This is a genomic window from Sulfurospirillum sp. E15m (assembly GCF_059415145.1).
On sequence record NZ_JCAHZS010000012.1, the window covers coordinates 1 to 56,928 of the forward strand.

Here is a 56,928-nt window from a genome sequence, read left to right on the forward strand (position 1 = left end):
CCACCACATTAATGGTGGCATCAATCTCCACCAAACTTTTTTGGGTACGCTCAGCCAATTTTCTTACTTCATCGGCCACAACGGCAAATCCACGTCCATGTTCACCTGCACGTGCTGCTTCAATAGCAGCATTAAGGGCTAATAGATTGGTTTGATCTGCAATATCACGAATAATACTTAACACCTCTTTGACTTCATTGGCGTTTTGGCTCACGGTATTAAGACGTTCTGCTAAGTTTTGCTCTTTGGCTGCGGTGGCTTGCATGGTATTTTCTAACTGTTCGACTTTGGTTTTAACCCCTGCAATATCTCCTTGTGTTTTACGCAAGGCTTCTTGAGATGATTTTGCTTTACCAACCGATGCTTCAATATTTTTAACCAATGCGATACCTTCTTCTTTGGTATGTTCTACAATCTTAGATTCGGTATCGACATTTTTAACCACTTCAGAAGCGGTACGAGAGAGTTCTTCTGAAATAGAAGCATTTTCGGTACTAATGGTTTTTGATTTATTGACAATCTCATGAAGCTTTTCAATAAACTTATTGATATTACGAGAGACATGGGAGAATTCATCATTGGTTGATACATTCAAACGTTGTCTTAAATCTCCTTCACTACTGGATAACTCCTCTACCACATTATTCAAGGTATCCAGTGGTCGTAACAGTGCTTTAATCAGCACCACCATGATTCCGATGGAGAGGACGAGCATAAAAAATCCTAGCACAATTAAATCTTTGATTTGCGAGGTTAAAAAACGATACGCTTCGTCTTTATCAAAGGTAATGCCAGGAATCCATCCACTCTCTTTAGAGACTTTAAATGCAAAGATTTTATGCTCATTATTGAACTCATAACCCAATAGCCCTTCTTTCATATCGCCAAATTTAGATGCCAAGATGGACTCTTTATTTAAGCGCTCTTTATCAGGATGTGCAATAATAATTTTTTTCGTATCTAAAAGCATTCCATAACCACCGTTAAAATTGACATCACCCACGGTTTTCACTAACGTATCTAGTGTAATATCAATACCAATAACCCCTTTAAATTGATGATTGTACATAATGGGTGCCATTACAGTGACCATCAAGACTTTAGCCGTTGCTCCTATGTAGGCATCGGTAATGCCTACTTTACCCATCTCTTTTGCTTGTTTATACCAGGGTCTTAGTCGTGGGTCATAGCCTGCTTTTTGTGCTTTGCCGCTTCCATAAATCATTCTCCCATCTTCAAATCCTATGTAAGATTCAAGCGCATCACAGGTGTGCATAAAATTGTTGAGTTGCTTTTGCAGCTCTTTTTCATCCATAGAAGCACTATTGTCTAAAGAATGAGCTGCCCCATCCACACTTTTTTTGGTAGAAGCTATCCACAAATCAATATAATCTGTCAATGAACGCGACGCCATTGTGAGACTTTTTTCAACTTGGGCAATGCTATTTTTTTTCGTATCTATGTAGCTAAAAAAGCTAAAGATACTCAGACTTAAAAACATTAACGCAGAAATACTCAAGATAATTTTGGCTTTGAACGACATATCCATTCTCCTTTTGGTGTCACAAAACATTAATGAATTAGTTTACTCATTAAAAAAGATTTGAAAATGACTTTTACATCACTTTTGTGAAAAAAGTTTGAGGTATGCATACTAAAGAAACAACAAGCAAGATTTTGTTACAATCACTTCTAAAACTCCACTTTTAGAGGATTATCTATGTTACTTTTGACACCAGGGCCAACACCGGTTCCTGAAGCGGTTCGTATGGCAATGAGCACGCCTACGATTCATCACAGAACGCCAGAATTTGAGGCTATTTTTGAGCAAGCCAGAGGTTATTTAAAAAAACTTTTTGATATGGACGAGGTTCTTATGTTGGCTTCTAGTGGCACAGGTGCCATGGAAGCATGTGTTCTTCATTTATGCCAAAGCAAAGCAGTTGTTGTTAATTCTGGTAAATTTGGCGAGCGTTTCGGCAAAATTTGTGCAGCGTACAATAAACCATTTGTTGAAATTAAGAATGAATGGGACACTCCTGTGAGTGTTGAAGCCATTGTTGAATGTGTCAAAAATGATCCTAGTATTGATGCGATTTGTATGCAAGTGTGTGAAAGTGCAGGCGGCTTGCGTCATCCTATCGAAGCGATTGCTAAGGCAGTGAAAGAGATTCGCCCTAATGTTATGATTATTGCCGATGGCATTACGGCGGTGGGTGTCGAAAAAGTGGATACAACGCATATTGATGCGCTGATTTCTGGTAGCCAAAAAGCATTGATGTTACCCCCGGGACTTGCTTTTGTTGGACTCAATGCCAAAGCACTTGAAGTCATCGAAAATAGGGGTGGTGTAGGGTACTATTTTAATCTCAAAATTGAATTGAAAAATCAACGTAAAAATACAACGGCTTGGACAGCGGCTACAACATTGGTAATAGGCCTTGTTGCCATGTTTAAGGTGATTGACGAGCAAGGTGGACTTGAAAAGCTGTATGCAAATACGCAAAAACGCGCTCATGCAACCAACGAAGCACTGAAAGCTTTAGGGTTACATATCTATCCAAAAGTTCCTGCTCCTTCTATGAGTGCGGTATTGCACGATGACGCTGCGAAGATTCGCAAGATTTTGAAAAGCAAATATGGCGTCAATATGGCAGGTGGACAAGACCATATCAAAGAGACGCTTTTTAGAATTAACCACATGGGTCTTGTGAATGTTTATGAAACTGCGTGGACGCTTAATGCCATTGAAATGGCGCTCAGTGAACTTGGAAAACGCTCTTATGATGGGGCTGCGAATAGAGTTTTTACTCAAGAATTTTACAAATAGGTTGATGAATGATTTATGAGCACGAAATACCCACAGGGAGTAAGCTCTACTTTGGAGAGAGTGCGAAACTAAAGAGAGAACTTGAGAAAGTTGCTAGCGAACTTTTACACGAAGCTGGCTTTGAAGAGATAGTGACACCATTTTTTTCATATCATCAACATCAAAGTATTGATGAAAAAGAGTTATTACGTTTTTCAGATGAAGAAAATCATATTGTCTCTTTGCGTGCGGACAGTACAATGGACGTGGTAAGACTGATTACTAAGCGTGTTGAACGAAGTACCAATCATGCAAAATGGTTTTACATTCAGCCTGTTTTTCGCTATCCTAGCCATGAAGTGCATCAAATTGGTGCTGAGTTGATTGGCGAAGAAAATTTGAGTTTAAGTATTGCAACCTGTCTTGGAATTTTTGAAAAATTTGGATTGCCTTCACTTTTACATGTAAGTAATATCAATATTCCAAAAATCTTATCTGAGATGCTTAAGCTTGATTTGGCTGTTTTTGAAAAAGGCGAACTTCAAAAACTTTTAGCCCTAAATATTCCATGGCTTACGAAATTGACCTGTTTACAAACTCTTGAAGAACTGGAAGCAGTGATTGATGAAGTACCCCTCGAACTCAAAGGCGAATTAGAAAAACTTAAAAAGCTTTCAGAGCATTTGCCTGCATGCAATGTTGTTTATTCACCATTGTATTACGTCAAAATGCGCTATTATAATGCATTGTTTTTTAGGTTTATTCATAAAAATTTCACATTAGGTTCTGGTGGAAGTTATGACTGCGAGGGCATTGGCTCGAGCGGTTTTGGACTTTATACCGATGATTTGATTGAAATACTAATTAAAAGAGATGGAAAGTAATATGAAAGCGGATATGATTGTCGGCATCCAATGGGGTGACGAAGGTAAAGGTAAAATCGTTGATTTGATGGCACAACATTATGACATCGTGTGCCGTTATCAAGGAGGACACAACGCAGGTCATACGATCTGGGTTGATGGTGTACGCTATGCACTGCATCTTATTCCCTCAGGTATTCTCAATCCAAAAGCAATCAATGTGATTGGTAATGGTGTTGTCGTGTGTCCTGAAGCTTTGATTAAAGAGATGGCGCAATTCGATAAACTCGAAGGTCGTTTGTTTGTCAGCGACAAGGCTCACATGATTTTAAACCATCATATTTTAATCGACCAAGCAAAAGAAAAGCTTCGCGGTGCAAAAGCAATCGGCACAACAGGTCGCGGGATTGGACCAAGCTATGGTAGTAAAATTGAGCGTAGCGGCCATCGTTTAGGTGAACTCCGTGACACGCAAAAGCTTGCTTTATCTCTTATTGAATTTTATGATGAAAATAGAGCAGTGTTTAACGCATTAGGAATCGTAACGCCCAATTATGAAACACTCAAAGCGGAACTTGACGGCTATGCTAATGTTCTTCTACCTTTTTTAGCCGATACGACGCAAATGGTATGGAAATATTTAGACGAAGAGAAAAAAGTGCTGCTAGAAGGTGCGCAAGGTACCATGCTTGATGTGGACCATGGTACCTATCCTTTTGTAACAAGTTCAAGTACGATTAGTGCGGGTGCTTGTGTTGGTTTAGGTTTGAACCCAAAAGATATTGGCAAAGTAACGGGTATTGTAAAAGCTTATTGTACACGTGTCGGTAATGGACCTTTTCCTACGGAAGATTTTGACAGCGATGGCGATCAATTACGTGAAAAAGGGCATGAATATGGTACATCAACAGGACGTGCGCGTCGTTGTGGTTGGTTTGATGCCGTAGCATGCCGCTATGCAAGTCGTATTAATGGTTGTGATGAATTGGCCATTATGAAACTCGATGTTTTAGATGGATTTGAAACCATTAAAGTATGTGTTGCGTATGAAGTGAATGGCACAAGAGTAGAGAGCTTACCCGAAGATTTAGAAAATATTATCCCAATTTACGAAGAACTTCCAGGCTGGGAAAGCGTTGTGGGATGTCGTAAATTTGAAGATTTACCCGATACAGCCAAAGCATATATCAAACGCCTTGAAGCCTTAACGGGTACAAAAATTGGTCTCATTTCAACCAGTCCTGATAGGAACGATACCATCATTTTATAATTTACATGTAAAGGTGAAAATGGATGAAGAGTCAGTTCTCGAAGATAGCCAAAATACGAAAACAAAAGCGTGATGCTATCGAAAAAGAACTGATTAAAAGTCAAAATAAAGAGAGGCTACTTTCTCATAAAATAGCCTCAATTTATGAAGATATTGCAGCCATACAAATTCCTCAATCGGGTGTTATTTCCCTTTTAACGATGGTGGGAGAACAAAAGATGATTCTCAACCGTGAAAAAAAACGTTACGAGCAAGAGCTGGTTACAACCAAACAGCAGACAAAAAAACTTCAAGCAGAGTATCAAAAAGCTCACATTGAATATGAGAAGTTTAAGTACCTAGAAGAGCAAGAACTCCAAGCCATGATGGAAAAACTTAAAAAAGAAGAGCAACTTTATTTGGATGAAGTATCGACACTCCTCTTTGCAGGAGAGCTTAGTAAAAAAGGACATGCATGAAATATCTTTGGGTTTTAGTCATCGGTAGCCTTTTGTATGCAGAAACCACGGACTGTACACAAATTTTTGAAGAGCGCAAAAGTGAACTACTGCACGAAGTCGAAAAAGTAGATGAAGCACGTCAATCCTTCGAAGCACTCCAAGCTGCGACTAATGCGTTGTTTGACAAACAAAGAGCGTCTTTGAAAGAAAAAGAGAACACCATTGCCCAAACAAAAGCGGAAATTGAAGCAAAAGAAAAGCGCATAGCAGCAATGCTTGAAGAAAATAAAAAGCTCTTAGAACTTGTTGAAGCCAAAAAGAACGAAAAGATTGATGATACATACAATAAGATGAAAGATGGTGCAGCCGCAGGAATTATTGAAAAGCTTCCTGTGAATGAAGGTGCCGCTATTTTATTTGGATTGCCTGCTAAAAAAATCTCTCAAATTTTTGCAAAAATGAACCCTCAAATTGCCTCTGACCTTACACAGCGTTTGAAAAAAGGGCCTCCTTTTATTGATAACAATCAAACAAAAGAGTGACAAAAACCTTTCAAAACTTACTCTAAACAGATATTTACCTTACGTTTGATACAATGCGTGAAAATTCAGAAGTAAGGTTTATGGATGAAAATCAGATTGCCTCATGCCCCATATATTGCCAACAAAATAGCTATCGATATTTTTAATTGTGGATTTGTGACAATGCTTCAAGGCTTAGAACCCGTAACAAAAGTCGCAGAGGATTTGATTATAGAAGATATAAAAAAAGAGATTGCACTTGAAGAGAGAGTCACAGAAATTTTGGAACAAAACGAAGACGAGATGGAGTTTCAAAGAGTCGATAGACGCAATATGTTCTGGCTTATCAAGAAAAAGTTAGCGAAAGAGTTTGATGTTATTTTATCGTATGAAGATAGATACAATGCTGTTGCACACGAAATCCTTGAAACCTCTTGGAAAAAAGGACTTATTGAATACAATGTCTCTGAAAACCGTATCAAAAACGTTGTTTTTTGCGCCATTGAAAATTATGTAGAGCATTTTCAAGCCATTGAAGATGAAGTTGCCGAGCGCATTTCGCACTACAAGCGCAAATTGATTCCTGGTTCTGAAGAATATGATTTGATTTTTGAAAAACTCTATGAAGAAGAGTTACGCAAAAGAGGAATGTTGTCATGATGTTAAAGCCCGTATGGATTTATCTCGAAAATGGTGTTTTTTTAGAGGCTAAAAGTTTTGGCTTTGAAGGTACAAAAACAGGCGAAATTGTTTTTAATACTTCTATGAGCGGTTATCAAGAAATTATGAGTGATCCAAGCTATGCGGGTCAATTTGTTGTGTTCACTATGCCTGAAATTGGCATTGTAGGAACAAATGATAACGATATGGAGAGCAGAACGATTCACGCAAGCGGCATGTTTGTCCGAAATCTCAACGTAATGCCTTCTAATTTTAGAGCAACAAAAACGTTACCAGAGTTTTTAAAACAACATCACAGTATGGGTATTTGTGATATTGATACACGATACTTAACAAAGATGATTCGTGATTCTGGCCCTAAAATGATGATTGCTTCAACAGAAGTGAGTGACAAAGAGAAACTTCAAGCGATGCTTAAAGCAAGCCCTCGCATTGAAGAGGTCAATTACATTGAAAAAGTCAGTACGCCTGAAACGTATGTGCATGCTCATGGCGTTTGGGACGCTGAAGCGCAAGCATATAACGCTACACCAAAACGTATTGGTAAAAAAGTTCTTGCTGTTGATCTAGGGATTAAACGCAATATTTTGAATGAATTGTGCGAAGTGGGATTGGATGTTGAAGTCATTCCTCACAATTTTAGTGCTGATGAAGTGATTGCTCGCTATAAAAAAGGTGATATTCATGGAATCTTTTTATCCAATGGTCCTGGTGATCCATTGATTTTGAAAGATGAAGCGGTACAAGTAAGTAAGTTAATTGAAGCGAAAGTCCCAATGTTTGCTATCTGTTTAGGACACCAATTGCTCTCTATAGCCCATGGTTATCCTACTTATAAGCTTAAATTTGGACAACATGGTGGTAACCATCCTGTTAAAAATATGAAAAATAATGTGGTTGAAATCACAACGCAAAACCACAACTATAATGTTCCCGATTCAATTTGTAAAATTGCTAAAATAACACACGTCAATCTTTTTGACAACACTATTGAAGGCCTTGAATATGATAATGAACCTATTTTCTCCGTTCAGCATCATCCTGAAGCCAGTTCAGGCCCCCAAGAGAGTCGCTATATTTTTCAAGAGTTTGCTAACAGATTATAAAAGACTTTCTGTAAAAAGATAAAGCAGCGCCAAAGGTGCGCCAAGTTTTCTAGAAAAAACTTGGCGTTAGCGTAGCTCTCAAGGCTTTGCTTTGAGAGCGTGTTAAGAGTTCAATACATGGAGCGGTGCCATTAACGCTATTGATATTACAGCCATTATCAGTGTTGCATTTTTAGGAAGCCTTGGTCACTGCATCGGTATGTGCGGAGGATTTGTTATGGCCTATAGCAGTGCCAAAATTGATTCTTCAGCGTCATCCTTTCGCCAATTTCTATCTCACCTTATGTATAATATTGGTCGTGTGAGTTCTTATATCACTCTAGGCATGCTCTTTGGTGCTATTGGTTCCATTTTCACATTTTCCCAACATATTAACGGTTATTTTTACTTTGTTATTGGTATTGTCATGGTTTTAATGGGATTATCCATGATGGGTAAAATAAAATTTCTCACCTCTTTAGAGGCAACCATTGCGTTTAATCCAACGATTAAAACACTTTTTTCCAAATTAATTCACTCAAAATCACTCAGTAGTTTTTATGGGCTGGGCGTCTTAAATGGATTTTTACCGTGTGGACTAGTCTATTTTTTCTTAGCAACGGCAGCAACATCGGGTTCTTTTTGGCTAGGAGGACTTAAAATGGCGCTGTTTGGACTTGCCACAATGCCTGCAATGTTAGGGCTTGGTTTTGTTGTAGGATTTCTCAAAGGAAGCAGCTTTCGTGAGGTAATGATTAAAGTGGCTTCGTTGATTATTATGGGATATGGCATCTATATGTCTTATATTGGATACAGTGCAGTCATAGCATGAAATTAGAACAGTATCAAACAGCGATTGAAAGCAGTAATATCATTTCAAAAACTGACATTAATGGCATTATTACGTTTGTGAATGATGAATTCTGTAAAATCTCTGGGTATAGCAAAGAAGAGTTGATTGGGCAAAATCATAATATCGTTAGACATCCTGATGTCCCAGCTTCAACTTTTAAGCAGCTTTGGCAAACTATTCTTCAAAAAAAAACGTATAAATCAACAGTAAAAAATTTAGCCAAAGATGGCAGTACATTTTATGTGAATACGACTGTTTGTCCTATTCTGAATGAAAATGATGAAATTGAAGAGTTTATTGCCATTCGTTATGATGTGACAGAGAGTGTGCGTTTGAGTGAAGCTTTAATCGCAAAAGATGAAGAGTTAGAAGATCTCAACGCAACCCTAGAAGAGCGTGTAAAAGAACAGACAAAAGCATTGACGAAGCTCAATCAAACGTTAGAAGAACGCGTCAAGGAAGAAGTGGAAAAAAATCGTGAAAAAGATCGTTTTTTATTCCAACAGTCCAGACTGGCTTCTATGGGCGAGATGATTGCGAATATCGCTCATCAATGGAGGCAACCGCTTTCTGAACTCAATATCACGCTTTATAAGATGAATAAGCTCTATCGTCGTCAAAATGATGGCAAAGATATTGAGTTTGAAGACAGTTATGAGCACGCTAAAAAAATTATCTCTAAAATGTCAGAAACCATTGAGGATTTTCGTAATTTTTTCAATCCAAGCCGTGAAAGTGAATTTTTTTATTTAAGTTCCGTTGCAAAAGAAGCAATGGATATTATGCGAGGTACTGTCGATAAAAATGAAGTAGAGATTAAACTTGAAATCAAACAAGACGCTGAAATTCAAGGTTATTTCAATGAATTTTCACAAGTACTTATCAATTTAATTAATAATGCAATTGATGCTTTTTCCCAAAATAAAATAAAAAATAGATTAATTTATATTGAAATTGACACATCTTTGCAAGGAGATGCTATAATTAAGGTCTGCGATAATGCAGGGGGAATTGATACTGCTATTCTTGATAAAATTTTTGAACCCTATTTTACAACCAAACATGCAAGTGCGGGCACAGGATTAGGGTTGTATATGAGCAAAATGATTATTAAAAATAGCATGAAAGGATCTATCGTCGCGTTTAATAGTGATGATGGTGTCTGTTTCACGATAACAATACCCGTACAAAAGAGCAAAAAGGAAAGGGAATGAGTGGATTGTCAAAATTGACGGTTTTATTTGTTGAAGATGAAGAAGACCTCAGAAACGCTTTAGAGAGTGCCATTGGTGATGAATTTGGAAAATTCATTGTTGCTAGAGACGGTGATGATGGTCTAAAAAAATTTAAAAAATATAAGCCAGACATTGTGGTAACAGACATTATGATGCCTGTTGTGGATGGTTTAGCGATGGCAAAAGAGATCAAACATATTTCAAAACAGACACCGGTTGTCATTTTAAGTGCTTTTAGCGAAAAAGAACGCTTACTCGAAGCCATTGATGTGGGTATTGATAAATACCTCATTAAACCTATTGATCCTGATGAGCTACTCAAAACACTTAAACTTGTTTCAAAAGAGATGCTTGATCAAAGTGATATTGTCGATATGGGATTCGGATATCAATTTGATAAAAACAGAAGAGTCTTAGTTAAAGAAGGCAAAACAATTTTCTTAACGAAAAAAGAGTTACTTTTTATCTCAATCTTAGTTAAAAATTTGGGTGTTTTTGTCTTACATGAAGAGATAAAAAAGTATGTTTGGACAAACAAAAAAGTAACAGATTCAGCCATTCGAACGTTTATTAAACGCGTTCGTGAAAAAACAGATAAAGAGTTTATCAAGAACATACCAGGGCTTGGCTACAAAATCAATACGCAAGAACGATAATAGCATCGTTCTTGTTTTCTTCTATTTTTAATTTTTCCTTAACTTTTTTTATTTAACACAAATTTAATCTTCTTAAGCTTCCTTGTAGATTTCCTGCACTATAATTCTTGCATTATGTGATATTTTTGTGACATAAAAACAAAGTAGGAGGAATTGATGCAGGCAAAAGATGCATTGAACTATGACTATTCAGTAGCCAAATGTTTTACCTACGCAGCGATTCTATTTGGAATCGTTGGTATGTTAATAGGCGTGGTTATCGCTTATCAGATGGCTTTCCCTGAGTTGAATTACTTGGCAGGTGAATATGGGACATTTAGTCGTTTACGTCCGTTACACACGTCTGGGGTAATTTTTGGATTCTTACTAAGCGGAATCTTTGCGTCGTGGTACTATATAGGGCAAAGAGTACTCAAGGTTTCGATGGCAGAGTCACCATTTCTTATGATTGTTGGAAAAATTCATTTCTGGCTTTATATGATTTTAATGGTTTCTGCTGTGCTAAATCTTTTTTTGGGTATTACTACCTCTAAAGAGTACGCAGAATTAGAGTGGCCTTTGGATATTCTTGTTGTTGTTGTATGGGTACTTTGGGGATTTAGTATTTTTGGTTTGATTGGTATCAGACGTGAAAAAACACTTTATATCTCAATGTGGTACTTTATTGCAACATTCCTTGGTGTTGCTATGTTGTTTCTTTTCAATAACATGGAAGTCCCAACGTATTTTGTCTCTGGTTATGGAAAATGGTATCACTCTGTTTCTATGTATGCCGGTAGCAATGATGCAATGGTTCAATGGTGGTATGGTCACAACGCGGTAGCATTTGTTTTCACAGTGCCTATTATTGCGATGATTTACTACTTCTTGCCAAAAGAATCTGGTCAGCCAGTGTTTTCTTACAAGCTTTCACTTCTCTCTTTCTGGGGATTAATGTTCGTTTACCTTTGGGCAGGTGGACACCACCTTCTTTACTCAACGGTTCCAGACTGGGTTCAAACAATGGGTTCTATTTTCTCCGTTATCTTGATTCTTCCATCTTGGGGTAGTGCGATTAACATGCTCTTAACGATGAAAGGACAATGGGGACAACTTAAAGAAAATCCATTGATCAAATTCATGGTATTTGCTTCAACATTCTACATGTTAAGTACTCTTGAAGGTCCAATCCAAGCTATCAAATCTGTTAATGCTTTAGCACACTTTACAGATTGGATTCCTGGTCACGTTCACGATGGTACACTTGGTTGGGTTGGCTTTATGACAATGGCAGCATTGTATCATATGGCTCCTCGTATGTATAAAAAAGCACTTTACAGCAAAAAATTGATGGAATCACAATTCTGGATTCAAACAACGGGTATTATTATGTATTTTACAAGTATGTGGATTGCAGGTATTACTCAAGGTATGATGTGGAGAGCAACAGACCAATTTGGTAACCTTGCGTATTCATTTATCGATACAGTAACAGTACTTATTCCATACTATGCACTTCGTGCAACAGGTGGTTTACTCTACTTAATCGGTTTCTTTATGTTCACTTACAATATGTACAAAACAATTACTGCTGGTAAAGCAATTGAGTCTGAACCTCAAAATGCTTCGCCTATGGCAGCGTAAAAGGAGGGTAGGATTATGTTTCATTGGTTAGAGAGAAACCCATTCTTTTTTGCGGTAGGTGTATTTTTAGTAATTGCATATGCGGGTGTTGTCACTATTCTTCCAGATTTTATGGAAAGTGCGCGCCCAGTAGTCGGTACAAAACCTTATACAGTATTAGAGCTTGCGGGCCGTCAAGTTTATATTAAAGACAGCTGCAACGCTTGTCATTCACAGTTAATTCGTCCTTTTAAATCTGAAACAGACCGTTATGGTATGTACTCTTTAAGCGGTGAATATGCGTATGATAGACCATTCCTCTGGGGTTCAAAAAGAACAGGACCAGACTTGATGAGGGTTGGTAATTATAGAACAACGGATTGGCATGAATACCATATGATGAATCCAAAGAGCGTTGTTCCTGGTTCTATCATGCCGGCTTATAAACACATGTTTAAGAACAATGCAGACATTGATACGGCATATGCTGAAGCGTATACCGTTAAAACAGTGTTTAATGTTCCTTATGATCAAGCGGATATGCCAAAACTTGGTACGTATGATGAAGCAAAAAAAGATGTCATGGCGCAAGCTGGTGCTATCGTTGCTGATATGAAAAGTCAAGACGTAAAAGAGGCATTTAATCGCGGTGAGATCAAAGAGATTGTTGCATTAATTGCCTATCTCAATAGCTTAAAGTAAGGTGTCTACGGTGGATATGGAAACAATTAGGACGCTTCAAGGTTATGGGTATATGTCTTTTACGGTTATTTTGGCGGTAATTATGTACAGTTATTTGTACCATCTTTACAGAGCTGAAAAAAAAGGTACCAGAAATTATGAGCAGTATTCGAATATTGCCTTGCATGACAATATTGACGATGCCCCTATTGAGTCACGTTCACCGTCAAACAAAGAGAAAGAATAAAGAGGAGTAATAGATGAATTGGCTGAATGACAATGTAAACGCATTAGCATTGCTTGGTGCAGCAGCTATTTTAATTCTCTCTGTAGGTGTTTCGTTAAAATACATCAAACAGATGAAAACCGATAAAAGTAGCGGAGAATTAGCGAAAGAGAATTGGGATGGTATTGGTGAATATAAAAATCCATTGCCAATTGGTTGGGCACTCTCATTTGTGGGAACAATTGTTTGGGGCTTATGGTATTTCCTCGCAGGGTATCCTTTAAGCTCATACTCACAAATTGGCGAGTACAATGAAGAAGTTAAAAGCTATAACGCGCATTTTGAAAGTAAATTCGCTAATCCTGATGCGGCAACGTTGATGGGAATGGGTGAAGGCGTTTTCCTTGTACAATGTGCTCCATGTCATGGTGTTACGGGTGACGGTATGAATGGAAAAGCGATGAACTTAACCAAATGGGGTAATGAAGACGCTATTGTTGCAACGATTTTAAACGGTGCAAAAGGCTCAGACTATCCTCTTGGTGAAATGCCAGCAGGATTACTAGATGCAGAGAGCGCAAAAGCCGTCGCGGCGTATGTGATGCAAGAAGTCTCTTCTGTTAAAAAAACTAAAAATCCAACATTGGTTGAGAGTGGTAAAGCACTTTGGGCAACATGTGCTGCATGCCATGGTGATGATGGTAAAGGTATGGCTGGAAGTGCTCCTGATTTAAGCGTTTATGGCAATGCAAAATTTGTTGTTAATGTTTTAGGAACAGGTAAAAAAGGTACCATTGGTAACATGCCTAAGTTCAACGATGGACGTTTAACCAATGTACAAAAAATTGCTGTTGGCACTTATGTCAGCTCTTTATCTAAATAAGGAACGAGACAATGGAAAATACAAGTAGACACGTATTTGGACTAAATGGCATTACTGGTATGCTAATCGCAACAGTGTTATTGCTTTCAATTCTTGGAGCTTTAACATTCTTTGGACTCAAAGCTCAGCAAGCGGTTGCAAATAAACCCTATAAAATAACTGATCCGCAAGCGCTTCAAATGAGAAATGCTGCCAATGCGAATCAGAAAGTTATAGTAAAGTAAGGGGTCTAACATGGCAGAATATATGGATAAAATTATCGCTTTAGGCTTAGTGGTGCTAGCAGTAGTCTCTGTATGGGCGGTTTTAACACCGCATCATTTGTTTATTGGTTAATGAAAGCATTGCTACATGTAAATGCAAAGGGGCTTTTGCTCCTTTGCGTTTTGTTTTTGAGCCCGATTGTCGTTTTTGCCAAGGATTTTGTTATCTATGATAACGTTCTTGAAGAAAGAGCTGCCCAAAAAATTGAAGAAATGGGTGCAGAGCTTTTTGCTAAGAGTGGTATCAAAGTTGTCTTAATCGCCAAAAAAACAGGCGGAGAAGATATAGTGACCTTTGAAAAAAACTTTGCCAAAGATATGACACCGCCTTATGTCCTTCTTACACTCTTTTCCGATGAAAAAAAAGTGGATATTTATAGCTCGAATGGAATGGAAAAAGAGTTTGATAAAGAAGCAATTCTTTCGCCTTTCCCATGGCGCGGTACGATTATACCGCTTCTAACGAACCAGAAAAAAGAGGCAAGTTCTAGTGCTGCATTGCTCAATGGTTATGGCGATATCGTGGACCAAATTTCAGCCTATCGCAACATTAAATTAGACAGCTCCATTGGAAGTTCCAATAAAATAACTATTGAAATTGTGAAAATTGCCATTTATGGTTTTGTAGCAGTTTTGGTGTTAATTATGTTATTTAAAAGGATGAGAAATCGTGGCTAATATGAAAAGTGAACGAAATTACTACCCACACGCCGTTATCGGTATGATTTTAGGTGTTGTTGTTGCTGGCGGTTGGACGGTGAAAATAGCTTTAGATAATCCTGTTGAAATGGATACATTTTATATGGAGAAATATCAAAAAGTTGAAAATAATATTGATAAAATCATGGAACTCCAAGGAAAATTTGATGCCAAATTTGACCTTGCATATTCTACTGAAAAGTTTATTATTGGACAAAATAGTATTACATTAAAATTAACCGATAAAAGTGGTAACCCGGTTACGGATGCAAAAATTCAACTGATGCTTTCTCGCCCTGAAACCAATAAGGAAAACCAAACATTTGAGCCTGCAAAAGCTGAAAACGGCTTATACACGTTTGGACCATTTACGATTTCAAAACCAGGTCGATGGCAAATCCTCAGTAAAATTGAGGTCGGTGAATTTAAAGGCTATCATAAAAATGAGGCCTACGCTGCTCAATAAGTCCCCTTCATTTCTTTATAGTGTATGCGGTAAGATTGTGTGGTCTTGCCGCTTTTTTCTTTCAATCTGACATAAAAAAGCTTCTCAAATCTTTGCTTTGTTATAATAGACTTCTTTCATAACAAAAGGATAGGTGATTTATGTTAGAAGTTTTTGCTACTTCACGAGCAATTCGCTCATTTTACGATACTTTTATTGAGACAAATCAACTTCTACCCAAAGCCATTACCATTGCAGAATTTGAGCAAAAAGCAGTGCTCGTTCCCAATCACCAATTGGTGGATGATGATATGCGGGTGTTACTTATGCAAGAAGCAACGCATTTTACAAAGTATGAACTCTTACATATTGAGCGAGAATTTTTTACTTTTTTGAAAAACTCAACGTATCTGTTTCGTTTTTTTGAAGAACTCTCACACGAAAAAGTACCGCTAAGTTCGCTTCAAGGTGCCGATACCTATGCACATTTTGCGGAGCATTTAGAAGTTTTACACACCTTATTGAAACACTACAAAGCACTTTTGTCCAAACATGCCCTTTTTGATCGTATTACCTTGCCTGAATGTTATGAACTCAATAGTGCTTACATTCAATCTCTTGGCAGTGTTTGTTTGCATGTCGAGGGTTTTTTGAGTCGTTTTGAAGTGGAATTATTAACGAATATTGCCACCTTAATACCATTACATGTAAAACTCTCTATCACAGCGTATAATCATAAAATGATGAAACTCTTTGAAGAGTTGGGCATCTCACTTCAGGAAAATCATGCGTATGAAATCAATCTCTCGTCCAAAGAAATTTTACATGTAAACGCATTGAAAAGCCCCAAACAAAACGTTCAAACATATGGATTTGGCTCGCGTTTAGCACAAGTTGGGTTTGTTCAAAATACCATCGCGCAATTTGTCGAAGAGGGACTGAGCCCTGAAGAGATTGTCGTGGTATTGCCTGATGAGCATTTTAGTGAGAGCTTGCATAATTTTGATACGTACCATAATCTCAATTTTGCGATGGGTATTAGTTTGAAGAATACGGCGTATTACCAAAAGCTATCAGCTGTTGAAAAGGCGTTTCGTTATGATGATATTGAGGACGTGCTTCGCCTTAATCGCCATCACCTTGAAGAAGAATTACGAGTGACATGTAAAGAAAAATGGCATCAAAAGCTAGAGACCAAAGAGGTGCTAGGTCTTTTAGAAAGCCTTTTGGACTATGATGCGATTAAAGAGAAAAACCCGCTTTTGCAAGAGGTGCTTTTCCATTTTACTCATTTTTTAAATCGAGCACCGGCTCTTCGCTTTGAACAAGTAGTCCGACTGTTTTTAAACCGACTTTCAGCGCAAAGCAGTGATGATGTTCGCGGAGGAAAAATTACGGTTTTAGGGTTGCTAGAGACGAGAGGTGTTCGGTATAAAGGCGCGATTATCGTCGATTTTAACGATGAGTTCATTCCGAAACGAAGTCAAAAAGACCTGTTTCTCTCATCGGCATTGCGTGCACACGTAGGACTTCCGACCAAAAAAGACCGTGAGAATTTACAACGGTATTATTACCAGCAACTCTTATACAAAGCCGATAAAGTAGCGATTTCTTATGTTCACAATGAACTCTCTTTGCCATCACGCTTTTTAGACGAATTGGGTTTTCACGAGCGAGTCTTGGTCGAAGATACGATACTCGCACCACATTTTTTTAAACCGCATGCTCCTAAAATAGCGTATGATGAAGCGTTTATTGATGCACCTTATGATCTTTTAGCTTCACCCATTTCTGCTACCAAGTTAAAAATATTGCTAAGCTGTAAACGGCAATTTTATTTTCGCTACGTGCTCAATCTTAAAGAGGCAAAAATGCCTACCAATAAGATTGATGAGCAAAGTTTGGGTGTCAGGCTACATGCCGTTTTAGAAGAGGTAATGTGCGATGCTGTGCTTTTAGATTCAAAAGTCTTAAAAGAGCAGATTCGAGCGAGTTTGAAAGCACAGAATGCCCATGAGGTTTGGCATTATTTTGCGGATATGTGGACAGTGAAACTTGAGCCCTTTATTGAGAATGAAATAAAACGCTTTGAAGCGGGGTATCATCTTTTTAAAAAAGAGTTCTCCCATACTATCCCCTATAACGGTTTTATCTTAGAAGGTAAAATAGACCGCATTGATATTCGCAATAACAAACTGAGTATCATCGATTATAAAAGCGGTAAAGTGCCTACGACAACATCACGTTCATTAGAGCAAACCATTGATTTTCAATTGGTGTTTTACAGCATTATCGCGCAATCTTTAGGTGAGGTCGAAGGGGTTTATTATTATGACCTCAAAGCGGGTACCTTAATAGAAGAGCCATTTTTAGCAGAGAAAAAAACACTTTTGGATGAAAAACTTCGTAGCCTTAAAGAGCCAATCAATGGCTATGAAAAGTGTGAAGAGCTCAAACATTGCAGGTTATGTCCTTATGCCCTATTGTGCCAAAGAGAAGAGGTGTAACATGGCTATTAAACCTTATTTAGCGCTAGAAGCCAGTGCGGGTAGTGGCAAAACGTTTGCTTTGACGGTACGTTATTTAGCACTTTTATTCATGGGTGCAAACCCGCAAAAGATTGTCGCACTCACCTTTACCAATAAAGCGGCCTCTGAGATGAAAAGTCGCATCTTTGAAACACTGAAACATTTAGAGTCTAAAGATGAATTAGAAGCTTTGTCACAATTAACACAGATGTCAAAAAATGAGCTTTTACATGTAAAAGAAACTATTTTGCATACGCTGTTGCAAGCGGATATTAACATCGCTACATTGGACTCGTTTTTTGCGATGATTCTACGCCATTTTTCACTCAACCTTGGCATTCAGCCTGATTTTAGCATCTCCAACAAAGCAATGGATGAAGCTTTGGTAGAGCGTTTTATACAAGGCTGTAAAACGAAAAATCTTTACCACGCGTTAATTGCCTTTAGTGTGGGGGAAGACAAGCGTTTGGGAGATATTTTTGCGCTATTGCATACGTTGTATCAAAAAAAATCAGAACTTGACTTGACCACATTGCCCCAGCATGCATTTCCTCTGTTTCAACCTGTCTTAGACATCTTAACGCGTCTTCAATGCCTTTTTGAAGAGCGAGGTGCTTCTTCAAGTGTGTTGGCAACGTTTCATGCCACAACGCTCAGTGAAGTCTTGGAAAAGAAATATTTGGAGCGCGAAGACTTTGATTATTGGAGCTATAAAAAGTATGCGGATGAAACAACAACGGCGCTATTACGTGAACTAAAGCAAGTGCTCAATCGCTACATTAATGAGAAAGAAGCGTATGTGTTAGGACAGCTTGGCGCATTGTATCAGCTGTATGAGCAAAGCATTGATGGGCTTATCCAAGAGTTTGGCGAATTGGCGTTTGATGATGTGACCAATCTTTTGTACACTCTTTTACGCCATGAGATTGACAAAGATTTTCTCTACTTTCGATTGGATGGCACGATAGAGCATCTTTTGATTGATGAATTCCAAGACACAAGCATTGTGCAGTACCAAATTTTATTGCCTATTATTGAAGAAATTAGAGCAGGGCAAGGCGTTAAAGCCTTTAAAACGCTTTTCTTTGTCGGAGATATTAAGCAGTCGATTTACCGATTTAGGGGTGGTGCGAAAGAGTTGTTTGGTTATGCGAAAGAGAGTTTGCATTTAGAAGTCGATGCTTTGTATACCAATTACCGCAGCACTTCGCGCATTGTTTCGTTTGTCAATGAACTTTTTCAGGGGAAAATTAAAGGGTATGAACCTCAAAAAGTGGCGCAAAAAGAAGAAGCAGGTTACATTAAAGTGTGCATGGATGAGCGTGTTGAAGGACAGCTCTTAGAGGCATTAGGCTGTTTTTTAGCAAAAGGGATTGCGCCTAAAGATATCGCTATTTTGGTGCATACCAATAAAGATGCCAAAGTCTTCAAAGAGCTCATCAATGAGCATTTTGAACATTTACATGTCAGGCTTGAAGCAACGCTTCGTTTGGTTGATACCCCACGCATCAAGATGTTACTAGCGCTTTTAAAATACTGCTATTTTCACGATGAACTTTACCGCGCGCAGTTCTTAACGCTGAGTGCGCAATCATGGCTGACTCCTGTGTCTTACAATGCGAAAGATTTAGAGCTTTCACCTTTGGCTCTGTTAAGCAAGCTTATCGAAGAGCACCATTTATTTGATGGCAGTAATGACATGCTCAGCTTCCTTGAAGTGGCAAGCCGTTATGAGGATATCGAAACCTTTTTGTTTGCGTTAGAGGACCTAAGTGATGAGGCTAAAAGTGAAGATACAGACGGACTTCGCGTTTTGACGATTCACAAGTCCAAGGGCTTAGAATTTGAACATGTAATTTTGTGCGACAGACTGACCAAGGAGAACAATCGTAGCGATACATTGCTATTGCACTACGATGAGGTGACTATCAAAGGGGTTTATCTGAACATGAGCAAACGAGAGCATATTGACTCTTTGTACGCCAAAGCCAAAGAGCATGAGCGTCATTTGCAAGATGAAGACAGGTTAAATGCGTTGTATGTTGCCATCACGAGGGCAAAACGTTCTTTATGGGTCTGTGCGAAAGAGCAAAACAGTGCGTTTACTTCTTTAGGGCTTAGTGTCTGTGAAAGAGGTGAAATAACGCACATCATCAAACCAGAAATGTATGCACCAGAGACATTAAAACTGTATCCCCAGTCGCGTTATGGTGCACAAGAGGTGACGCATGTGGAAATGGATGAACCCTCTCACGAGATAGCAGCGATTAGTTTTGGTATCGCACTACATTATTTGTTAGAAATGATGGAATCTTTTGACCAAGAAGCTTTAAAAAGAGCTTTTATTGCATTACAGAATCGTTATGCGCCGATACTCGATGAAGCGACTTTACATGCCTTGTATCAGCGTGGAGAGCATCTGATTGCTGATACAGCATTTATGGCATTGGTAGATGGCGCAATTGTGCATAAAGAACAACCGCTTATGTATCAAAAAGAGCGTAAGCAGATTGATCTTTTACTTGAATTTGAAGATAAAATGGTGATTGTAGATTATAAAAGTTCACAAAAAGATGCTTCTAAACATCATGCGCAAGTGAAGCTGTATCAAGAAGCTTTGACGCAGATGTATGCTGTTCCTATAGAAGCTTATATCTGCTATCTTCTTCCTAACGGAGTCGAGCTTGTCAAAAGCTTATAATACACTTAATTTAAGCTGTATGTAAGCATAAATTAATTACACTTGCACTTCGTTAAATAAATACGTCAAAGGTTATGACAAATGAAAGCTACACAAGCGATTAAGCCAAGCGAAGTTAAACGCGACTGGATCGTAGTGGATGCTGCTGGTAAGAGATTTGGTAAAGTCCTTACAGAAGTAGCAACACTGCTTAGAGGAAAACATAAACCTTATTTTACTCCAAATGTTGATTGTGGTGATTTCGTTATCATCATCAATGCGGAAAAAGTAGAGTTTAGTGGAACAAAATTAGACACAAAATTGTATCACAGACACACAGGATATTTCGGTGGCGTTAAAACTGAAAAATTGGGTGATCTATTAACCAACAACCCAGCTAAATTGTATAGACTTGCAGTAAGAGGAATGTTACCAAAAACAAATCTTGCTAAAGAGATGATCAAAAAGCTGAAAGTTTATGCCGGTAGCGAACATCCACATACCGCACAAATTAGCAAGGCAGAGGTAAAGTAATATGGCAAAAGTATATGCAACTGGAAAAAGAAAAACAGCTGTCGCTAAAGTATGGGTCAGCGCACCTGGTAAAGGTACTATCACTGTTAATGGTATTGATTTTGAAGCATGGCTTGGTGGTCATGAGACCATTAAAAAACGTGTTCGCCAACCGCTTGCTCTTACAAAACAAGAAGCAAGCTTTGATATCGTAGCTGACACTTTAGGTGGCGGTTATTCAGCGCAAGCGGATGCACTTCGTCATGGTATCTCTAAAGCACTTGCTTCTATGGATGCAGACTTTAGAGCAATCCTTAAACCATACGGTTTATTGACTCGTGACTCAAGAATTGTTGAGCGTAAAAAATACGGTCGCAAAAAAGCAAGAAGAAGTCCTCAGTTCTCAAAACGTTAATGATTTACTTCAAGGAATCATTCAACGTTTCCTTGAAAACGTTAATGATTCTTTTGCAAAAGTCTTTCGAGACTTTTGTGCTTTGTGCAAGGGATTTTCCCTTGCATCTTTTTTATCCTTTTTAATAATTCGCTAACTCTTGAATCAATATCCTTACGTCATCTTTATCAAAAAAAAGATTAAATTCCAGCTCTTTGGCAAAGACTTTCAATAAATCTGTTTTCTTCTTTGTTCTCTCTTCTGTGTCGTTGATATTTGAAAGTTCTTTACGCAGTCTTTGTTGATATTTCAGGCGTATCTCTTCTTGTTTTTGGGCTTTGGTCTTGGGTTGTTTATGGGGCTTAAGAAGAAGATACAAAAATCCAAGGGCTACAAGAATGACAAATACATTGGTGAATGATTCCATGAAAAACCTTTACATGTAAAAGAGGATAGACGAGCGTTACTATGCTAAAATTCCACAGATACACTTGATTCTACATCAGTTTTACTTAGAGCATGATTGCTGTTAGGAGAAAATTATGGGTTCTTATTGTTTGATTATCACGACGTTTCCCAATGAACAAAGCGCTAAAGATGCCACGTATCTTTTGTTGGAGAAAAAACTTGCTGCGTGTGTTCAAATGAATGCTATTCAAAGCTTTTACCATTGGGATGGAGCATTATGCGAAGAGCCTGAGCAGCGCCTAGTGATTAAAACGCGCTCGTCTTTATTTGAAGCTATTCAAACACTCTTGCTCGAATATCATCCTTATGAGTTACCTGAAATCATTCAAATACCCATTGAAAAAGGTTTAGAAGCCTATTTGGATTGGGTGGAAATAGAAACAAATTCTTTACATGTAAAAAAATGAATCGCATGTTAAAGGGGGTTGTTTGATGCTTTGTAAAAATTATCTCAAGAGATACTAAAAAACAATGTAGTACCTTTGTCTTAAAGCACTTTTGTGTAAAATAGTTCAAAACTAACACAAAGAGGAAGCCATGCATTTCACCACTCCCCTTAAAAGTAACAGTACAAAAATTATGCTCGTCGGAAGCGGCGAACTCGGTAAAGAAGTCGTTATCGAAGCCTCTCGTTTAGGCATCGAGACCATTGCCGTCGATTCATATCCTAATGCTCCGGCACATCTGGTTGCTAATAAAAGCTACGTCATCAATATGAAAAACAAAGACGATTTGCTGGAGGTGATCCGCCGTGAAAAACCGACCTACATTTTGCCAGAGATTGAAGCGTTGAGCATTGATGCATTGATTGAAGCAGAAAAAGAGGGATATTGCGTCATCCCCAATGCGGATGCGGTGAAAAAGACGATGAACCGTAAAAACATTCGCGAGTTTGCCGCCGAAAAATTAGGGCTAAAAACGAGCAACTATCTTTTTGTCAAAACGCTTGAAGAGTTGCAAAATGCGACGAAAGTTTTAGGCATTCCTTGTGTCGTAAAACCCGTTATGAGCTCCTCAGGTCATGGTCAAAGCGTGATTAGAAGCGAGGCGGACATTCAAAAATCGTGGGAAATCGCCAAAGAAGCTAGAGGCGACGCAAGCGAGTTGATTGTCGAAGAGTTTGTCAAATTTGACTACGAAATCACGCTTTTAACCGTTCGCAACGGTAAAGAGACCGTCTTTTGCGAACCGATAGGGCATATTCAAGAAAACGGCGATTACGTTTTGAGCTGGCAGCCAGTGCCCATGAAGCCTGAAGTGCTTACCAAAGCTCAAGTTATGGCAAAAACGGTCACCGACGGTTTAGGCGGAAGAGGGCTTTTCGGCGTCGAGTTTTTCGTGAAAAACGATGAGGTCTATTTTTCTGAGCTTAGCCCCCGCCCACACGATACGGGAATGGTCACGCTCATCACCCAATCTCAGAGTGAATTTGCCTTACATGTCAGAGCCGTTCTTGGCTTACCGCTTGATTTTACCTTTTACGGCGCAGGTGCAAGTGGAGCATTTAAAAGCCTTCAAGAAGAGCATTTACCCACATTAAGCATCCCTGAAAGTGCATTTAGCAAGAACTCGTTCGTGCGTGTTTTTGGAAAACCCGTGAGCCATGTGGGGCGTCGTATGGCGGTGGCGTTGGTGCTCGATGAGGTGGAAGCAGCGAAGAAAAAAGCCAAAGAGATCGTCTCAGCTATCATTGGATAATGAAGCGAAAAATTCTCATCAGTGCCTGTTTAATCGGCGAAAACGTCAAATACGACGGCGGCAATAACGCCTTGCATGTAAAGGTAGTAGAGCAGTGGAAGCAAGAGGGGCTTTTGGTTCCTCTTTGTCCCGAAGTGTTAGGTGGACTTTCAACGCCTCGAACGCCTTGTGAAATTGTCCAAGGCATACAACGCGTACTCACGCAAATGGGCGAAGACGTGACACAGGCGTTTGAAAAAGGCGCTAAGGAAAGCCTCCGCATCGCAGAAGAAGAGGGCGTTTGCATGGCGATTTTAAAAGCCAGAAGCCCATCGTGCGGCAAAGGCATCGTTTACGACGGAAGTTTTACGCATACGAATGTTAAAGGCGACGGTCTTACATGTAAACTTTTACAAGAAAATGGCATTGTCGTTTTTAGCGAAGAAGAGCTTGATTTAGCCGAGGCATTTTGGAAGTCAAAGGGGTAAAAACCCCTTTTATGCGTTGTGTAAAATTTCTTCGATTGTTTCTTGAGTGTATTCATCGTCCATGCCCCAAAAGATGGCCGTTTGCGCGGCGTTTTTGGCGATGGTGGGAATGTCGCTTTTACCAATGTTTGCTTGTTTTAAACTCACAGGTGCACCTATTTTCTCAAACCACGCTTTTAACGCTTCAATGCCTTCTTTGGCACTCTCTTTCTTGAAAATTTCATCGGCAAAACGTTTGAATTGCGCCTTGTTGTGTTTTTTATACCACTGCATCCATGCCGGAATAATAATAGCAAGTCCCGCACCGTGCGCGATGTTAAAGAGTGCGGATAAGGAGTGTTCGATCATATGGTTTGGAAAACGCGTTGCATTGGTACCGGCGGTGGTTGAACCGTTGAGTGCTTGCGTTGCCGCCCACATAAATTCAGCTCTTGCCTCATAATCTTTTGGTTTTTTGAGCAAAATTTCAGTCGTCTCCATCACCGTTTTGACGATGGTCTCGACCATACGTGATTGAAAATGCGGCTGATGGCTTGCCGTAAAATACCCTTCAATGACATGCGCGATAATATCTACCGCTGAATACGCCAAATAGTCGTTGGGGACGCTTTGGGTGAGGGTAGGGTTGAGAATGGAAAGACGCGGATAGATGTACTCGGAGCGAATCGAAAATTTTTGCTTCGTCTCTTCGTTGGTGACGACTGCAAAGCCATTCATTTCGCTTCCAGTGGCTGCTAGGGTCATGACGGCATAAACGGGCAGAGCGCTTTGAATATCGGCTTTACCGATAAAAAAGTCCCAAACGTCGTTTTTGCATAAAGTGCCTACGGCAATCGTTTTGGCGCTATCGAGTACCGAACCGCCGCCGATAGCCAAGATGGCTTGGACATTCTCTTTTTTAGCGAGTTTAATGCCCTCTTTGACTTTGGAGAGCTTTGGATTGCTAACGATGCCGCAAAGTTCCACCCAGTCAATGCCGTTTTCTTTGAGCGAAGCGGTTATCGTGTCGTATAAACCGTCTTGTTTAATGCGCTCGCTTCCATAACAAAGTAAAATTTTTGTGAAGCCATCATGCTTCATTGCTTCGCCGATATGTTTCTCTTTCTCTTTTCCGAATTCTATTTTTGTGGGATTATGGTAGGTAAAATCTGTCATCCTCGTATCTCCTTGTGAATGAGTTAGTATTACATTATAAGTCTTTTTGTCAAAAAAGCGATAGATAATTTATGCAAAATTATTGCCTAATACTGTACAAGGTGTTTTTATATGTAAATGCAAAACCACGTGATAATGATGCAATCAAACACGTAAGTGAGCGATGTTTCTCCGTGTGCAAGGCTTTAGCGGTGCGTTAAAAAAGCAAGTTCTGCTGCCGTCATTGTTGGTGTAAATTCAGTAATCTCATACGTTGCTACGCCATGCATTTTAAATGGGTCATGAGTGAGAATCGTCTCAATATCGTCTTTTGTACTAGCAATTGCTAAGATAATGCCTCCATCGCGTGGTACTTTACGGCCTGAAGCTAAAAAAACACCTTGTTCATAATAGGTTTTTAAAAATTCAATATGCGCATTGAGATGTGCCTCTACTTCAGAGAGAGGTTTTTGATAGGTCAAAGAGATAATAAACACGAAAGCTCCTATTATAAATTGCGAATAAACGATTGCATTTTTTTTGAAAGAGAAGCAAAAACAAGGTCATATGAGTCATCTATCCATTCAAAGAGCAAAGCCTCATCGACTTCATCTTCCTCATCGCAGATAATTGTATTCCAATGTTTTTTGTTCATATGATACCCCGCAATGACATAGGTGTACATTTCACGAAGTTCACGTGCATAATAGGGGTCACACTTTAAATTGATGCGAGGGGCATTGCTTGCTTCATCGATGAGTGCAAAAATTTTATTGCCGACCTTATAGACGGCGGTTGTCTCATCAAAGGGGTACTCTTTAACCGCACCCATATGCCCCATGCAATAATGATGTAAAATTTCAAAGGTCATTTCATTTGCATCCACAGCTGTTTTCGTGGTCGTTCACCATGCCACACGCCTGCATAAATGCGTAGATGGTTGTAGAACCGACAAATTTGAAGCCTCTTTTTTTTAAATCTTTGGTCAAGGCATCTGAAATACTTGACGTGCAAGCGGCGGTTTTATAATTGGGTACATCGTTGATAATCGTTTTGCCATTCACATAATTCCAAAAATAGGCGTCAAGGGAGCCAAATTCTCGGATGATGGCTTGAAAGAGTTTCGCATTGGCAATAATGGCTTCGATTTTTGGGCGACTTTTGATGACTTCGCCTTCTTCTAAAATACGTTCAACATCCATTTCGCCTAAATGAGCAACTTTTTCAAGAACGAAGTTTGAAAAGGCATGGCGATAACCTTCTCGTTTTTTAAGGACCGTGAGCCAGCTCAGTCCCGCAGATTGCGTCTCAAGGCAGAAAAGTTCAAACAGCGCTCTATCATCATGCAGAGGCTTTCCCCACTCCTCATCATGGTATGCCACGTAAGTAGGGTCATTCAGTTTGAGCCAACCGCAGCGTGAAAAATTTTGTGTCATTTTTTCTTCTCCTTAAAGAAGTATCATGCTAAGATTGTAGCTAAATAGAGTTAATGAACAGGAAATACAGATGTCTATTCATGTGCTTGAATATATTAAAAAAAATTATAAAGAGCATCTGCTTGAAGTGCAAGGTGTCGTAGTAGCGCGTTATTTCTCTGTCCGTGATCATTATAAAGCAGAAGCGTATATGGAGCAAAATCTTCTGAATATTATTTTAGAAGGGACTAAAACACTGCATACACATAACGGCGATATTGAAGTGCATGCGGGTGAAGCTTTCTTTTTATCGCGTGGTGAATACGTCATGAGTGAAGTGTGTGAAGGCGGACATTACGCGTGTTTGCTTATTTTTTTTGATGAGAAAGTTATCTCACGTTGGTTGTCGCCTATTTTGGAGAAAATGCCTTTACATGTAAAAACGTCCACACCTTCTTCTTGTTGCAAAATTGAGCTTACTTCTTCGATACAAAGTACGGCACTTTCGCTTTTACCTTTTCTTGAACACAAACCGCCTTTTGTTGAGAAGCTTTTGGTTTTAAAATTGCAAGAACTGTTGTTGTTGCTTTTAGGCTCTAATGAGGGCTGCACGTTGGCTTCTTATTTTCAAACGCTGCTTCCTAGAGGCATTGTGCTGAAAGAGTTTATGGAAGAGTCTTTTACCCAGCCGTGGAGTATCGCTGAATTCGCAAAGCATAGTGGCAGAAGCTTGAGTGCGTTTAAAACAGAGTTTAAGTCTGTATTTCAAACTTCGCCCATGCAATGGATACTCAAAAAGCGCGTGGAACGTACACGTTTTTTAATTGAAAAAGGCGGACTCAGTATTGGAGAAGCCTCTTTTAGGGCAGGTTTTAAAAGTCAATCACACTTTACACGTCTTTTTAAGGCGCAGTATATGCAGACACCTAAAAACTTCATAGATAAAAAATCAAACCTTACAGACTAACACTAAAAAACCGTTTACATGTAAAATAGATTAAAATTTTAGCAGTAAAAGGAGAGTCAATGAAATTAGGTTATGTCGGGAGCCTTCTTGTATCGGTTGGGCTTAGTGCTCTTTTTGCGGGGGAATTTACGCTTTTAAGTAATGATCTTGCAGGACAACTTACGAAAACGCAAGAGGCTTCTGTCTTTGGATGCGATGGCAAAAACATTTCACCCGAATTGCACTGGATGAATGCACCTGCTGGGACAAAAAGTTTTGCTGTAACGGTTTATGATCCTGATGCACCCACGGGAAGTGGTTGGTGGCACTGGGTTGTTTTTAATATTCCTGCCACCACGCAAGCTTTGCCCAGTGGATTTGGAAGCAGTAGCCCAACAGGTACCTTGCCTATTGTGCAAAGTGTAACCGATTATGGTAGCGCTGGATTTGGTGGCGCATGTCCTCCTAAGGGCGATAAAGCACACCGTTACGTATTTAGCGTTTATGCTTTGAGTGTGGAGAAACTGGATTTACCGCAAAACACTCCAGCAGCACAAGTAGGATTTATGCTCAATGCCAATGCGATTGCAAAAGCAACGATGGTCTCTTATTATAAACGCTAAGCCTAATAGGCAAATGCGGAGTGCATTTGCCTATTAAAATGATTTGGTGCTTAATGGTTTAGAGGTGTCATAGACCAATTCATAGTAGTGATTGTTATTAAATGAGAACTCTTGAATGACTTTAAGTCCAAGTCTTGAGTGTGCATTGAAAGAGCGTTGGTTCACTTTGTTGATAAACGTAACCAAGATAGGATAGCGTTTATGCATCTCTTCTCGCGCAAATTCAAAGAGTGCTTCTAAAACACCGCTTCCTCTTACGCTTTTATCAATGCACACCGGTCCGTATTGGTAAGAGTTTTCTGTGGTGATGGTTTGTCCCAGGTAATTTAGATTGGGAAGGTCTTCAATCATCTGAGTGAAAATAGGCCAAATAGAGCAAAATTTCCAAGACCCACACATAATATACGCGACAACATTTCCCTCATTTTGTGCGATAAACAAGCCTTGTTCTTCTTGAATGAGTTGTGTAAGGTGCGCTTTGGTAAAGGAGGTTGTGACAAAGCCGTCTTTTTTATCTTCAGGAGAGATGGAATCTATTTGGTATTTTGAATGCAGTGCCAATACGCCGTCTATATCGTCAGGTGTTGCGATACTAAGGTTCATTTTTTTCCTTTTGTCTATCGTATTTTGTAAAATTTTGTGCTTATCTTAACACTTCAAGAGGTAAAATGCTATAAAAGAGATAAAAAAAGTCTTATTAACTTTTTGTTTACGAAAGATTAATAGAGCGTTTAAACTATTTGTTTATACTTTCACTACCAAGACAATTACCTCCTTTTTGTGTAGAACTTAACCATTTTAAAAATCAGCTTCCAGATTGCCCGGTCTGGAAGCTTTTTTTATGCCCAATTTTTCAGAAACACTATTTGATGCCTTAGCCTTCCTTCGCAGTGAATATGTTATAATCTTTCGCATGAAAACACTCTTTTTAATCTTATTCTTTTTTACATGTAATAGTATAGCAAGCACCTTGCACTTGGCGATTTCTGCCAATCCAAGTCGGCTTAATCCTATCCTTTCCACCGATAAAACCAGCGCTGATGTCGCCAAATGGATGTTTAATTCATTGGTCACGTATGATAAAAATGCCAAAGTGATTCCAGAATTGGCGCAAAGCTACCACTTTGTGGATGATACCACGCTCATTTTTGAACTGAGGCATGACGTGACATGGAGCGATGGTGTCCCTTTTAGTGCTAAAGATGTGCTTTTTACTTACAACACCATTTTATCTCCTAAGATTTTTACACCGTACTCTTCAAGCTTTACGCATATTTTACATGTAAAAATGTTGGATGATTTTACGGTGGAAGTGAAATACAAATATCCGTACTTCAAAGCGCTCGAAGTGTGGATGATGGAAATTTTGCCAGAGCATCTTTTAAAAAATGAGACCGATTTGATGACCAGTAAGTTTAACCAAGCTCCCATTGGCACGGGACCTTATATCCTCAGTCATTTTGAAATTTCACACGATATTACCCTCAAAGCCAATCCGCATTATTTTATTCACAAACCCAATTTAGATGAGATGATTTTTCACTATCTTCCCGATAGGTCTTCTGAATTTTTAATGCTTAAGTCGGGAAAACTGGATGTTGGCTCGCTAAGCCCTTTACAAGTAGAGCGACAAATCAATGATGATTTTAAAAAGCAATACACCATTTATGACGAAACAGGTTCTAGCTATTCGTACGTAGGGTTTAATTTAAAGTCTGAAAAATTTAAAGACCCTCGTGTTCGTGAAGCTATCTCTTTGGCGATTAATCGTCAAGAGTTGGTCGATATTTTATCCTTTGGGCACGGAAAAGTGTGTACGGGTCCTTTTTTACCAGGAACAGGAGCATTCAATAGTGATGTAAAAGCCCCCAAACAAGATATTGCTAAAGCCAAAGCGCTCTTAAAAGAAGCAGGGTATGATGAAACTCATCCTTTAGAATTTGTTTTAAGTACCAGTGCCAATGGCAGTGGAAGTTATGCCGCCCAAATTCTTCAGTACCAACTTCAAAAAGCGGGAATTGTAATGAAATTGCGTATCATGGAGTGGCAAGCGTTTCTCAATACCGTCATCTTACCGCACAATTTTGAAACCGTTCTTTTAGGGTGGTCTTTATCAATCAAACCCGATGCATACAGCATTTGGCACAGTGAATCGATGCGAAAAGGCGGCTTTAACTTTATAGGTTATGAGAATCATGAGGTAGATACACTGATTAAACAGGCGGAAAAGACGGTAGATCAGAGTCAATTTGATGCTATTTACCGTAAGATTTTTGCCAAAATTGTTGCGGATAATCCCTATCTTTTTTTAGTCATTCCCAATGATATTACCGCTGTCAATAAGCAAATCACACCGGTTTCAAGCTCTATTATAGGAATCACGCATAATTTAATTGATTGGCAGAAGCCAATTCCCTGATTTTTTTGTGATTTTATGTTATAATTTGCATTCACTTCAACTCTTAGAAATATTAGTTTAATAAGGATTAAATCATGAAAAAAACATTGTTTTCATTAGCCGCTCTTGCAACTTTGGCGTTTGCTACACCAACAGCTTACAACTATGAGATTACACCAACTATCGGTGGTGTTTTACCAGAAGGTAATCTAGACCTTAAAGACCAACTTACTTACGGTCTAAGATTTGGTATTAACCTTGACAATAGTATCTTTAGTCAAGTCGAACTTGGTTATGACAGATCAGACAACATTGACTATAAAGCAGGTAGAACAGACCATACTGATTTTAACCGTTACTATGGTAACTTGGTTAAAGAGTATAAAATGACTCCAGAGACAGCATTGTATGCATTGGTTGGTATTGGTTATGAAGACGTCAGTAATGAGCAATTGGATAATAAAGACAGCATGTTTGCACAATACGGTGGTGGTGTAAAATACTGGGTGACTGATCGTTTTGCACTTAAAGCAGAAGTTCGTCATGCAATTAAATTTGATCACGGTGACAACAACTTATTTTATAGCCTAGGCTTTAGTATTCCATTCGGCGAAAAAGCGGCTCCAGTAGTTGCAAAAGCGGAACCAGCACCTGTTGCTCCAGCACCAGTGATGAAAATGGCTCCAAAAGATAGCGATGGTGATGGCGTAACGGATGACAAAGACAAATGTCCAAATACACCAAAAGGTACGGTTGTTGATGCTGATGGATGTACAAAAGTAATTCGTTTACATGTAAAATTTGATTTTGATAAATCAACTGTAAAACCAGAATTTATGCCTGAAATCCAAAAAGTAGCAGATTTTATGAAACAAAACCCAGGTTATAGTGTTGTTCTTGAAGGTCATACTGACTCTAAAGGAAGTGACGCTTATAACATGAAACTTTCAGACCAACGTGCAAAAGCAGTTGCAAAATCATTGGCGACACTTGGTGTTCCTGGTGCAAAAGTAACAACGGAAGCATTTGGTGAGAGTAAACCAATCGCAACAAACGATACAGAAGCAGGACGCGCTGAAAACAGAAGAGTTGATGCAGTCTTTAAAAAATAGTTAGAGAGTATTTCTAGATGGAATTAAGCTGGGCAGTTGTGATGAATTTCATTACCCTTTATGGGGTGAAGTTCGTCGCCTCCTTGCTTATTTTCATTATTGGTAAAAAAGTCGCCCACATTTTAACAACGCTCGTTGTTAGAGGGATGCAAAAATCAAACATTGATGAAACTATCACGCGTTTTTTTCACACCATTATTTACGGCGGATTGCTGGTTGTTATTGTTTTGGCTGCCCTGAGTAACCTTGGTATCAATACAACATCGTTTATTGCTGTTTTAGGTGCCGCAGGTCTTGCCATTGGCTTAGCGCTTCAAGGAACTCTCTCCAATGTCGGAGCGGGTATCTTACTGATTTTCTTTCGCCCTTTTCGCATAGGACATACCGTTCAAGTTGCGGGTGAAAACGGTACGGTTGAAGAGATTAACCTTTTTAGCGTTGTGTTGCGAAGCCCTGATAATAAACAAATTATCATTCCTAATTCAGCCGTGATTGGTAAAACGATAGTTAATTTTTCGATTAAAGAGACAAGGCGCATCGATCTTACGTTTAATATCGGGTATGAAGAGGATTTACGTCTTGCAAAAGAAACCTTGTCCGAAGTCATTTCACGTACAGAAAAAGTGCTCCTAGACCCAGAGCCTTTAGTAGCGGTGAGTGAACTAGCGCCTTTTAGTGTTCGTTTGGTAATACGCGTGTGGGTTAAGAATGAAGACTATGCCCCCGTTACATTTGAAATGATTGAAAATGTTAAATTGGCATTTGATGCCAAGGGGATAAGATTTGCTCATCCACCTTTGGCAGGTACGTAGAAGCCTAATTTATTTTCCAAAGACATCGGCAATAATTTTACTTCCACTGGCAATTGGATTACTGCGTAACGCTTTTTCTTTCTCAGCAATCATATAAAAAAGTCCATCCAATGTTTTCCTTCCTACATAATCTTCAATACTCTCATCACTATTAGGAACCGCATCGCCCATACCTAAACCCTTGGCAAGGGATGAAGCTTGTCCAATAAGAGCGTTATTCGCAAGTCCTGATGTCGCGCCATTGCTTCCACCGGCAAATCCTTTAAGACTCTGATACGAACTCATGACTTTATTGTCATTTATGCTCTCTTTGACAATGGGCATAATGGCTGTGAGTAATTTCGTACCAGCCTTGCTTTTGAAATAATCCGTTGCCGCTGTGTTCGAACCACTGACAATGGATTTTGCATCTTCAACACTCATCGCAGAAATGGTATCACTTAAGATAGAAGCTGTTTTGGGCACCGCTTTGGAGGCCGCTGTATTCATTGTTTTCACAAAATCATCCACATAACTTTTTCCACCCAATTTTTCTGCGGCACTGGCAATGGGTTTTAAAGACGTAGGCAATGGAATTTTGACCGCACTGTTACTTAAAAATCCATCCTCTTTTCCCAGCAATGAAACCGCCTGCTTTGCTCCCAAACTGAGCGCTTCTTTGACCCCTGATGTTGCACTGCTTTGTGATGTTGTGGAGCCTGTATTACTTGTTTGTTGCGTTGTCGCACTTATGGCAGAGTTCAGTGTATCTTGCCAAGCGGCACTAAGCATAAGTGGAACTAAAAGAATCAGCGTTTGTTTTAGCATGTATCTCCTTTTTAATGGTGTTAGGATTATAATATACCTTTACATGTAAAAGGACTATTAAGGCTGAAAATGAAGACAATTTTATTTGATTTAGATGGAACACTGATCGACTCAACCGATGCGATCATAGAAAGTTTTGGCGTCGCGTATGAAACATTTGGAAAGAGTATTCCCGATGATGAAGCCATCAAAAAATTGATAGGACATCCGCTGGATTTGATGTTTACAATGCTGGGAATTGATGCCTTAGAAGCCAATGATTATGTTGCGGCTTATAAAGAACATTACCGCCTCATTTCACGCAAAAAAACGACCCTTTTACCGCTAGCAAGTGAGGCGATTAAGCAGGCTTCAAAAATTGCAACGCTTGGAATTGTGACGACAAAAACAGCGCGTTACTCAGAAGAATTGATGGAGCATTTAGGGGTGATGCACCACTTTAAAGTGCTTATAGGGAGAGAAAATGTAACACATCCCAAACCACATCCTGAACCCATTCAAAAAGCACTTTTTGCTCTCAATGCAGATCCCATGCAAACATGGATGATTGGTGATACCCCGATGGATTTAATCTGCGCAAAAGAAGCTGGAGTCCAAGGAATAGGCGTTTTGTGCGGTTATAGTACCAAATTTGATTTGCAAAAACATACCTCTTTTATTGTGCACGATGCTCTGGATGCTGTGAAATTAATTGCACAAGATAAATAGATTTGTTATATCTTTATCATATTTTTAGACTATCATTTTGCGTAGGGCTTGGTTAAACTTTTATTAAATCATCGAGGCTTTAGTTTCATTTATGAGTTATTAAGAGAATGCCAAGTAGAATGAGATAATCATCGGTTAGACGCATGGTTAAAACGAATAAATGAAAACATTAACTAAGGGGAATTTAATGGCTAAAGTCATGAAAACTATGGATGGTAACGAAGCTGCTGCATATGCATCGTATGCGTTTACCGAAGTTGCTGGTATTTATCCAATTACACCTTCTTCACCAATGGCAGATTTTACAGATATCTGGGCTGCACAAGGTAAGAAAAATTTATTTGGAATGCCTGTAAAAGTTGTTGAGATGCAAAGTGAAGGTGGTGCTGCTGGTACTGTTCACGGCTCACTTCAAGCAGGAGCTCTTACAACGACTTATACCGCTTCACAAGGTTTGTTACTTAAAATCCCAAATATGTATAAAATGGCAGGTGAGTTGTTACCGAGTGTAATTCATGTAAGTGCCCGTACTTTAGCAACCCATGCACTTTCTATTTTCGGTGACCATCAAGATATTTATGCTGCACGTCAAACCGGTTATGCAATGCTTTCTTCTGGTTCTGTTCAGCAAGTTATGGATTTAGCAGGTGTTGCTCACTTAGCGGCAATTAAAGGACGTGTTCCATTCTTACATTTTTTTGATGGCTTTAGAACATCGCATGAAATTCAAAAAATTGAAGTGATGGACTATGCAGTATTTGATAGACTTTTAGACAAACAAGCCGTTCAACGTTTCCGTGATGAAGCGCTTAACCCTGAAGCTCCAAAAACCAGAGGTACGGCTCAAAATGATGATATCTATTTCCAAGGCAGAGAAGCACAAAACAAATTTTATGACGCATTGCCTGATATCGTAGCGCATTATATGGCTGAAATCTCAAAAGAGACAGGTCGTGAATATAAACCTTTTACCTACTATGGCGCAAAAGATGCAGATCGTGTCGTTGTTGCGATGGGTTCAGTGACAGAGTGTTTAAAAGAGACGATTGATTATTTAATGGGTAAAGGCGAAAAAGTTGGTCTTGTTACACCACATCTTTACCGCCCATTTAGTGTCAAATATTTAATGGACGTTATGCCAGAATCAGTCAAAAAAATCTCTGTTTTAGATAGAACCAAAGAAGCTGGCTCTATTGGCGAGCCATTGTATCTTGATATGAGAGCCGCATTCTACGGACATGCAAATGCTCCAATTATCGTAGGTGGACGTTATGGTCTTTCTTCAAAAGACGTTGACCCTGCACAAATGTTAGCGGTATTTGAGAACCTCAAATTAGATGCTCCTAAAAATGATTTTACGGTAGGTATCGTTGATGACGTTACGTTTAAATCATTAGATGTAAAAGAAAAAATCAGTTTGGGTGATCCTGCAACAAAAGAGTGTTTATTCTATGGTCTTGGTGCGGACGGTACTGTTGGTGCGAACAAAAGTTCAATTAAAATCATCGGTGATGAAACAGATATGTACGCGCAAGCATATTTTGCGTATGACTCCAAAAAATCAGGTGGTTTCACACGTTCTCACCTCCGCTTTGGTAAACAACCTATTCGCTCAACGTATTTAGTTTCCAATCCTCACTTTGTCGCCTGTTCCGTCGCGGCATACTTAGAGTTGTATGACGTGGTTGATGGTATCCGTGAAGGCGGTACATTCTTACTCAACTCTATCTGGGATGCAGAAGAGACTGTTCAAAAAATTCCAAATAAAGTCAAAAGAATCTTAGCAGAGCGTAAGGCAAACTTCTACATTATCAACGCAACAAAACTTGCCCGCGATATTGGACTAGGTAATCGTAGCAATACCATTATGCAATCTGCTTTCTTCAAACTTGCCGAAATTATTGATTTTGAAAAAGCGCAAGAATTCATGAAAAAACAAGCGTACAAATCGTATCACAAAAAAGGTGAGCAAATTGTTGAGCTTAACTATAAAGCGATTGATGTTGGCGCGAGTGGTCTTATTAAAGTCAATGTTGATCCAGCATGGGCTAACATTAAAGATGACGTAAAAGTTCAAGCAGAGGTTAAATACAAAGGTACGCCATTTGTCGAAGCGATTGTGAAACCAATGAATGCTGCAAAAGGCGATAGCTTACCGGTTTCTGTTTTTAATGGCTATGAAGATGGTACGTTTGAGCATGGAACCACACAGTTTGAAAAACGTGGTGTGGGTGTCATGGTTCCAAAATGGATCGAAGAGAATTGTATCCAATGTAACCAATGTGCATTTGTATGTCCACACGCGGTTATTAGACCATTCTTGATTAATGATGCAGAACTTGCTGCGGCACCAGAAGGTGTTAAAGCACATGCACTTGATGCAAAAGGCAAAGAGTTTAAAGAGAAAAATTTCAAATACAAAATTCAAGTTTCTTCACTGGATTGTACAGGCTGTGACCTTTGTGCTGAAGCGTGTCCAACCAAAGAAAAATCACTTGTCATGGTTCCACTTGAAGAGAGCTTAGAAGCAGGTGAGCAAGAAAATGCTGATTACCTCTTCAAAAAAGTAACGTACAAAGATGATATCTTGGCGAAAAACAGCGTTAAAGGTGCTCAATTTGCACAGCCACTGTTTGAGTTCCATGGTGCATGCCCCGGTTGTGGTGAAACACCATACATTACGCTTGCAACACGTTTGTTTGGCGATAGCATGATGATTGCCAATGCAACAGGTTGTTCTTCTATTTATGGTGGTTCAGCGCCTTCAACACCGTACCGCAAAAATGATAAAGGTTTTGGTCCGGCATGGGCGAACTCATTGTTTGAAGATAATGCAGAGTTTGGTTTGGGTATGCATGTTGCTAATGAAACCATTCGTCATCGTATTCAAATGGTGATGGAGCAATCTCTTGAGAAAGCGCCAAATGCCATTGCTGCGTTGTACAAAGACTGGTTAGAATTTAGAGATGACAGAGCAAAATCTGCTGAAATTCGTAATCTTCTTGTGCCATTATTAGAAGCAAATCCAACAGCCGCAGGCGCTGAGACAATCTTAAGTATTAAACAATATATCTCTAAAAAATCTCAATGGATTTTCGGTGGAGATGGTTGGGCTTACGATATTGGTTACGGTGGTTTGGATCATGTTATTGCCAGCGGCGAAGATGTTAATATCTTAGTGTTAGATACTGAGGTGTACTCAAATACCGGTGGTCAAAGTTCAAAATCGTCTCGTGCAGGTTCTATCGCTCAATTTACAGCGGCTGGAAAACCAAGTCAGAAAAAAGACCTTGGTTACATCGCAATGACATACGGCAATGTTTTTGTAGCACAAATCAACTCTAACGCATCTGCGGCACAAACGATTAAAGCCTTTGAAGCGGCAGAAGCATATCCTGGTGTATCTTTGATTATCGCTTATTCTCCATGTATCGCTCATGGTATCAAAGGCGGTTTAGGAAAATCAGGTAATCAAGGTGAACTTGCAACAAAATGTGGTTACTGGCCAATTTATACCTATGACCCACGTCTTGAAGCTGAAGGACAAAATCCTGTTAAGATTACAGGAAAAGAGCCTGATTGGTCATTGTATGATGACTTCTTGATGAATGAAGTTCGTTATGCGTCACTCAAAAAATCTAATCCAGAACATGCGCAAGCATTGTTTGAACACAATAAAAAAGATGCGCAACGCAGATGGAGACAGTTAAACCGTCTCGCGAAAGCGGATTTCTCAGATGAGAAAGTAGAGGCGTAAGCCTTTACTTTGAAGAGGAGAGCATGTCTCTCCTCTTTTTTTTTACTTTAAACGAACTTCGACTTAACGACTAAATTCCGCTTCTACCGCTGCATTTGATTTCACAACATCACCACTTCCATGAATGATATGTGGGATACAGCTTGTACAAACATGAATCTCTTCACCATTTTTCATTGCTTTAATAAAAACAGCTCCAACACTCTCTTCACTGGTGCGTAAGCAGACATTGCAGATTTGAACATTATTGATTTCCATTGATAACTCCTCGTTGATTTTGGCGTATTATAGTGAAAAAAAAGCCCGAAAAGATTGAGCGAGATCAAGTTTTATCTTTCAAGATTTTCATAAAACGTTTACATGTAAAACTTCTGCCAACACCGTTGGCAAGCTTTAGTAGCCAAGTGCAACGTAGCCAAAGAGCTTTGCTACTTGGCGTATAAGCGTTTTGAAAAAACGTCTATAAAAACAACACTACGCTAATCATCGCTTCTATGCCAATATCTACAGGCTCAATGCCAATGAGTCTGGCGCTATTTTTAACATGAAAGATGATTTGGCTAAAGAGTATTTCAAAGTTAAAATTAGACGGGTTTAGCAAGGTTTCTTTATGCGTTTGTAGCGAGACAATGGAATCTAAAAGTTCTTTAGACAGCGTTTGTCCGCTTTGAAGTTTGTTTTGAAGCTCTACTTGCCAGTTGTTTTGCCACGTTAAGAAAAGATATTTGCCATTGGTGTCTTTTGCCGTTTTGACTTTCCACTTGATTACTTCGAGGTAATAGTAGAGTTTTTTAAATGCCGCTTGATCGTAAACAAGAGTTGTAATCTGATGACCTTCTCCTATCCTATAGCTTTCCCAAATGAGCTTATAGAGACCTAAGATAAGAAAATCATTTCGTTCAGGAATAGTTGGATTTTTATCAAAAGCCACCCTTAAATAATCATCGTACGTCTTGAGGTATGTTCCATTGAATTTCATACGAATGGTATTTTGAGACGTGCGCATTTCGTTGATAATATAATCACGACTGGTTTTACTGTATGCATTTGGATTGCGTAGGTCAAGCTTTTCTTTATAGGTGATGAGGTTTGCAATGATGCGTTTATAGTCTTGATTGAGAGCGGTTGCTCCTTTTGATTGAAGCACTTCTCCTAATTTATCTTGATTTTCACTCACGCACCCTGAAAAAAATACAAGGCAGAATACTGCAACAATACAACTAAACTTCATCCAATATCTCTTTGCCTTTTTTGATTTGCTTTTTAATAATCTTAATACTATCATGAATTGCTTCACGTTTAATAAGGTCATTTTCCTCTTTGAGCTCTTTTTTAAGGCTGATACGCCTGAGTTTGAGTTTTTTCACCAGCTCTTTAATCGTTTGTTTGGTATTCTCTTCACGGGTATTGATACCAAAGAGCTCTTTGATTTTACGCATTAACTTTGTACTAGGCATTTCCTTCTCCTTTGCTCTTGGTAAGATCATGCACTTCTGTTTCATTCAAAATGAGCGCTTCACGTCCTTCTTTAAGGTCCTTTTCTTCATGAATAAAAAGAACATGCGCAACTTTGCTCAGCTCAGACGCGATGGTAAACGCATAGCTTGTGTCGTTCATCAAAGATGTTGCCATCGAGTAACTGATTTTATTGGTACGAATGAGATTGTCCAGCGATTTATTGGCTGCAATGTCGTATTTTTGCGCATCCAGTTTGAGTTTACTTAGAAGTAAAACCGCTACGTCCTCTTCGCTGGTGTTAAAAATAAGTTGCATGGTTCGTAGCTGTTTAATGAGGTTTTTGCGAATATGATTGTACTCATTTTTGATATCTTCATTATCGGATTCAATATACCGCACCATATTTTTTTGCATATGCTTAGCCGCTTTAAACGCTTCGACAATACTGATATTGGCATTTTTGATGGGGATAATATCGCGAATGCTCTCTTCTCCAAATTTACCTTGTGCCATAATGGCAAAGCTGATGATTTTTCCATAAATATCTTTGATACGGTGTTCATAATAGACATCCATATTGACAGGCATTGCGCTGTTGCGTAGATGGATAATATCATCAATTTCCATGCCTGAAGTGATATCTTCTTTGGTAACACTCAGCCCTTCTGCAATAATTTCAAAGGCATTATTGTAAAGATGTTTTGTCTCTTTGATGAGCACCGAATGCGCGGTTGTCGGAAAATCGAGGGCGGCATCGTTGATAAAATAGACATCATCCCTCAGACTGAGAGCGGTTTTGGCAGGTTTAAAGACGCGATTGAGCACATGAACCAATACGGGTACAAAAGGAATAAACAGCGTAACGCCAAGCGCATTAAAGTAGGTATGAAACAGTGCTAGTTTTAACATATAATTTTCAGGGGCAATACCTAAAAAATTTGCTGAAAAGTCTACAAAACGCATAAATTGTGGCATCAAAACAATCGCAATAATGGCGGTGATGACATTAAAAACCACATGCACCGCCGCTAATTTTTTCCCTTCAAAATCAGCCGTGAGTGCTCCTAAAACAGCGGTGATGGTCGTTCCGACATTTGAGCCTATCGCCAAGGCTAAGGCGTTTTCATAAGTGATTTGTGAGGCGGAGAGTGCAGTGATAATTAACACCAACGTTGCATGCGAAGATTGCATAATAACGGTAGCGGCAATACCAATCACTGTAAAAATCAAAAGACCGCTAAATCCGCTGATAGCGTATTGGGTGAGGTCGATACTTGCTTTAAAGGCATCAAAACCATCTTTCATATAAGCAATACCCAAAAATAAAAATCCAAGCCCCGTTAAAATATAACCGAGTCCTTTACTTTTTTTATCGTTTTGGAAGAGAAACATTGTGCCAAAAATAAGCATCGGCATGGCATAGGTAGCGATATCGACTTTAAGACCCAATCCCGCAATCAGCCAAGCGCCTGTTGTTGTGCCTAAATTGGCGCCAAAAATAATGCCGATACTCTGCTCTAAACTGATGAGTCCCGCGCTGATAAAAGAGATGGTGATAATAGAGATAAGTGAGCTAGATTGCATCAGCGTAGTTGTGACAATACCAAAGAGAAGACTTTTATAAGCCTTATCAGTAAAGGTCTTTAAAATACGCTCTAATAATCCACCTGCAAACGAGCGAAATCCATCTTCTAAGCAAAACATACCGAAGAGAAAAATGGCTACACCCGCGGCAATATTGAGAATGTTTTGGCTGTGAACAAATGTGTAAGAAAGCAGTATCATTGCTGCAATAAGGAGGAGTCGTTTCAAGGCTTTTCCTTTACATGTAAAATGTTCATCGGCCAATTATTGTACACTTTTTTTGCTATAATCGCTTCAAAAAAGGATAACCTATGCCATTACTCGATAGCTTTTGTGTAGATCATGTCAAGATGCCTGCACCTGCGGTTAGAGTCGCTAAAAATATGAAAACACCCAAAGGCGATGACATCACGGTGTTTGATCTTCGCTTTTGCAAACCAAATCACGACATTTTACCAGAACGTGGTATTCATACGATGGAACATCTTTTTGCGGGATTTATGCGCAACCATCTCAATGGTAACGGTGTTGAAATTATTGACATCTCTCCGATGGGATGCCGTACCGGTTTTTACATGAGTCTCATTGGCACACCTGCTCCTGAAAGAGTGGCAAAAGCGTGGAAAGCGGCGATGGAAGATGTTTTACATGTAAAAAGCGAAAGCGATATTCCCGAACTCAATGTGTACCAATGTGGCACTTACACGATGCACTCTTTAGAAGAGGCGCATCACATTGCACAAAACATTCTTTCCAATACGATTGGCGTGATGGACAATGAGGCGTTAAAACTGGTACTTCCAAAATAGTCTCTTTCTCATTTGCGACGATTTAACGATGAAGTAAGAACTTTTTTTATATGATGCAATCTTTTATTGTAAAAAATTAAAATTCATATAAGGTAAGGGTTTTTATGGATCGATTGGTTACAAAATATAGAGAAGGCAATTTAGTTGTGCTCATTCTCATTGGTATGGTGATGGGCATTTTAATTGCTCTCATGTCTCCAACAGCGGCAGCGGCAGTAGCAATTTTGGGCAAATTGTTCGTCGGTGCTTTAAAAGCATTTGCGCCGCTTTTGGTTATGGTGTTGGTCTCTACGGCCATTGCAACAAAAGAAGTGGGTGGTAAAACCGACATCAAGCCGATTATCAAGCTGTATGCGATTGGTACGTTTTTATCGGCATTTTTAGCCGTTGTGGTGAGTTTTGCTTTCCCTGTTACTTTAACGTTAGCTAGCGGCGCACAAGCGGGTGTGACCCCTCCTGATAGTATCATCACCGTGTTAAAAGGGCTCGTGATCAGTATGGTCGATAACCCTATCAATGCTTTGGTTAAAGGCAATTATATTGGTGTGCTAACATGGGCAATCGCGCTTGGTTTCGCATTGCATCACAGTAACCATCAAACGAAACAAGTGATGAAAGACGTGAGTGATGCTATGACACGCATTGTTCGTGGTATTATCCGTTTAGCGCCATTTGGTATTTTGGGCTTGGTTGCTGAAACATTTGCTCAAACAGGTTTTTCGGTACTGTTAAGCTATGGTAAATTAATTGTGCTTTTAGTGAGTACGATGCTCTTTATAGCATTAGTCATCAATCCTTTGATTGTCTATCTTAAACGCCGTCACAATCCGTATCCATTGATTTTTACTTGTTTGAAAGAGAGTGGTGTTACCGCATTCTTTACGCGCAGTTCAGCCGCTAATATTCCTGTGAATATCGCATTGTGTAAAAAATTAGGGCTGAGTGAAGAGACCTATTCTATCTCAATTCCTTTAGGCGCGACAACCAATATGGCAGGTGCGGCGATTACAATTACGATTTTAACCTTAGCAACGGTTAATACACTAGGCATTCATGTCGATGTTCCAACAGCCTTGTTGTTAAGCCTTGTGGCAAGTTTTGCTGCGGCAGGAGCTTCAGGCGTGGCAGGAGGTTCGTTATTGCTGATTCCTTTAGCGTGCGGACTCTTTGGTATCAGCGATGAAATTGCGATGCAAGTCGTAGCTATTGGCTTTTTAATCGGTGTCATTCAAGACTCCTGTGAAACCGCGCTCAATAGCTCCACCGACGTCGTCTTTACGGCGGCATGTTCGACAAAAGAGCTTAATCTATAAACGTTACATGAAATGCTTTGGAACTAGTGTTGGGGCGTGTACTCTAGCTTGGTTCCAAATCCAAGCGTGTTATCGGTGAATTTAAGATAGGAGATAGCAATGCTCCACAGTTTTGGATTCATCGCCAACGCGTAAGGAAAGCGCTTGAAGTAAGCGTGTCTTTGTACTTCGGTAGCCTCTTGAAAAAGCCCACAAAATTGAACCCCTTGAATCTTCCCCACAATCTTTGTTTCTAACGCAACACTCCCTGCAACAGTTTGGTTTAGCAGTGCCTCTTTCGCGTGCCTCGTTTTTTCATCGGTAGCAATGACGAACGCTACCTCGTCTTGGATAAATGCATAAAAACAACTGGCGCAATAGGGCACATTATCGTACGAAGTCGCCAACGTTAAGAGATGGTGTTTTTTTAAAAATGTTGTGATGCGTGGATCAAGCATGGTTATTCCTTTGAAAAAAAGTATAACATATTTTCTTTTTCTCTTTTAAATTCATAGGCGACTAAGATAACATAAATAGTTTACATGTAAAAGGAGTAACCGATGCGTCTGTATCTTTTTTTAGGTCTAGCCAGTGCGCTTTTAGCCGCTGAAAATCCGATGGTTCTTCAACTCACAGGTGTCAAGACGCTTCATGATGGCAAAGAAGTGCTGATTGAGCGAGAAATTCCAAAAGCATGTATCAATGTCAAAATCACGCCTGAAGACATTTTTAGTGGGAATTACGCAGGTAACACGGTGCCCAAAGAGTGCCAAAAAAGTATTGTCACCGTTGTCGGCAAAGCGCAACCCATGCAACTTGCTCCTGGCATACGCACTGTCGGGGAAATAGAAGTGTTGGATTTTATCAAAAATAAGATGATGGTAACGCCAAGCCAGTACATTTTAGTGGACGCACGCAAAAAAGATTGGTATGAGCAGATGACGATTCCTGGAAGTGTCAATATACCTTTTGATGAAATAGAGTACGACGAGGCCATCCCTGAAGATTTTGAGAGAGTACAAACACTCTTAAATTTTAAAGCAAATGAGGGACATTATGATTTTTCACATGCAAAAACAGCGTTGATTTTTTGTAACGGTGCGTGGTGTGTTCAGTCCCATTTGGCGATTGAGAAATTACTCAAAATCGGTTATCCGCAAGAGAAGATTTTATGGTATCGCGGTGGTTTGCAAGATTGGGTGTTGTTTGGCTTTACCGTTGTAAAACCGTCTATTTAATTTAAGAGATGAGGGGTTTTGAGGTCGTCTTCTTCAACGCTAATGCTTTTGCGCCATTTTTCAATTTTTAAATCATTTTCTAAAATGTGTTCAATCAGCCATTTTTTAACAATGAATTTCATGCTTTCTTGAACCTGTTCGATGCTTTTTTTCTCTTTGAGAATCTTGGTCATGCCTTCAATGATGCTTTCATGCAGTTTTTGATGTTTTGGAAAAAGCGGATAATCAATGCTTTGCATGTACGCTTCTTCTTCTTTAAAATGGTGTGCCATATAGTCAAAAAACTCTTTAAATAATTTTGAAAGTTCCGCTTTGGTCGTCGTTTCTGCATTCAGGCTTTGAACCGCATTGGCAAGGCGGAACAGCTCTTGGTGCTGTAAATCGATGCGTTCATGTTTTAAAGAATATTTTTCTTCCCATTCGTAAAGCATCTTAAACCTTTGACATATTAAAGATAGCGCTATTGTAGCAATATTTGATTAACATAAGTTGAGTACAATTTCAGCAATATATTATTGTAAAGGCTATGAAGATGAAACTATGGGGCATCTATCTTCCAATCATCACGATTGCCGCAGTATTGAGCGGTTGTGCGTGGGAAGACAATAAAACAACCAAACCCGCACTGCGTGAAGTCAATGTAGGAACCTATGCGTTAAAAGAAACGTCTATCACGCTTCAAAAAGAGCTGCCGGGTCGCACCAAAGCGACGATGAGTGCTGAGGTAAGACCTCAAGTGAGCGGCATTATTCAAGGAAGGCTTTTTGAAGAGGGCAGTTTGGTCAAAAAAGGTGATGTCTTGTATCAGATTGATCCATCCAGTTATCAAGCCAGCGTTGATGAAGCCCTTGCTACACTCAAAAATGCTGAAGTTGCCGTGGAAACTGCACGTTTGAAAAGTGAACGCTACAACGATTTAATCAGCGTTAATGGTGTCTCCAAGCAAGATGCCGAAGATGCTAAAGTCGCGTATTTGCAAGCCCTCGCCAGTGTCGAAGAGAAACGAGCAGCCCTTAAAAGCGCTCAAATTGATTTGGAACATACGAAGATTAAAGCTCCCATCAGTGGACGCATCGGTACTTCTAGTGTGACTGCGGGTACGTTAGTGACTGCTAGCCAAACCACCGCTTTAGCAACGATTCGAACGCTTGATCCCATTTATGTGGATATCGTCCAATCAAGTACACAACTCTTAAAACTTCGCCAACTCTTATCGCAATCAGGAATGAAAGCAGGGAGCAAAGAGGTAGCGTTAAAGTTAGAAGATGGAACACTGTATGCGCATAAAGGAGTTTTGCAATTTCAAGAGATTGCCGTGGATGAGAGCACCGGCTCTGTCACGCTTCGCGCAACGTTTCCCAATCCGGAGGGAACGTTACTGCCTGGAATGTATGTTCGAACAACCATCGATGAAGCCATTGCAAGCGATGCTCTGCTGATACCGCAACAAGGAGTCCTTCGCGATACGAAAGGCAATGCATCCGTTTATGTTGTCGATAGCAATAACAGTGTTTCTAAACGTACGGTTATCATTGATAGAGCCATCAAGGACCGTTGGTTGGTAACTTCAGGTGTTCACATAGGCGACCACGTGGTTGTTGAAGGAACCGATAAAGTACGAAGCGGTTCAAAAGTGAAAACGACAGATATTTCCGCACAATTGGATAACCAAAAATGATCGCCCACTTTTTTATTCATCGACCTATCTTTGCATGGGTTATCTCCTTGGTCATTATGTTGGTCGGGTTGGGTTCTATTATGACGTTACCCGTTGAGCAATATCCTGATGTTGCGCCACCAACGATTCGTATTGATACAACCTATACGGGAGCCTCAGCGCAAACCGTTGAAAACAGCGTTACGCAAATTATTGAGCAACAACTCACGGGTTTGGATGGACTCCTCTATTTTACTTCCAGCAGTAGTTCCTCAGGTTCGGCGCAGATACAAGTGATGTTCCAACAAGGAACCGACCCAGATATTGCGCAAGTGCAAGTCCAAAATAAAGTCGCGCAGATTACGACACGTTTGCCAAAATCGGTGCAAAATGAAGGTGTGCGCGTCACAAAAGCACAAACCGATACCTTATTGGTGGTTGCCATTTACGACTCTTTGGATAAAAGCAATGCGGTGGATATTTCCGATTATCTAGCAAGCAGTATTCAAGACCCTTTAGCCAGACTTGAGGGGGTAGGGAATATTCAAGTCTTTGGTGCACAGTATGCGATGCGCATTTGGCTTGACCCTCAAAAATTGGTCGCTTACACGTTGATGCCCTCCGATGTTAGTAGCGCCATTAGTGCTCAAAACGTGCAAGTCTCTGCCGGTAGTATTGGAGCACTTCCGAGTTTAGGTGAGCAACAACTCAATGCAACGGTCACTGCAAAATCACAATTGCAAACACCAGAGCAGTTCTCTAATATTATCGTCAAATCCGATGCCAATGGCTCGTTGGTACGTTTAAGCGATGTTGCCCGTGTTGAGATTGGCTCGGAGAGCTATAACAATGTTACCCGCTTAAATGGTCATCCAGCTTCTGGTCTTGCGATATCTTTATCATCGGGCGCTAACGCTTTGGCGACGGCAGATAGGGTCAAAGAATCGCTCGCAAAATTAGCACCGACGATGCCAGAAGGGTATAAAGTCGCTTATCCAAGAGACAGTACGAAATTCATTCGTATTTCGATTGAAGAGGTGGTTAAAACATTGTTTGAAGCAATAGCCCTTGTCGTTGTCGTCATGTTTGTCTTTTTACAAAATTGGCGCGCAACCTTGATTCCTGCGATTGCCGTTCCCGTTGTTTTGCTCGGAACCTTTGGTGTTTTAGAAGTCTTTGGTTACTCTATAAATACCCTAACGATGTTTGGTTTGGTTCTTTCCATCGGCTTACTGGTCGATGATGCCATTGTCGTTGTCGAAAATGTCGAGCGTATTATGCGCGAAGAGAAACTGGGAGCCATGGAAGCAACGGAAAAGTCGATGAAAGAGATTACCAGTGCGTTGATTGGTATCGCTACGGTGTTATCGGCAGTTTTCTTACCGATGGCGTTTTTCAACGGTTCAACGGGCGTTATTTACAGGCAATTTTCGATTACGATTGTCGCGTCGATGGTCCTTTCTGTTATTGTCGCTTTGACATTGACACCAGCACTGTGTGCGGCGATTTTAAAACCAATAGAAGAGAGTCATACAGGGGCGTTTGGGTGGTTTAATAGAGCGTTTGATTATTTGATTGGGCGTTACCAATTTAGGGTTTCTGAGGTGCTTAAAAAGCGCTTGCGATGGTTGTTGTTGTATGGCATCATTACCGCGGTCATGGCATTACTTATCGTACGAATGCCAACAGGCTTTTTACCCAATGAAGACCAAGGCAACAGCATGGTGCAATTTAGCTTGCCTGAGGGTGCATCGTTTAAGCGAAGCGTGGCTGTGGCGAAAGAGATAGAACACTACTTTTTGGAAGAAGAAAACAACACTGCCGTTATTTTTACGATTTCAGGGTTTAGTTTTAGCGGAAGCGGACAAAATGCGGGTATGGCGTTTGTGGAGCTTAAAGATTGGGATGAGCGTAAAGGGGCTGAGAATACAGCCAGCGCGATTGCAAGACGTGCGACACAAAAGCTCTCTCGTGTCAGAGATGCCCAAATTTTTTCACTCAACCCTCCTGCGATTAGAGGTCTTGGTCAAACCAACGGTTTTACGTTTGAGCTTCAAGCGTTGGCCAATACAAACCGTGAATCACTGACAAATTTTCGAGAGATGATTTTAGATAAAACAAGACAAGAGCCCAAAATTACTTCGGTTCGTTTGGGAAGTTTGGGGGAAACACCGCAACTTAAAGTCAATATAGATGAGCAAAAAGCTCTTGCCCTAGGCGTTTCATTGACCGACATCGACTCGACGCTCAATTACGCGTGGGCGGGAAGTTACGTGAATGATTTCGTGGACCGTGGGCGTGTTAAAAAAGTCTATGTTCAAGGCGATGCGCCGTTTCGCTCGCAACCTGATGATTTAAATGAATGGTATGTCAAAAACAGCAGTGGAACGATGACACCGTTTTCCTCGTTTGCGACAATCTCGTGGTCGTACGGTCCGCAGGTTTTAACCCGCTACAACGGTTTGGCTTCGTATGAGATTCAAGGTGCGGCGGCATCTGGGGTTAGCTCAGGCGTTGCGATGGACACCATGGAAGAAATCGCAAAATCATTACCAACCGGAACGACGTTTTCATGGGGCGGGCTTTCGTACCAAGAACGTCTTTCCAGCAATCAAACGCCTAAACTCTACGCTTTGTCTATTTTAGTGGTCTTTTTATGTTTGGCGGCATTGTATGAGAGCTGGACGGTTCCATTTTCCGTTTTGTTGGTCATTCCTTTAGGCGTATTTGGTGCGGTTCTTGCCGCCACACTTCGAGGGTTGGAAAACGATGTCTATTTTCAAGTGGCACTTTTAACAACCATCGGGCTCTCTTCTAAAAACGCCATTTTGATTGTCGAGTTTGCAGAGGCAGCGTATAACAACGGCAAATCGCTTTTTGAATCGGCACTAGAAGGAGCAAAGCTTAGACTTCGACCTATTTTGATGACTTCGTTTGCGTTTATCGCAGGGGTTCTGCCTCTGGCACTTTCCAGTGGCGCGGGAGCAAACAGCCGTGTTTCTATCGGTACGGGAATTGTGGGAGGAACGCTGAGTGCGACATTGTTAGCCATTTTCTTAGTGCCACTCTTTTTTATCATCGTGCGCACGTTTTTTCCAAAACGCCAACGCGTTATCAAGGAGGCATAGGATGCGTTATTCTTATTTAGTACTAAGCCTTCTTTTGGGAGGATGTGTTTCATTATCGCCTGAGTATATTCGCCCAAGCGCTCCTATTGCAACGACGTTTCAAGAGGGGAATACTACCACGCAAAGCAGTGTTTTAACGCTCTCTTGGAAAGCGTTTATTCGCGATGAAAGACTCACAAAAGTCATCGAAAAAGCTTTAGAGCAAAGTCGTGATTTACGCAAAGCGGTTGCCAATATCGAAGCGGCACGGGCAAATTATCGCATTCAGCGAAGCGGTGAATTTCCAAGTATTGAAGCGTCTGCTACGGGGTCTAAAGCGCGTTCGGTTGGGAGCAATGGGACAACGTCTATCACCCAAAGCTCTTCCGCAACCGTGGGGCTAAGTAGCTATGAGCTTGATTTTTTTGGTAAAAATAGTCAGTTGAGTGCCAAAGAGTGGGAAACGTTTCAAGGTGTTGCAGAGGCAGAACGATTGGTGCGCATCACGCTGATTGCCGATACGGCGACGGCTTGGTTTACTTTGGCGTCTGATCTAAGTCTTTTGACCTTGTCCAAGCAAACGTTAGAGAGTGCCAATAAATCGCTTGCCATTGTGCAAAAACGGGTGGACTTGGGTGTGGATTCTGATGTGTCGCTCTTTGATGCCAAAACAACCGTCCAACAAGCCAGAGCCAATGTCGCAAACTATACCACCTTGGTTGCGCAAGACAAAGCGGCGCTTGAGCTTTTGGTCGGGGCTTCTTTGGATGCTTCATTGCTTCCTTCTGGCTTGGATGAGCAATCGTCTCATTGGCTCATGGATGTTCCTGTGGGACTCTCTTCGGATATTTTGTTGCAAAGACCCGATGTGTTAGAAGCAGAACACAATCTCAAAGCCGCCAATGCCAATATTGGGGTTGCACGAGCAGCGTATTTTCCTTCTATTACTTTAACGACCAAAGGAGGCTTAGGCTCTAACGCGCTAAGTGGACTTTTTACGGGAGGAACTTCGACGATTTGGTCTTTTGTACCGACCATTTCACTGCCGATTTTTGATGCGGGAGAGCGCGATGCAACGCTTGCGTATGCTAAAGCCAACCGCGATGCGCTGTTAGCGACGTATGAACTGAGCATTCAAACCGCGTTTAAAGAGGTTTCATCCGCTTTAGCGCGCAGGGCAACCATCGTTGAGCAATTAGATGCGCAAAAAGCATTGGTAGAAGCGGACGCTAAGAGCTACGCTTTGTATGACACGCGCTATCAAAAAGGCATTGATTCTTACATCAATGTTCTGACTTCTCAGCGTGCGTTATACAGTGCTGAACAATCGCGTATTGCGGTCAGCTTGGAAGCCTTAAATAATCGTGTCACGTTATACCGTGTTTTAGGTGGAGGGTTGGCGCAAAACTAGCGCCAATCTTTTTACATGTAAAACCTAAGCCTCTGGGCTTTTTATCGTTTTGGGTAAGAGAAAAATCGCTAAAGCGCCGCTGAGCACGGACATCACGCATCCTAAAATCATCGTATGATAAATACCGTCAATAAAAGCATTATCCACAAGACGTAAGAGCGTTTTTTCTAAGGCAACATCTTGCACGGAAGCAATGGCTTGATGCGCCGATTGGATGGAGGTTTGAAGCGCGTTTAACAAGGAAGATTCTGCCTCAATTTCTTTTACATGTAAAAGATAAATACGGTTTACATAACTCCCTAAAATCGCAATGCTCATGGCCGCGGAGAGTTCAATGGTCGTATCGTTTAAAGCACTTCCAACGCCTGCTTTTTCTTTAGGAATAGCGCCCATAATGGAATCGGTTGAAGGCGGCATGGAGAGTCCCATCCCCAATCCATGAACGAGAAAACCACTCAAAATCGCCCAAAGCGGCATATGCACATCAATGGTAAAAACAAAAATAACCATCCCGAGTGCTGAAATGATGATGCCACCGCCAATGCTTAATGCCGCACCGTAGGTTTTAAGAACTGTGGGTGAAAGTTTGGAGCCTACTGCCACGCCAAGTGTCATCGGCATCAGTAACAAACCCGCTTCTAATGCCGTGTACCCTTGAACGGTTTGAAAGAGCTGCGAGAAGAAAAACATCGCACCGACCATCCCAAAAACAATTAACGCAATGGCAAAAGAGGGAATCGTAAAGGTGCGTTTTTCAAAAAGCTCAAAAGGAATCATCGCATACGAACAGCGTCTCTCCCACACAATAAAAAGCCCACAAAAGAAAAATCCAATGAGAAGGCTGATGCGAACTGCATCATCGCTCCAACTCTTTACGCCCGCTTCAATAATGCCAAAGGTAAGCGCAAACAAAAAAAGCACACACAACAGCATTCCCACGATGTCTGCTTTCGCATTTTTGTTGTACGATTCGGGCAGAAGGGATGAGGCATACAAAAAGGCAATTAACCCAATAGGCAGATTGATAAAAAAGACCCAGTGCCATGAGGTGTATTCAATAATAAAGCCTCCTATTAAAGGGCCTAAGCCTTGACTGAGTCCAAAAATCATCGACCACAGTCCAATGGCTTTCATACGCTCATCGGAGTTTGTGAACATGTGGGTGATGATGGAGAGCGTTGAGGGCATAATAAACGCGGCGCCCAAACCGCTTAAGCTACGAAATAAAATCAATTCGGCGGTAGAGGTGGAAATTCCTGCGCCCAAAGAGGCGAGGCTAAAGAGCACGATGCCAATTTTTAAAAACCGCTTTCGTCCAAATTGATCGCCAAGCGCACCAATGGTAATTAAAATAGACGCAAAAACGAGGATATAAATATCAACAATCCATTGAAGCTCACGCATACTCGCGTTTAAATCGTTTGAAATGGAAGGTAGCGCAACATCCAAAACGGTGTTGTCTAATGTGATGATAGACATGGCAAGGCAGAGTGCGCCAAGTCCTAACCATCTTTTCTCATAAGTATAAGGCATTTAATATTCCTAAAAATGCAGAAGATTGCAGTATGTGTCGTGTAAAATGATACCAAAGATCAGCTTAGGCACTGACCTTTGATAAGCAAAATGCTCTTTTACATGTAAAACAAAAACTAGGCTGTTTTTGCGACACGTTTCGTTGAAGAGGCAAAGAGTATGATGGCTAAAGAGATGACGCTAAGAACGAGGAATTGTAACGTGACCAGATTCCAGCCGCCTTTTTCCCAACAATAGACACCTATAAACGTACCAATAGCACCTCCGACAAACATCGAAGACATATACGCTGTGTTAATTCTGCTATGTGCGCTTTCATCGAGCGTATAGATTTGCGCTAGATTGTTGATTTGAACCGCTTGAAAACCAATGTCTAAAAAGAGCGTCGCGATGATAAACGCATAGAGGCTCGTATCGAACCATCGCATGAGTAGGACACTTGCAATAATCATCACCACGGAGAAGAGTTTGGTAAAAGAGGGGTTGATTTTATCGGCAACTTTACCAATGTAAGGCGCTAAAAGCGCTCCTGCGACGGCGAGCACGCCAAAAAGCCCGATGACATCGCTGTTAAAATAAAATGGTGCAAGGGATAGCTTAAAGGTAAGCGTTGTCCAAAACGAGCAAAAAACACCAAATAAAATGGTAATTAAAAGCGCATTGCTTCGTAAAAGTGAAAAGCGTTTGAGCTGATAGAGTGATGAGTACAACAAGGAAGCGTAGCTTTTTGAAAAATGAGGCTCGATGCTTGGTAGGGACTTTGAAATGCTAATCATACACGCAAAAACGAGCACAGCAGAGAGCGCAAAGACCACATGCCAGTTTCCAAACCACTCGGTGATATAGCCGCTGAGTGTTCGAGCTAAGAGTATGCCTGAGAGTAAGCCACTGAAAATAGAACCAACCACTTTTCCTTTATCTTTGCCACTCATCGCCGCCGCCATGGGAATGACGATTTGTGCGGAGACGGCAAATAACCCTACTAAAAGGCTGAGCGCGTACAGCACATAAATGTTTTCAGCAAAAGAGAGTCCGATAAGACAGAGCCCTAAGCAAAAATGCGCGATGAGTAGGAGTTTTTTTCGATCCATCTTATCGCCTAGGGGGCTTACAAAAAAGAGCCCCAGTCCATAACCAATTTGCGCGAATGTCGGTAGGTTGCCTACGGCTAAGGTACTTACATGTAAATCTTTTGCGATGATGCTTAGAATGGGTTGATTGTAATAGATATTGGCAACGTTGATACCAGCTACGGCTGACATAACGAAAATTTGATTTTTTGAAATCATAGGTTTTTCTCCTTTATCCTTGAATGATACGTGACATAGTACCCGATAAAGGAAAATTCTTTCATGCTAGATTCAAGCGAATCATTGCGCAAATCAAACATTTTGTAAAATTCGATAATTTTGCGGTGTTTGATTGAGCTTTTTTTTGAAAAAGTGGATGAAATGAGCAGATTCTTCATAGCCTAACGCATAGGCGATGTCATTGACACTCCACGAAGAGTGTTTGAGTAAAATTTTTGCCTCTTCCAAAACGCGCTGTGCGATGCGTTCGGTGGTTGTTTTTTCACTCACCTCTTTGAGTGTTCGGTTGAGGTGATTGGGGTGAATGTTTAAAAGTCTGGCAAAATCGCTTGGGGTTTTAAGTTCAAGGCGTTCATAAGGCGATGTGATGGGAAATTGGCGCTCTAAGAGTTCATTAAAAAGAGCGTCGATTTTACGCTTTTTATCGCTTTGAACCTCAGTAATGACGCTAGCAGGTTGCATTTTAAGGGCAATATGAATGAGCTCCATCGTCCAGTTGCGTAAAAGATCATCCCTGTACGCGTACGTAGAGCCAACCTCTTTTAGCATTTTTTCAAACAGCGCTTCCACCTCTTTGGCGGTTTCATCGTTGAGTAAAAACAGTTTTGGATGGTCAGGTTTATAGATGGGGTAGTTTCGAATCGCTCCGTAGTTGTAAAAAAAAGCTTCGGTAAAAATGCAAAAATAACCGCACTTTTTGCCATCGAGCGATTCCCAACTGTACGGTACCAAAGGGTCAGAAAACATCAAAGCGATGGGGTCACTTTCCAGCGTTTTATCGGCGTAATGCACCCGATGTTTGCCTTTTAAGAGCGTAATTTTAAAATAATCCTTACGACTGTAAGGAATCTGGGCACACTCTTGTCTTGAAAAGACATTGAAGTGTCCGATGCCATTGTCTAAGTCTTTTGGCAGTGGATGTGTGATGCGTTTGTAAAATTCTTCAAGTGTTTCCATAAAATAATTATACTGAAATTGTTTTACATGTAAAAACATCTGCTCAATAAAACGACATCCTTTTTGTTACCAAGTTGATATAATGTTTTCATACAATCCTCGTATGAAAGGAAGTCAGATGTCAGTCAGTAAAGTTTATGTGCTCGATACCAACATTATCTTGCACAATACCAATTTTATTAAAGAGTTGTGTGATGGTGGCAATAACATCATCGTGATTCCTGAGACCGTTTTGATTGAGCTCGAAGATTTTAAGAAGAACTTTTCCGAACTAGGCTACCAAGCCAGAAGTTTCGCACGTATGCTTGCTACATGTAAAGTGCTTGAAGTGGATATTCAAGAGCCGTTTCGCGTGGTAAAAATGCAGTATGAAGACGATATTTCTATTCATCTTTTCTCGAAAACCTCCTACACATCCGACATTGATTCTAAGTACATCAATGAATCCAATGACAAACGTATCTTAGAAGTTGCCTCTGGTGCGCAGATTTATTACCCAAAACATAAGGTTATTTTTCTCTCTTTGGATGTCTATGCGCGTATGTTTGGACTTTTCTCCAATGTTACGGTTGAGTCTTTACGCGAAGATAGAAGCGATGTGCCTGAGTTCCAATTTGTCAAACAACTCACCCTTGATTCTGCTTTGTTTAATACGCTGGATAAAAAACTCATTAGTGAATACGACCCAGACTATAAAAACGGCAATTACTGTTATGAATTTGTCAGCAACGATGGCAATTCTGCCCATGCGATTATCTCCCCAGGCGGCATTATTCATATGCTCAACGAAGAGTTGGAATTTAGAGGCTTGGAAGTCAAACCCATTAACCTCAAACAAAAATTCTTTATGAAAGCACTGCTCTCTAATATGTACGACATTCATGTCATTGACGCTCGCGCGGGTAGCGGTAAAACGCTGATGGCGTTTGTTGCGGCGATGAGGCTTGTGAGCAAAGGCAGTTATGAAAAAATTGTTTATGTGCGAAATTCCATCGAAAGTGTCGATAAGGGAGCCGATGTTGGTTACCTTTCAGGCAACGATGAGAAGTTTCGTATCTACAATATGGCGCTTTATGACACATTAGAGTTCATTGCCAAAAAACGCATTAAAAAACGCGATAACTCGCAAGAACCGCAAGTGGCGATTGAGAAAAAAGTGCAAGAGCTCATCACCAAATACAACATTGAAAAACTCTGGCCGGGCGAAGCGAGAGGTCGAACGCTCTCTAATGCCATCGTTATTTTGGATGAGTGGCAAAACAGTTCCAACAACACAACGCAGTTGATTTTATCACGTCTGGACAATAACTGTAAAGCCATCGTTATCGGCTCAAACCGCCAAATCGACAATATGTATCTGAACCGTTTTAACAACGGCTTGACATCGCTTTTGAAACAGACACGCAAAGAACAGACGCACATTTCACTCTTTGCGATAGAGCTTGACAAGTCGGTACGCGGTAAGTTCTCACATTTTGCCGATGACATTTTTGGAGATATTGACAAAAACAAATGACAAAATACCAGTTTGCCCATGATGATGACCCGATAAGCTATCGTTCGATTTTTATTTCAGACATTCACTTGGGCACACGGTTCTCTCAAGCAGAAGAACTTCTAGAGTTTTTTAAATTTACGCACTGCGAAAACTTGTATCTTGTAGGCGACATCATCGATGGTTGGGCGATTAAGCGTAAGATTAAGTGGGCGCAATCCCACTCGGACGTGATTCAAAAAGTCCTTAGAAAAGCCAGGAAAGGGACGAAAGTCTATTATATCACGGGCAATCACGATGATTTTTTGCGCTCGTTCTTACCTCTTGGTTTGGGCGAACACATTACGGTCATGGATGAGACAGAGTATGTGAGCCTAAAAAATGAACGTTTTTACATCACACATGGCGATTTTTTTGACAGTGTGACGATGACCAAACGTTGGCTTGCCATCTTGGGTGATATGGGATACGATTTACTGTTAAATATCAACCAAATCATGAATTGGTTTCGTAAAAAACTGCATTACCAAAGCCACTGGTCACTCTCCAAATACGTTAAAGACAATGTCAAAAGTTCTATTTCATTCATCACCGATTTTGAGCATATCTTAAGTGAACATGCCAAACGCCACCACTTTGACGGCGTGATTTGCGGGCATATCCATAAAGCAGAAATGCGCGAGATTGAAGGGATTAAATATCTAAATTGTGGTGATTGGGTAGAATCATGCACGGCAATTGTTGAAACCTTAGAAGGTGAATTTAGGATTATACGATGGCTGGGGCACTAAAAGTATCGTTAGCGCTTTCAGGCGGTGCGGCACGGGGTGCCTTTCATGTAGGTGTTTTAGCCGCTTTGGAGCGCAATGGTGTTGAAATAGGCGCTGTCTCAGGAACGAGTATCGGTGCTGTGGTTGCGGTCAGTGTGGGTTCAGGAGTGAGTGCTTTTGATATGTTTCGTCTTTTTAAAAGCAAAGCGTTTCGAAAAGCGTTTGAATTCAACTACTTTAGCAAAGGGTTGTTTCGCATCAATGAAAGAGCGGCTATTTTAAAAGAACTGGCGCCCATTAAGCACTTGGAACAGATGCCTATTCCCACGTATGTGACCTGCGTTGATTTGCATAGCGGCGAATTGGTACGTTTTTGCGAAGGCGATACCGTCACGTTAGCGGTTGCAAGTTCAGCGCTGATTCCTGTGTTTCGCCCCATTGCGTATGAAAAATACCTTTTGATTGATGGTGGGTTTATGGATAATCTACCTGTCACACCCCTGCTGGATTTTTCGTATCCCATTGTGAGTGTCAATCTTTTTCCTTTACATGTAAAAGGAAGACGAACACGGGTTTCACGCATTGAGCAAGCCATTTACCTCTCGATTCTCGCTTCTTCAAGGCATCAAATTAAT

57 protein-coding genes (1 of these 57 only partly in view) are annotated in these 56,928 nt (G+C 40.3%); 40 read left to right on the forward strand and 17 right to left on the reverse strand.

The annotated features are described in order from the left end of the window. A partial coding sequence (locus AC5SLP_RS13645) for a methyl-accepting chemotaxis protein (protein ID WP_495255714.1) occupies positions 1 to 1,543 on the reverse strand: 1,543 nt, incomplete at its 3' end. Between the two features lie 177 nt (positions 1,544 to 1,720). On the opposite strand from AC5SLP_RS13645, the gene AC5SLP_RS13650 reads away from it, so the two are divergent. From AC5SLP_RS13650 to rpsI, 21 genes are all read left to right on the forward strand, one after another. Continuing rightward, on the forward strand, positions 1,721 to 2,830 hold the full coding sequence (locus AC5SLP_RS13650) for a pyridoxal-phosphate-dependent aminotransferase family protein (RefSeq protein WP_495255715.1): 1,110 nt from the start codon (positions 1,721 to 1,723) through the stop codon (positions 2,828 to 2,830). An 8-nt stretch (positions 2,831 to 2,838) separates the two neighbouring features. Continuing rightward, positions 2,839 to 3,693, forward strand: a complete 855-nt coding sequence (locus AC5SLP_RS13655) for an ATP phosphoribosyltransferase regulatory subunit (protein ID WP_495255716.1) — start codon at positions 2,839 to 2,841, stop codon at positions 3,691 to 3,693. 1 nt (position 3,694) lies between these two features. Continuing rightward, on the forward strand, positions 3,695 to 4,942 hold the full coding sequence (locus AC5SLP_RS13660; RefSeq protein ID WP_495255813.1) for an adenylosuccinate synthase: 1,248 nt from the start codon (positions 3,695 to 3,697) through the stop codon (positions 4,940 to 4,942). Positions 4,943 to 4,965: 23 nt separating this feature from the next. Next, on the forward strand, positions 4,966 to 5,400 hold the full coding sequence (locus tag AC5SLP_RS13665; protein WP_495255717.1) for a flagellar export protein FliJ: 435 nt from the start codon (positions 4,966 to 4,968) through the stop codon (positions 5,398 to 5,400). Beyond that, positions 5,397 to 5,924: a MotE family protein gene (locus AC5SLP_RS13670; protein ID WP_495255718.1), complete on the forward strand. Its 528-nt coding sequence runs from the start codon at positions 5,397 to 5,399 to the stop codon at positions 5,922 to 5,924. The genes AC5SLP_RS13665 and AC5SLP_RS13670 overlap by 4 nt, the downstream gene beginning before the upstream one ends. Before the next feature lie 84 nt (positions 5,925 to 6,008). Continuing rightward, positions 6,009 to 6,563 (forward strand): DUF507 family protein, encoded by a 555-nt coding sequence (locus AC5SLP_RS13675; protein WP_495255719.1) that lies wholly within the window; start codon positions 6,009 to 6,011, stop codon positions 6,561 to 6,563. Further along, positions 6,560 to 7,690 carry a glutamine-hydrolyzing carbamoyl-phosphate synthase small subunit gene (carA, locus tag AC5SLP_RS13680; RefSeq protein WP_495255720.1) on the forward strand — a complete coding sequence of 377 codons (1,131 nt, stop codon included), beginning with the start codon at positions 6,560 to 6,562 and terminating at the stop codon, positions 7,688 to 7,690. The genes AC5SLP_RS13675 and carA overlap by 4 nt, the downstream gene beginning before the upstream one ends. A 157-nt stretch (positions 7,691 to 7,847) precedes the next feature. Further along, positions 7,848 to 8,501 carry a sulfite exporter TauE/SafE family protein gene (locus AC5SLP_RS13685; RefSeq protein WP_495255814.1) on the forward strand — a complete coding sequence of 218 codons (654 nt, stop codon included), beginning with the start codon at positions 7,848 to 7,850 and terminating at the stop codon, positions 8,499 to 8,501. Next, positions 8,498 to 9,736, forward strand: coding sequence for a PAS domain-containing sensor histidine kinase (locus tag AC5SLP_RS13690; RefSeq protein ID WP_495255721.1), 1,239 nt, complete (start codon positions 8,498 to 8,500; stop codon positions 9,734 to 9,736). The genes AC5SLP_RS13685 and AC5SLP_RS13690 overlap by 4 nt, the downstream gene beginning before the upstream one ends. After that, positions 9,733 to 10,413 carry a response regulator transcription factor gene (locus tag AC5SLP_RS13695; RefSeq protein ID WP_495255722.1) on the forward strand — a complete coding sequence of 227 codons (681 nt, stop codon included), beginning with the start codon at positions 9,733 to 9,735 and terminating at the stop codon, positions 10,411 to 10,413. Before AC5SLP_RS13690 ends, AC5SLP_RS13695 begins: the two co-directional genes overlap by 4 nt. A 156-nt stretch (positions 10,414 to 10,569) precedes the next feature. Beyond that, positions 10,570 to 12,036 carry a cytochrome-c oxidase, cbb3-type subunit I gene (gene ccoN / locus AC5SLP_RS13700; RefSeq protein ID WP_495255723.1) on the forward strand — a complete coding sequence of 489 codons (1,467 nt, stop codon included), beginning with the start codon at positions 10,570 to 10,572 and terminating at the stop codon, positions 12,034 to 12,036. A gap of 15 nt (positions 12,037 to 12,051) precedes the next feature. Further along, positions 12,052 to 12,717, forward strand: coding sequence for a cytochrome-c oxidase, cbb3-type subunit II (gene ccoO / locus AC5SLP_RS13705; protein WP_495255724.1), 666 nt, complete (start codon positions 12,052 to 12,054; stop codon positions 12,715 to 12,717). Between the two features lie 16 nt (positions 12,718 to 12,733). Then, positions 12,734 to 12,943: a cytochrome c oxidase, cbb3-type, CcoQ subunit gene (locus AC5SLP_RS13710; protein WP_495255725.1), complete on the forward strand. Its 210-nt coding sequence runs from the start codon at positions 12,734 to 12,736 to the stop codon at positions 12,941 to 12,943. 13 nt (positions 12,944 to 12,956) lie between these two features. Then, positions 12,957 to 13,805 (forward strand): cbb3-type cytochrome c oxidase N-terminal domain-containing protein, encoded by an 849-nt coding sequence (locus AC5SLP_RS13715; protein WP_495255726.1) that lies wholly within the window; start codon positions 12,957 to 12,959, stop codon positions 13,803 to 13,805. A gap of 11 nt (positions 13,806 to 13,816) precedes the next feature. Further along, positions 13,817 to 14,029: a DUF4006 family protein gene (locus tag AC5SLP_RS13720; protein ID WP_495255727.1), complete on the forward strand. Its 213-nt coding sequence runs from the start codon at positions 13,817 to 13,819 to the stop codon at positions 14,027 to 14,029. 147 nt (positions 14,030 to 14,176) lie between these two features. After that, complete coding sequence (locus AC5SLP_RS13725) at positions 14,177 to 14,746, forward strand: TPM domain-containing protein (protein WP_495255728.1); 570 nt, start codon at positions 14,177 to 14,179, stop codon at positions 14,744 to 14,746. 1 nt (position 14,747) lies between these two features. Further along, the gene (locus AC5SLP_RS13730) at positions 14,748 to 15,233 is read left to right on the forward strand and encodes a FixH family protein (protein WP_495255815.1); all 486 of its coding nucleotides are present in this window, start codon (positions 14,748 to 14,750) and stop codon (positions 15,231 to 15,233) included. 140 nt (positions 15,234 to 15,373) lie between these two features. Further along, entirely contained in the window at positions 15,374 to 17,719 is a 2,346-nt protein-coding gene (locus AC5SLP_RS13735) for a PD-(D/E)XK nuclease family protein (RefSeq protein WP_495255729.1), read from the forward strand. A 1-nt stretch (position 17,720) separates the two neighbouring features. Next, positions 17,721 to 20,441 carry a RecB-like helicase gene (locus AC5SLP_RS13740; protein ID WP_495255730.1) on the forward strand — a complete coding sequence of 907 codons (2,721 nt, stop codon included), beginning with the start codon at positions 17,721 to 17,723 and terminating at the stop codon, positions 20,439 to 20,441. An 81-nt stretch (positions 20,442 to 20,522) separates the two neighbouring features. Further along, the gene (rplM, locus tag AC5SLP_RS13745; protein WP_495255731.1) at positions 20,523 to 20,954 is read left to right on the forward strand and encodes a 50S ribosomal protein L13; all 432 of its coding nucleotides are present in this window, start codon (positions 20,523 to 20,525) and stop codon (positions 20,952 to 20,954) included. Between the two features lies 1 nt (position 20,955). Then, on the forward strand, positions 20,956 to 21,348 hold the full coding sequence (gene rpsI, locus AC5SLP_RS13750) for a 30S ribosomal protein S9 (RefSeq protein ID WP_495255732.1): 393 nt from the start codon (positions 20,956 to 20,958) through the stop codon (positions 21,346 to 21,348). 121 nt (positions 21,349 to 21,469) lie between these two features. Here rpsI and AC5SLP_RS13755 read toward each other — a convergent pair whose 3' ends face one another. Next, positions 21,470 to 21,754, reverse strand: a complete 285-nt coding sequence (locus AC5SLP_RS13755; protein WP_495255733.1) for a hypothetical protein — start codon at positions 21,752 to 21,754, stop codon at positions 21,470 to 21,472. A 115-nt stretch (positions 21,755 to 21,869) separates the two neighbouring features. Here AC5SLP_RS13755 and cutA point away from each other — a divergent pair, with 115 nt between their 5' ends. From cutA to AC5SLP_RS13770, 3 genes are all read left to right on the forward strand, one after another. After that, positions 21,870 to 22,202, forward strand: a complete 333-nt coding sequence (cutA, locus tag AC5SLP_RS13760) for a divalent-cation tolerance protein CutA (RefSeq protein ID WP_495255734.1) — start codon at positions 21,870 to 21,872, stop codon at positions 22,200 to 22,202. A 130-nt stretch (positions 22,203 to 22,332) separates the two neighbouring features. Continuing rightward, positions 22,333 to 23,493 (forward strand): formate-dependent phosphoribosylglycinamide formyltransferase, encoded by a 1,161-nt coding sequence (gene purT / locus AC5SLP_RS13765; RefSeq protein WP_495255735.1) that lies wholly within the window; start codon positions 22,333 to 22,335, stop codon positions 23,491 to 23,493. Next, positions 23,493 to 23,960: a 2-thiouracil desulfurase family protein gene (locus AC5SLP_RS13770; protein WP_495255736.1), complete on the forward strand. Its 468-nt coding sequence runs from the start codon at positions 23,493 to 23,495 to the stop codon at positions 23,958 to 23,960. The genes purT and AC5SLP_RS13770 overlap by 1 nt, the downstream gene beginning before the upstream one ends. A 9-nt stretch (positions 23,961 to 23,969) precedes the next feature. On the opposite strand, the gene AC5SLP_RS13775 is transcribed toward AC5SLP_RS13770, so the two are convergent. From AC5SLP_RS13775 to AC5SLP_RS13790, 4 genes are all read right to left on the reverse strand, one after another. After that, the gene (locus AC5SLP_RS13775) at positions 23,970 to 25,115 is read right to left on the reverse strand and encodes an iron-containing alcohol dehydrogenase (RefSeq protein ID WP_495255737.1); all 1,146 of its coding nucleotides are present in this window, start codon (positions 25,113 to 25,115) and stop codon (positions 23,970 to 23,972) included. Positions 25,116 to 25,300: 185 nt separating this feature from the next. Continuing rightward, on the reverse strand, positions 25,301 to 25,591 hold the full coding sequence (locus AC5SLP_RS13780; RefSeq protein ID WP_495255738.1) for a YciI family protein: 291 nt from the start codon (positions 25,589 to 25,591) through the stop codon (positions 25,301 to 25,303). Positions 25,592 to 25,602: 11 nt separating this feature from the next. Further along, positions 25,603 to 25,965, reverse strand: a complete 363-nt coding sequence (locus AC5SLP_RS13785) for an MmcQ/YjbR family DNA-binding protein (RefSeq protein ID WP_495255739.1) — start codon at positions 25,963 to 25,965, stop codon at positions 25,603 to 25,605. 1 nt (position 25,966) lies between these two features. After that, positions 25,967 to 26,530: a DNA-3-methyladenine glycosylase I gene (locus AC5SLP_RS13790; protein WP_495255740.1), complete on the reverse strand. Its 564-nt coding sequence runs from the start codon at positions 26,528 to 26,530 to the stop codon at positions 25,967 to 25,969. A 70-nt stretch (positions 26,531 to 26,600) separates the two neighbouring features. Here AC5SLP_RS13790 and AC5SLP_RS13795 point away from each other — a divergent pair, with 70 nt between their 5' ends. Both AC5SLP_RS13795 and AC5SLP_RS13800 read left to right on the forward strand, forming a co-directional pair. Continuing rightward, the gene (locus AC5SLP_RS13795) at positions 26,601 to 27,476 is read left to right on the forward strand and encodes an AraC family transcriptional regulator (RefSeq protein ID WP_495255741.1); all 876 of its coding nucleotides are present in this window, start codon (positions 26,601 to 26,603) and stop codon (positions 27,474 to 27,476) included. A gap of 59 nt (positions 27,477 to 27,535) precedes the next feature. Beyond that, on the forward strand, positions 27,536 to 28,078 hold the full coding sequence (locus AC5SLP_RS13800; protein ID WP_495255742.1) for a YbhB/YbcL family Raf kinase inhibitor-like protein: 543 nt from the start codon (positions 27,536 to 27,538) through the stop codon (positions 28,076 to 28,078). A 33-nt stretch (positions 28,079 to 28,111) separates the two neighbouring features. Here AC5SLP_RS13800 and AC5SLP_RS13805 read toward each other — a convergent pair whose 3' ends face one another. Continuing rightward, positions 28,112 to 28,681, reverse strand: coding sequence for a GNAT family N-acetyltransferase (locus tag AC5SLP_RS13805; protein WP_495255743.1), 570 nt, complete (start codon positions 28,679 to 28,681; stop codon positions 28,112 to 28,114). Between the two features lie 238 nt (positions 28,682 to 28,919). Here AC5SLP_RS13805 and AC5SLP_RS13810 point away from each other — a divergent pair, with 238 nt between their 5' ends. The 3 genes from AC5SLP_RS13810 to AC5SLP_RS13820 all read left to right on the forward strand — a co-directional run bounded on the left by AC5SLP_RS13810 (position 28,920) and on the right by AC5SLP_RS13820 (position 32,400). Next, complete coding sequence (locus AC5SLP_RS13810; RefSeq protein WP_495255744.1) at positions 28,920 to 30,497, forward strand: peptide-binding protein; 1,578 nt, start codon at positions 28,920 to 28,922, stop codon at positions 30,495 to 30,497. A gap of 74 nt (positions 30,498 to 30,571) precedes the next feature. After that, a complete protein-coding gene (locus AC5SLP_RS13815; RefSeq protein ID WP_495255745.1) occupies positions 30,572 to 31,588 on the forward strand; it encodes an OmpA family protein in 1,017 nt (338 codons plus the stop codon). Between the two features lie 17 nt (positions 31,589 to 31,605). After that, positions 31,606 to 32,400 (forward strand): mechanosensitive ion channel family protein, encoded by a 795-nt coding sequence (locus AC5SLP_RS13820; protein WP_495255746.1) that lies wholly within the window; start codon positions 31,606 to 31,608, stop codon positions 32,398 to 32,400. A gap of 9 nt (positions 32,401 to 32,409) precedes the next feature. On the opposite strand, the gene AC5SLP_RS13825 is transcribed toward AC5SLP_RS13820, so the two are convergent. After that, positions 32,410 to 33,207 carry a DUF4197 domain-containing protein gene (locus AC5SLP_RS13825; RefSeq protein WP_495255747.1) on the reverse strand — a complete coding sequence of 266 codons (798 nt, stop codon included), beginning with the start codon at positions 33,205 to 33,207 and terminating at the stop codon, positions 32,410 to 32,412. A 69-nt stretch (positions 33,208 to 33,276) separates the two neighbouring features. Here AC5SLP_RS13825 and AC5SLP_RS13830 point away from each other — a divergent pair, with 69 nt between their 5' ends. Further along, positions 33,277 to 33,915, forward strand: a complete 639-nt coding sequence (locus AC5SLP_RS13830; protein WP_495255748.1) for an HAD family hydrolase — start codon at positions 33,277 to 33,279, stop codon at positions 33,913 to 33,915. Between the two features lie 187 nt (positions 33,916 to 34,102). Next, a complete protein-coding gene (gene nifJ / locus AC5SLP_RS13835) occupies positions 34,103 to 37,672 on the forward strand; it encodes a pyruvate:ferredoxin (flavodoxin) oxidoreductase (protein WP_495255749.1) in 3,570 nt (1,189 codons plus the stop codon). Positions 37,673 to 37,735: 63 nt separating this feature from the next. Here the strand turns inward: nifJ and AC5SLP_RS13840 are convergent, their stop codons facing one another. The 4 genes from AC5SLP_RS13840 to AC5SLP_RS13855 form a co-directional block, all read right to left on the reverse strand. After that, positions 37,736 to 37,930 (reverse strand): hypothetical protein, encoded by a 195-nt coding sequence (locus AC5SLP_RS13840; protein ID WP_495255750.1) that lies wholly within the window; start codon positions 37,928 to 37,930, stop codon positions 37,736 to 37,738. A 202-nt stretch (positions 37,931 to 38,132) separates the two neighbouring features. After that, positions 38,133 to 38,903: a hypothetical protein gene (locus AC5SLP_RS13845; RefSeq protein ID WP_495255751.1), complete on the reverse strand. Its 771-nt coding sequence runs from the start codon at positions 38,901 to 38,903 to the stop codon at positions 38,133 to 38,135. Next, a complete protein-coding gene (locus AC5SLP_RS13850; RefSeq protein WP_495255752.1) occupies positions 38,893 to 39,129 on the reverse strand; it encodes a hypothetical protein in 237 nt (78 codons plus the stop codon). The genes AC5SLP_RS13845 and AC5SLP_RS13850 overlap by 11 nt, the downstream gene beginning before the upstream one ends. After that, positions 39,122 to 40,942, reverse strand: a complete 1,821-nt coding sequence (locus AC5SLP_RS13855) for a Na/Pi cotransporter family protein (RefSeq protein ID WP_495255753.1) — start codon at positions 40,940 to 40,942, stop codon at positions 39,122 to 39,124. Before AC5SLP_RS13855 ends, AC5SLP_RS13850 begins: the two co-directional genes overlap by 8 nt. A gap of 83 nt (positions 40,943 to 41,025) precedes the next feature. Here AC5SLP_RS13855 and luxS point away from each other — a divergent pair, with 83 nt between their 5' ends. Together luxS and sstT are read left to right on the forward strand one after the other, a co-directional pair. Beyond that, the gene (gene luxS, locus AC5SLP_RS13860; RefSeq protein ID WP_495255754.1) at positions 41,026 to 41,523 is read left to right on the forward strand and encodes an S-ribosylhomocysteine lyase; all 498 of its coding nucleotides are present in this window, start codon (positions 41,026 to 41,028) and stop codon (positions 41,521 to 41,523) included. 104 nt (positions 41,524 to 41,627) lie between these two features. Continuing rightward, positions 41,628 to 42,836 (forward strand): serine/threonine transporter SstT, encoded by a 1,209-nt coding sequence (sstT, locus tag AC5SLP_RS13865; protein WP_495255755.1) that lies wholly within the window; start codon positions 41,628 to 41,630, stop codon positions 42,834 to 42,836. Between the two features lie 23 nt (positions 42,837 to 42,859). Here the strand turns inward: sstT and AC5SLP_RS13870 are convergent, their stop codons facing one another. Continuing rightward, the gene (locus AC5SLP_RS13870; protein ID WP_495255756.1) at positions 42,860 to 43,273 is read right to left on the reverse strand and encodes a hypothetical protein; all 414 of its coding nucleotides are present in this window, start codon (positions 43,271 to 43,273) and stop codon (positions 42,860 to 42,862) included. A gap of 102 nt (positions 43,274 to 43,375) precedes the next feature. Between AC5SLP_RS13870 and AC5SLP_RS13875 the strand changes: the two genes are divergently transcribed. After that, the gene (locus AC5SLP_RS13875; RefSeq protein ID WP_495255757.1) at positions 43,376 to 44,053 is read left to right on the forward strand and encodes a rhodanese-like domain-containing protein; all 678 of its coding nucleotides are present in this window, start codon (positions 43,376 to 43,378) and stop codon (positions 44,051 to 44,053) included. Here the strand turns inward: AC5SLP_RS13875 and AC5SLP_RS13880 are convergent. Then, positions 44,050 to 44,484: a bacteriohemerythrin gene (locus AC5SLP_RS13880; RefSeq protein ID WP_495255758.1), complete on the reverse strand. Its 435-nt coding sequence runs from the start codon at positions 44,482 to 44,484 to the stop codon at positions 44,050 to 44,052. The two genes, AC5SLP_RS13875 and AC5SLP_RS13880, sit on opposite strands and share 4 nt — an antisense overlap. A gap of 101 nt (positions 44,485 to 44,585) precedes the next feature. On the opposite strand from AC5SLP_RS13880, the gene AC5SLP_RS13885 reads away from it, so the two are divergent. From AC5SLP_RS13885 to AC5SLP_RS13895, 3 genes are read left to right on the forward strand one after another with little or no spacing between them, the layout of a single operon-like run. Beyond that, entirely contained in the window at positions 44,586 to 45,731 is a 1,146-nt protein-coding gene (locus AC5SLP_RS13885; RefSeq protein WP_495255759.1) for an efflux RND transporter periplasmic adaptor subunit, read from the forward strand. Next, positions 45,728 to 48,838, forward strand: a complete 3,111-nt coding sequence (locus tag AC5SLP_RS13890; RefSeq protein WP_495255760.1) for an efflux RND transporter permease subunit — start codon at positions 45,728 to 45,730, stop codon at positions 48,836 to 48,838. The genes AC5SLP_RS13885 and AC5SLP_RS13890 overlap by 4 nt, the downstream gene beginning before the upstream one ends. A gap of 1 nt (position 48,839) precedes the next feature. Continuing rightward, positions 48,840 to 50,228, forward strand: coding sequence for an efflux transporter outer membrane subunit (locus AC5SLP_RS13895; protein ID WP_495255761.1), 1,389 nt, complete (start codon positions 48,840 to 48,842; stop codon positions 50,226 to 50,228). 24 nt (positions 50,229 to 50,252) lie between these two features. Here AC5SLP_RS13895 and AC5SLP_RS13900 read toward each other — a convergent pair whose 3' ends face one another. The 3 genes from AC5SLP_RS13900 to AC5SLP_RS13910 form a co-directional block, all read right to left on the reverse strand. Then, positions 50,253 to 51,761, reverse strand: coding sequence for an MFS transporter (locus tag AC5SLP_RS13900; RefSeq protein WP_495255762.1), 1,509 nt, complete (start codon positions 51,759 to 51,761; stop codon positions 50,253 to 50,255). A gap of 116 nt (positions 51,762 to 51,877) precedes the next feature. Continuing rightward, a complete protein-coding gene (locus tag AC5SLP_RS13905; RefSeq protein ID WP_495255763.1) occupies positions 51,878 to 53,050 on the reverse strand; it encodes an MFS transporter in 1,173 nt (390 codons plus the stop codon). A 93-nt stretch (positions 53,051 to 53,143) separates the two neighbouring features. Next, the gene (locus AC5SLP_RS13910; RefSeq protein ID WP_495255764.1) at positions 53,144 to 54,028 is read right to left on the reverse strand and encodes a helix-turn-helix domain-containing protein; all 885 of its coding nucleotides are present in this window, start codon (positions 54,026 to 54,028) and stop codon (positions 53,144 to 53,146) included. Positions 54,029 to 54,146: 118 nt separating this feature from the next. On the opposite strand from AC5SLP_RS13910, the gene AC5SLP_RS13915 reads away from it, so the two are divergent. The 3 genes in view from AC5SLP_RS13915 to AC5SLP_RS13925 are tightly spaced (each overlapping or abutting the next) and all read left to right on the forward strand, a layout consistent with a single transcriptional unit that may run on beyond the window. After that, complete coding sequence (locus tag AC5SLP_RS13915) at positions 54,147 to 55,544, forward strand: PhoH family protein (RefSeq protein ID WP_495255765.1); 1,398 nt, start codon at positions 54,147 to 54,149, stop codon at positions 55,542 to 55,544. Beyond that, a complete protein-coding gene (locus AC5SLP_RS13920) occupies positions 55,541 to 56,314 on the forward strand; it encodes a UDP-2,3-diacylglucosamine diphosphatase (protein WP_495255766.1) in 774 nt (257 codons plus the stop codon). Before AC5SLP_RS13915 ends, AC5SLP_RS13920 begins: the two co-directional genes overlap by 4 nt. Continuing rightward, positions 56,299 to 56,928, forward strand: partial view of a patatin-like phospholipase family protein gene (locus AC5SLP_RS13925; protein WP_495255767.1) — the 5' portion only. Its footprint extends 144 nt past the window's final position; only the first 630 of its 774 coding nucleotides appear in the window; it begins with the start codon at positions 56,299 to 56,301; its stop codon lies beyond the right edge, outside the window. The genes AC5SLP_RS13920 and AC5SLP_RS13925 overlap by 16 nt, the downstream gene beginning before the upstream one ends.

What these genes read in the sequence shown, in the direction of transcription:
- ccoN (WP_495255723.1), top strand. Translation starts at nt 10,570, where the DNA reads ATGCAGGCAAAAGATGCATTGAACTATGACTATTCAGTAGCCAAATGT.
- AC5SLP_RS13890 (WP_495255760.1), top strand. Translation starts at nt 45,728, where the DNA reads ATGATCGCCCACTTTTTTATTCATCGACCTATCTTTGCATGGGTTATC.
- carA (WP_495255720.1), top strand. Translation starts at nt 6,560, where the DNA reads ATGATGTTAAAGCCCGTATGGATTTATCTCGAAAATGGTGTTTTTTTA.
- AC5SLP_RS13730 (WP_495255815.1), top strand. Translation starts at nt 14,748, where the DNA reads ATGAAAAGTGAACGAAATTACTACCCACACGCCGTTATCGGTATGATT.
- AC5SLP_RS13815 (WP_495255745.1), top strand. Translation starts at nt 30,572, where the DNA reads ATGAAAAAAACATTGTTTTCATTAGCCGCTCTTGCAACTTTGGCGTTT.
- AC5SLP_RS13655 (WP_495255716.1), top strand. Translation starts at nt 2,839, where the DNA reads ATGATTTATGAGCACGAAATACCCACAGGGAGTAAGCTCTACTTTGGA.
- AC5SLP_RS13710 (WP_495255725.1), top strand. Translation starts at nt 12,734, where the DNA reads ATGGAAACAATTAGGACGCTTCAAGGTTATGGGTATATGTCTTTTACG.
- AC5SLP_RS13895 (WP_495255761.1), top strand. Translation starts at nt 48,840, where the DNA reads ATGCGTTATTCTTATTTAGTACTAAGCCTTCTTTTGGGAGGATGTGTT.
- AC5SLP_RS13915 (WP_495255765.1), top strand. Translation starts at nt 54,147, where the DNA reads ATGTCAGTCAGTAAAGTTTATGTGCTCGATACCAACATTATCTTGCAC.
- rplM (WP_495255731.1), top strand. Translation starts at nt 20,523, where the DNA reads ATGAAAGCTACACAAGCGATTAAGCCAAGCGAAGTTAAACGCGACTGG.
- AC5SLP_RS13670 (WP_495255718.1), top strand. Translation starts at nt 5,397, where the DNA reads ATGAAATATCTTTGGGTTTTAGTCATCGGTAGCCTTTTGTATGCAGAA.
- rpsI (WP_495255732.1), top strand. Translation starts at nt 20,956, where the DNA reads ATGGCAAAAGTATATGCAACTGGAAAAAGAAAAACAGCTGTCGCTAAA.
- AC5SLP_RS13910 (WP_495255764.1), bottom strand. Translation starts at nt 54,028, where the DNA reads ATGGAAACACTTGAAGAATTTTACAAACGCATCACACATCCACTGCCA.
- AC5SLP_RS13830 (WP_495255748.1), top strand. Translation starts at nt 33,277, where the DNA reads ATGAAGACAATTTTATTTGATTTAGATGGAACACTGATCGACTCAACC.
- AC5SLP_RS13665 (WP_495255717.1), top strand. Translation starts at nt 4,966, where the DNA reads ATGAAGAGTCAGTTCTCGAAGATAGCCAAAATACGAAAACAAAAGCGT.
- AC5SLP_RS13850 (WP_495255752.1), bottom strand. Translation starts at nt 39,129, where the DNA reads ATGCCTAGTACAAAGTTAATGCGTAAAATCAAAGAGCTCTTTGGTATC.
- AC5SLP_RS13900 (WP_495255762.1), bottom strand. Translation starts at nt 51,761, where the DNA reads ATGCCTTATACTTATGAGAAAAGATGGTTAGGACTTGGCGCACTCTGC.
- AC5SLP_RS13840 (WP_495255750.1), bottom strand. Translation starts at nt 37,930, where the DNA reads ATGGAAATCAATAATGTTCAAATCTGCAATGTCTGCTTACGCACCAGT.
- nifJ (WP_495255749.1), top strand. Translation starts at nt 34,103, where the DNA reads ATGGCTAAAGTCATGAAAACTATGGATGGTAACGAAGCTGCTGCATAT.
- AC5SLP_RS13875 (WP_495255757.1), top strand. Translation starts at nt 43,376, where the DNA reads ATGCGTCTGTATCTTTTTTTAGGTCTAGCCAGTGCGCTTTTAGCCGCT.
- purT (WP_495255735.1), top strand. Translation starts at nt 22,333, where the DNA reads ATGCATTTCACCACTCCCCTTAAAAGTAACAGTACAAAAATTATGCTC.
- AC5SLP_RS13870 (WP_495255756.1), bottom strand. Translation starts at nt 43,273, where the DNA reads ATGCTTGATCCACGCATCACAACATTTTTAAAAAAACACCATCTCTTA.
- ccoO (WP_495255724.1), top strand. Translation starts at nt 12,052, where the DNA reads ATGTTTCATTGGTTAGAGAGAAACCCATTCTTTTTTGCGGTAGGTGTA.
- AC5SLP_RS13740 (WP_495255730.1), top strand. Translation starts at nt 17,721, where the DNA reads ATGGCTATTAAACCTTATTTAGCGCTAGAAGCCAGTGCGGGTAGTGGC.
- AC5SLP_RS13885 (WP_495255759.1), top strand. Translation starts at nt 44,586, where the DNA reads ATGAAACTATGGGGCATCTATCTTCCAATCATCACGATTGCCGCAGTA.
- sstT (WP_495255755.1), top strand. Translation starts at nt 41,628, where the DNA reads ATGGATCGATTGGTTACAAAATATAGAGAAGGCAATTTAGTTGTGCTC.
- AC5SLP_RS13735 (WP_495255729.1), top strand. Translation starts at nt 15,374, where the DNA reads ATGTTAGAAGTTTTTGCTACTTCACGAGCAATTCGCTCATTTTACGAT.
- AC5SLP_RS13805 (WP_495255743.1), bottom strand. Translation starts at nt 28,681, where the DNA reads ATGAACCTTAGTATCGCAACACCTGACGATATAGACGGCGTATTGGCA.
- AC5SLP_RS13650 (WP_495255715.1), top strand. Translation starts at nt 1,721, where the DNA reads ATGTTACTTTTGACACCAGGGCCAACACCGGTTCCTGAAGCGGTTCGT.
- AC5SLP_RS13755 (WP_495255733.1), bottom strand. Translation starts at nt 21,754, where the DNA reads ATGGAATCATTCACCAATGTATTTGTCATTCTTGTAGCCCTTGGATTT.
- AC5SLP_RS13880 (WP_495255758.1), bottom strand. Translation starts at nt 44,484, where the DNA reads ATGCTTTACGAATGGGAAGAAAAATATTCTTTAAAACATGAACGCATC.
- luxS (WP_495255754.1), top strand. Translation starts at nt 41,026, where the DNA reads ATGCCATTACTCGATAGCTTTTGTGTAGATCATGTCAAGATGCCTGCA.
- AC5SLP_RS13775 (WP_495255737.1), bottom strand. Translation starts at nt 25,115, where the DNA reads ATGACAGATTTTACCTACCATAATCCCACAAAAATAGAATTCGGAAAA.
- AC5SLP_RS13720 (WP_495255727.1), top strand. Translation starts at nt 13,817, where the DNA reads ATGGAAAATACAAGTAGACACGTATTTGGACTAAATGGCATTACTGGT.
- AC5SLP_RS13770 (WP_495255736.1), top strand. Translation starts at nt 23,493, where the DNA reads ATGAAGCGAAAAATTCTCATCAGTGCCTGTTTAATCGGCGAAAACGTC.
- AC5SLP_RS13785 (WP_495255739.1), bottom strand. Translation starts at nt 25,965, where the DNA reads ATGACCTTTGAAATTTTACATCATTATTGCATGGGGCATATGGGTGCG.
- AC5SLP_RS13715 (WP_495255726.1), top strand. Translation starts at nt 12,957, where the DNA reads ATGAATTGGCTGAATGACAATGTAAACGCATTAGCATTGCTTGGTGCA.
- AC5SLP_RS13905 (WP_495255763.1), bottom strand. Translation starts at nt 53,050, where the DNA reads ATGATTTCAAAAAATCAAATTTTCGTTATGTCAGCCGTAGCTGGTATC.
- AC5SLP_RS13690 (WP_495255721.1), top strand. Translation starts at nt 8,498, where the DNA reads ATGAAATTAGAACAGTATCAAACAGCGATTGAAAGCAGTAATATCATT.
- AC5SLP_RS13660 (WP_495255813.1), top strand. Translation starts at nt 3,695, where the DNA reads ATGAAAGCGGATATGATTGTCGGCATCCAATGGGGTGACGAAGGTAAA.
- AC5SLP_RS13790 (WP_495255740.1), bottom strand. Translation starts at nt 26,530, where the DNA reads ATGACACAAAATTTTTCACGCTGCGGTTGGCTCAAACTGAATGACCCT.
- AC5SLP_RS13695 (WP_495255722.1), top strand. Translation starts at nt 9,733, where the DNA reads ATGAGTGGATTGTCAAAATTGACGGTTTTATTTGTTGAAGATGAAGAA.
- cutA (WP_495255734.1), top strand. Translation starts at nt 21,870, where the DNA reads ATGGGTTCTTATTGTTTGATTATCACGACGTTTCCCAATGAACAAAGC.
- AC5SLP_RS13820 (WP_495255746.1), top strand. Translation starts at nt 31,606, where the DNA reads ATGGAATTAAGCTGGGCAGTTGTGATGAATTTCATTACCCTTTATGGG.
- AC5SLP_RS13920 (WP_495255766.1), top strand. Translation starts at nt 55,541, where the DNA reads ATGACAAAATACCAGTTTGCCCATGATGATGACCCGATAAGCTATCGT.
- AC5SLP_RS13825 (WP_495255747.1), bottom strand. Translation starts at nt 33,207, where the DNA reads ATGCTAAAACAAACGCTGATTCTTTTAGTTCCACTTATGCTTAGTGCC.
- AC5SLP_RS13675 (WP_495255719.1), top strand. Translation starts at nt 6,009, where the DNA reads ATGAAAATCAGATTGCCTCATGCCCCATATATTGCCAACAAAATAGCT.
- AC5SLP_RS13810 (WP_495255744.1), top strand. Translation starts at nt 28,920, where the DNA reads ATGCCCAATTTTTCAGAAACACTATTTGATGCCTTAGCCTTCCTTCGC.
- AC5SLP_RS13795 (WP_495255741.1), top strand. Translation starts at nt 26,601, where the DNA reads ATGTCTATTCATGTGCTTGAATATATTAAAAAAAATTATAAAGAGCAT.
- AC5SLP_RS13800 (WP_495255742.1), top strand. Translation starts at nt 27,536, where the DNA reads ATGAAATTAGGTTATGTCGGGAGCCTTCTTGTATCGGTTGGGCTTAGT.
- AC5SLP_RS13845 (WP_495255751.1), bottom strand. Translation starts at nt 38,903, where the DNA reads ATGAAGTTTAGTTGTATTGTTGCAGTATTCTGCCTTGTATTTTTTTCA.